We start from the raw sequence: 57,062 nt of genomic DNA on the forward strand, positions 1-57,062 counted from the left end.
ACCAACCCGCTAGGCCACGCCACCCAAATCCGCTATGACGCGAGAGGCAGGCGCACCCATGTCATCAGCCCCATGGGCAACACCCAGGTCACCCGCTATGACCAGCGGGGCCGGGTGATTGAAATCCTGGCCCCCGGTGAGACCGAAGGCGCGGGCCGCAGGACCGTCTATGACAGCAATGGCTGGCCTATCCAGTCGATCAGCCCAAGCGGCCTGGTCACAGAAACCACCTATGACGAGAGAGGCCGCATTCAGGCCACCAAGGACCCTGCTGGCAATACTACCCGCTACGAATATGGACAAGACGGCACCGAGCAGGCAGGGCTGCTGATAGCGACCCACTACCCCACGTACAAAGAGACCTACCGGTACGACCAGCGAGGCAGGCAAACGGCCACCACCCAGCACCTGGGCGTTGGAGAGAGCCGCACACAAAGCCAAACCTACGATGTGCTGGGCCAGTCCGTAGCGAGCACCGATCCCGCAGGCAAGACCACGCTGGTTGAGTACGACGCGCTGGGCAGAAAGAGCGAGAGCACGGACCCGGCAGGGCAATCCACCCGCCAAAGCTGGAATGCCTTTGACCAGCTGACCAGCCTGACGGATGCCAATGGCAACACCCACCGTTTCGAGTACGACAAATCAGGACAGCAGACCAAAGAAACCCGCCCCATGGGCGGAGCCATTGCCTACCGCTACGACGCGGCCCACCAACTAATCCTGCGCACCGATGCAGGCGGCAATACACGAGCCTATAGCTATGACGCGGCCGGCCGCATGACACAAGCGCAACACCAGCTTGGCGGCACCACCCTTGATGAAAAAACCAGCTACCGGTATGACGACGACGGGCGGCTAGCTGCCTATGAGCAGCAAGATGACAACGGCCGGCTAATTAGCAGCGCCACCTTTATCCGAGATGTGCAAGGGCGCATTTCACAAAGCCAGACTAAATATGGAACAGTAGAGGGATCAGCAAGCTTCAGCTTTACCACAGGCCAAAGCTTTGACAGCGACGGCCAGCTGGCAAGCCACACCTATCCCGACGGCAGCACGCAAACCTATAGCTATACCAAAGGGCAGCTCGCCCACATCACGCTACCCAACAGCAGCGAGATCCGCTACCAAAACTACCAGTGGAACGTTCCCACCAGCATCCAAACCCCAGGCGCTGCCAAATCCTTGGAGCTGGATGCCCTGCAACGCCCCACCCGCATCCAGGTCCAGAACGGCAGCAACCAGGTTCTGGCCAGCAAAGCCTACCAATACGACAAGGCCGGCAATATCACCCAGATCGACAGCGACCTGGGCACCACCCAATATGGCTATGACAACCTGGACCGGCTAACCCAAGCAACCCCCGACCAAAGCCTGCAGGGCCTGGGCCTGCCCAGCGAACAATATGGCTATGACGCCGTTGGCAACCGCACCAGCAGCGCGCACCAGCCGGGCGCCTGGGGCTATAACGCCGACAACCAAATGGTTCGTTACCCCAGCAAAACACCCTTTAGCCCAAGCCCTGCGGTAGACACCCAGGTGAGCTACACCCCGCAGGGCCATACCCAACAAGAAACGAGTGGGCCGGACAGCAAGACCTACCGCTACAACGCCGCCGACCGGTTGACCCAGTATGAGAGCAGCGATGGGACCCAAGCCCATTACCGCTATGACCCCATTGGGCGCAGAATCAGCAAGAGCGTCACTAAAGACGCGGCCACCGAAGTGACCTACTTTGTCTACAGCGAGCAGGCGCTGATGGGAGAGTTGGATAAGGATGGCAAGCTGCAACGGGCTTATGGGTTCAATCCGGTTGCGGGGCAGCAGGGGGCCTGGAGTACCGATCCTGTCTGGCAAGCTGACGCTATTAATGGCAGCTTAGGTAAAGCTGAAATTGGTTATAACTATCTGCATACGGATTACCTTGGTACACCCACTGTTGCGACGGATAAAAATGGAATCGTAACGTGGAAGGCCATAATGGAAGCATTTGGTGTGACGGTTGTTGTTGAGAATCAGACGTCGATGAATTTGCGATTCCCGGGTCAATATTTTGATGATGAAAGTAAATTGAATTACAATTTCTTTAGGGGTTATGATCCTTATCATGGCCGATATAATGAGGGCGATCCAATTGGTTTAAGCGGGGGTATAAATGGATATATCTATGCATTAGGTAATCCGATTTTTAACTATGATCCCGATGGTCGAAAAGCAAAACAATACTGCCCTGGCACTTGTTCAGATTTGGTTGGGCCTGTGGCTAACATGTTGCGGGCATATAAGCCAAATATCTACGCAACCAAAAAATGCAAAATTCAATGCGATTCAATGTGGCGAGGTCTAGGTAAAAATTCTGGTGCAAAAGTAACAATTAACTCTAAAGAGTACGAGGTTATTAATTATTACGGAAATTCTATAATGTTTGTCTGGACTATTGCCCATGAATTGAGACATTGCAATAATAGCGCTTGGGAGGATTTTCCTAATCAAATAACACCAATATCGGATGAGGATAGATGGTTTAATAAAAAACATAATGAACTTGATAGAGAAGCTGAGAAAGATGCTTGGGATTTATATAACTCTGGGCAAGTTGAAAAACTATTCAGGGAGAAGGATCAATGTTCCAATTGTTGAAATTTGCAATAAAACGGTCATTCTTAGGATTCTCTTTGGTTTTTTTATTGACATCCTGTGAGCAGGCGGGGAATGTTAGGAAATATGCGACCACTATAATGTTTCAAGTGGCGGAAATTCAGTTATTGATTGAAGATGAATACAAGCGAAGTAATCATTTGGGTGTAAGAATTTCTGATGAATTTTATAAATGCATTTCTGTTGATTTGAATGGTGTAATACATGTCGATTGCAAGTCGAAATACGGCTTTGAGGGGGTTTTTAAGCCTGTTATTGAGTCCAACACGCTGCAATGGGTGTGCGAAGGGGTTCCGAAAAAATACTTCCAGGGTCGAGATAGCGTTGTGGGGGGGTGTGGAGAAAAATATAGGGCCACTATGAAATGAATTCTACTATCTTGGGTTTTGCGTAATGTGAGGCTTACTTTGGACGGCACAGCAGCGTTTGAACTGGAAGGCGTACAACGCATCATTGAAGGCGCAAGCCGACCTGAGAAAGACATGTAGTGGCTGGCTCCTGCGGCGGAAAACGTGAGCGTAGCCAAACGTTCTCAGACGCGACCATCCAGTTTTGCCTGATTATGAAATGCTTGGTTGACTTGCCCTTCTTTAGCTGAATGCACGAGTATTTGGAATTGACGTTTTTTAAACGACTTCAGGTAGTTGGCGTACTTCATGCATATTTCTATTGATTGTGTTTTACTCGAGGTATTTTTAGGGTTTGAGTAGATGGCTTAGTGGATCAAATCTGACTGAGAAAGAGTAGTTTTGACTATTGTTTTTTGATTTATTGTTCCCGAAATAATAGCTGTGCTGAATATAAAGGTGTAATAGGTGTGTGCGCTCTCGCACACACCAGCGATGCTGCCTACAAACCCTGAACCATCAACAGGCCTAGGTACAAGGCATTCACCATCCAAGATGCAGTTCGGCTGCTGCTAGTTAGTTAGGCGCTTCTAGTGTGATGAATAGGTCAGATGGCGCTTGATACCCAAATGCCGCGCTCACCCAGCCACAGCTCTAGCATGAGTCCCATCGTCGCCCCACCAAAGCGGATGAAGCACGCCCTTTCCCCCTCCAGCAGAGATCCACCACTGAAGGCAGCGAGCCCGCGCTAGAACCACCGCAAGGCATTCCATAAAGCACCGCTCGAACAAGACCATCCTCGACTTCATCAGTCACCCATCGTTTTCGGAGGGACGGCATCCCAGCCTGAGCGCCTAAGCCCCCCAGCACAGACTTCTCATATCCATATTTGAAATTCTTCGTGGTGCAAAGCCAGCCCGAAAGCTCCAATGGAGGCTTCGTTGCTGCTGCCGCCATGTGATGGCGCAGTCTTTACCTCCAGAAAGACGTCCCATGTTTCAGAGTTTCAAGCGTGTGCTGATCTCCGCTGCCATTGCTGTGGCGGTGCTGCCGGCTGTGGCGGCAGACAAGCTCAAGATCGCTGTCGTGCCCGGTGCCTATGCCGATTCCATCAATGCGACTGCCAAGGATGCCAAGGCCCAGGGGATCGATGTGGAGGTGATCGAGTTCACCGACTGGACCACGCCGAATGTCGCGGTCAACAACGGCGATATCGATATCAATTACTTCCAGCACCAGCCGTTTTTGGACAACGCGGTGAAGAAGAACGGCTACGCGCTGGCCAGCGCCGGCACCGGCATTCTGGCCAATGTGGGTCTCTATTCGCTCAAGCACAAGAACGTGGCCGATGTGCCCAACAACGGCAAGGTCGGCATTGCCAGTGACCCGGTCAACCAGGGCCGGGGCCTGTTGCTGCTGCAAAAGGTGGGGTTGATCACGCTCAAGCCGGGTGTCGGTTATCTGGGCTCGATCAACGACATTGCCAGCAACCCCAAGTCGCTGCGCTTTGTCGAGGTCGAAGGGCCGCAGCTGGTGCGCATCACCGGTGATGTCGATATCGCCCAGGGCTACCCGCACTTCATCGTCGCGGCCAAGGCCTTTGATCCATCGAGCGGCCTGGCGTATTCGGGCATCGAGGACCAACAGTTCGCGATCCAGTTCGTGGTCAAGAAGGACCGGGTCAACGACCCGGTGGTGCAGAAGTTCATCCGCATCTACCAGAACTCCGAGACCGTGCGCACGGTCAGCAAAAAGTCTTTCAGCAATGACGACCGGCTCTACACGCTGGCCTGGCTGAAGAAGTAAGCCGCGTACCAAGACCTTTCATCAAGCAAGCGAGAAAAACATGACGAACAAGATCAACAGACGCGTGGTGGCTGCAATTGCAGCAGCGGCCATGCTGGGAGGGTGGCAACTGGCGCAGGCAGCGGACAAGATCCGCATCGCCTCCACGCCGGGGGCCACGGCCGATGCCATCAAGGCGGTGGTTGCCGACGCCAAGAGCCAGGGGCTGGATGTGGAGCTGGTCGAGTTCACCGACTGGACGGTGCCCAACGAGGCCGTCAACAACGGCGATGTGGACCTGAACTTCTTCCAGCACCAGGCCTTTTTGAACAACGTCATCAAGGAGCGCGGCTACCAGCTCAAGTTTGTCGGCCTGGGCCTGCTGCAGAACATCGGCATCTACTCCGAGCGCTACCAGTCGCTGGCCGATGTGCCGGCCAAGGCCAAGGTCGCGATTGCCAATGACCCGGTCAACCAGGGCCGGGGCCTGGCGCTGCTGCAAAAGGCCGGCCTGATCCGCCTGCGCACCGGTGATGCGCCTGGCGCCACGGTGGCCGATGTCACCGACAACCCCAAGCAGCTGCGCTTCTACGAAGTCGAGGGCCCGCAACTGATCCGTTCGCTGCCCGATGTGGACCTGGCCGTGCTCTGGCCGAGCTACTTTGTCAGCGCCGGCAAGAAGGAACAGGCCAGCAAGGCCCTGGCCTATTCGGGCATTGCCGACCGCTTCTATGCGATGGGCTTTGTCTCGCAGGCCAGCCGCGCCGACGACCCCAAGCTGCGCAAGTTTGTCCAGGTGTTCCAGAACTCTGCGGCAGTCAAGCAGGCCATCAGCCAGCAGTTCAACAACGACCCCAAGCTGTACACCTTGCCCTGGTAAGGGCAGCGACCGCAGGAGAAGCACATGGCCCTTTCAGCCGTATCCAATGTATTGCGCAGGCAGTTCCGCGCCGAGGCTGAGCCTGCGGCAGACGGCCGCAGTGTGCGGGTGAATGCGCCTGTGTCAGCCGCCGCAGGCAGCCAGGGCCAGGCCTCAGCTGCGCCGCTGGGCACCGTGGTGTTCCGCGATCTGGGCAAGGTCTACCGCTCATCGGCGGGCGAGGTGCCTGCGCTGCAGAACATCACCCTGGACATTGCCGCCGGCAGCATCTTCGGCATCATCGGGCGCAGCGGCGCGGGCAAATCCAGCCTGCTGCGCACCATCAACCGGCTGGAAGCGCCCAGCAGCGGCCAGGTGCTGGTCGATGGTGTGGACATCGGCACGCTGGATGAAGCCGGTCTGGTGCAGCTGCGCCGCCGCGTCGGCATGATCTTTCAGCACTTCAACCTGCTGTCGGCCAAAACAGTGTTTGAGAATGTGGCCCTGCCGCTCAAGGTAGCCGGTGTGCCTGCCGCGCAGATCCAGCAGCGGGTGACCGAGCTGCTCGACCTGGTGGGCCTGCAGGACAAGCACAAGACCTACCCCAGCCGCCTCTCCGGCGGGCAAAAGCAGCGTGTGGGCATTGCCCGCGCGCTGGCCACCCGTCCCGAGATCCTGCTCTGCGACGAGGCCACCTCGGCGCTGGACCCGGAAACCACGCAGGCCATCCTGGCCTTGCTGCGCGACATCAACCGCCGCCTGGGCATCACGGTGATCCTGATCACCCATGAGATGAGCGTGATCCGCGAGATTGCCGACCAGGTGCTGGTGCTGGAGAAGGGCGAGATTGCCGAGCTGGGCGAGGTCTGGCAGGTGTTTGGCAACCCGCGCCATGCCGCCACCCAGGCCTTGCTGGCACCGCTGCGCCACGGCGTGCCCGATGACCTGCAGCAGCGCCTGCAACCACAAGCGCCCGGCACCGGCCAATTTGAACAAGTACTGCAGCTGGGCTACAGCGGGCATGACGGGCTGGAGCCGGACTTTCCCCGCATTGCCGAGGCACTGGGCGCCAAGGTGCGCCTGCTGCACGGCGGTGTGGACCGCATCCAGGGCCATGCCCAGGGCCAGCTCATCATCGCCATCGATGGTTCCGCTGGCCGCAACGACTGGGCCGCGCTGACGCAAGGCCCCGCCACCATTGCACATGAAATCAGGGTACTGGGCTATGTTGTTTGAACTGAGTATTTCCATCGACCGCTACTGGAAGGCGCTGGCAGACACCTTCATCATGGTGTCCACCTCGGCCGGTATCGCGCTGCTGGCGGGCATTCCGCTGGCCGTGCTGCTGATCGTGACGGCCCCCGGCGGTTTCCTGGAGTCGCCGCGCACCAACCGCATCGTCGGCAGCGTCGTCAACGGTTTCCGGGCCACGCCCTTTATCGTGCTGCTGGTCGCGTTGATTCCGTTCACCCGTCTGGTCACCGGCACGACGATCGGCGTCTGGGCGGCGATTGTTCCGCTGGCCATCAGCGCCACGCCGTTCTTCGCGCGCATTGCCGAGGTCAGCCTGCGTGAGGTCGATCCCGGCCTGATCGAGGCGGCGCAGGCGATTGGCTGCAAGAAGTGGGACATCGTGCGCCATGTCTACCTGCCCGAGGCCTTGCCCGGCATCATCGGCGGCTTCACCATCACCCTGGTAGCGCTGATCAGCTCGTCGGCCATGGCCGGTGCGGTGGGGGCCGGCGGCCTGGGCGACCTGGCGATCCGCTACGGCTACCAGCGCTTTGACACCCAGGTCATGCTGATCGTGATTGCGGTGCTGATTGCGCTGGTCACCATCGTGCAGGCCACCGGCGACCGCGTGGCGCACTGGCTGCGCAGCCGCTGAACGCCCACGCGTTCTGACAACGGCCCACCACGGCGCGGTGCCGTGGTCTGCAGGCCAGGGCGCGTCTCTGGCCTTTCTCTCTTCGAACCCTTCAGAAAGCACCGAATGACTTCAGCGGTTGCCCAGGGCGCAGCGTTGCCCGCCGACTCCCCATCCCGCCTGCCTTTGCCGCCCAGCCAGCCCGCGCTGATCCGCAGCGAGGCCGAGGCCTTGCAAGTGGCCGCTGCGCTGGCCGAGAGCTTTCGCGGTGGCGCGGCCCGGCGCGACAGCGAACGCCTGCTGCCCTGGGACGAGATCGAGCGCTACACTGCCAGCGGCCTGGGCGGCATCACCGTGCTGCGCAGCCATGGCGGCCTGCAGGCCAGCTGGCACACCGTCGTGCAGGTGTTTGCCAGCATCAGCGCGGCCGATGCCTCGCTGGGCCAGATTCCGCAGAACCACTTTGCGCTGGTGCAGAACCTGCGCGATACCGCCAGCCCCGAGCAGCAAAGCCGCTGGTTTGCCGATGTGCTGAGCGGCCACCGCCTGGGCAATGCCGGGCCGGAGCGCAAGGGCCGTGCTGCCCAGCTGAGCGATGCCACCGCCAGCCTGCGCCAGACAGCCGATGGCCGGCTGCTGGTCAACGGCACGCGTTACTACTCCACCGGCTCGCTGTTCGCCCACTGGGTGCCGTTCCGCGCCGAGGACGAGGCGCAGCGCCCGGTGCAGGTCTGGGTGCGGCGCACGGCGCCGGGCCTGCAGATCATCGACAACTGGAACGCCTTTGGCCAGAAGACCACCGCCAGCGGCGGTGTGGTGCTCAAGGACGTCGAGGTCGAGCCGCGCGATGTGATTGCGCTGCATGACCTGAAGGACCGGCCGACCCTGTCCGGCCCGGTGTCACAGATTCTGCAGGCCGCCATCGACCTGGGCATTGCCCAGGGCGCGTTCGACGAGGCGCGCCAGTTCGTGCGCGACAAGACCCGTGCCTGGGTGCACTCGGGTGTCGAGCATGCCTGGCAGGACCCCTACATCATCCAGGAGTTTGGCCAGCTGCAGGTCGAGCTGGATGCCGCACGCGAGGTGCTGCTCGATGCCGCGCAGCAGCTCGATGCATGGGCTGCGCAACCCGTCACCGACGAGAGCAGCGCCCAGGCATCGGTGGCGGTGGCGCGCGCCAAGATCTTGACCACCGAGGCCGCGCTGAACGCCAGCGAACGCCTGCTGGAGCTGGGCGGCACCTCGTCGGCCCGCGCCGGCTACAACCTGGACCGCTATTGGCGCAATGCCCGCGTGCATACCTTGCACGACCCGGTGCGCTGGAAATACCACCTGCTGGGCAACTACCTGCTCAATGGCCGCGCACCGCGCCGCCACCAGTGGAACTGAGCCACCGCACCGCCCAACGACTTTGATGCGCGCGCCGGCAGCCCGCTGCCGCCCCGCCGCCGAGCAAGCACCATGACTACCTCTCCCCCTGTGATCGCCGCTGCCAACCCGGTGGCACCCGCCCCCGCACCGCGCCAGCGCCCGCCCGTGTTTGTCAGTGAGCAGGCCGCACTGCAAAAAGCCCAGCAACTGGCCGATGCCTGGGCTGGCGATGCGGTGCTGCGTGACCGTGAGCGCCGCCTGCCCTGGGCGGAAATCGAGGCCTACAGCGACAGCGGCCTCTGGGCCATCACCGTGCCGCGCGCCTATGGCGGCCTGCAGGCCGGCGCCTGGACGGTGGCGCAGCTGATCGCCACCGTGGCGGCGGCCGATGGCTCCTTGGGCCATATTCCGCAGAACCATTTCTATGCGCTGGAGGTGCTGCGCGTGGGCGGCAGCGAGGCCCAGCAGCGCTTTTTCTACGAGCGGGTGCAGGCCGGCGAGCGCTTTGGCAACGCGCTGTCCGAGATCGGCCACCGCGACTACCGCCGCCGCTCGCGGCTGGAGCGGGGCGCATCGGGCTGGGTGCTCAATGGCCGCAAGTTCTACTGCACCGGTGCCATCTTTGCGCACTGGATTCCGGTACAGACCATGCAGGTCATCGATGCTGCCCAGGACCCCGTCAGCGTGATGGTGTTTGTGCCGCGCAGCGCGCCGGGCGTGACGGTGATCGACGATTGGGACGGCATGGGCCAGCGGGTCACCGGCAGCGGCTCGGTGCTGCTGGAGAACGTCGCCATCGATGAGGCCTGGATCGTGCCTTTCCAATCGAGCTTCGACAGCCCCAGCACCATCGGGCCGTTTGCGCAGATCATCCATGCCGCCATCGACCTGGGCATTGGCGAGGGCGCACTGCGTGCCACCTTGCCCTTTGTGCGCAACCAGTCGCGCGCCTGGGTGGATGCCGGCGTGGCGCAGGCCAGTGATGACCCCTTGACCCTGCAGGCGCTGGGCAATGTGGAGCTGCGCCTGCATGCCGCACGTGCGCTGCTGCGGCGCTCGGGCAGCCTGGTCGATGCCGCGCAGCAGGAGCCCACGGCGCATACGGTGGCTGCCGCCTCGGTGGCCGTGGCGCAGGCGCGTGCGCTGGCGCATACGGCCGGCCTGCTGGCGGCCAACAAGCTGCTGGAGCTGGGTGGCACCTCGGCCACCTTTGCCGAGCATGGTTTTGACAGCTACTGGCGCAATGTGCGCACCCATACCCTGCATGACCCGGTGCGCTGGAAATACCATGCCATCGGCAACTATGCGCTGAGCGGCGTGCTGCCCCCGCGCCACGGAGCACTGTGATGGCCAGCACCCCCGCGAGCGCGCGGGCGCCCATCATCCTCAATGCCTTCAACATGGCCAGTGTCGGCCATATCAACCATGGGCTGTGGGCGCATCCGCGCGACCAATCGAGCCACTACCACCGCCTGGACTACTGGACCGGCCTGGCCAAGGAGCTGGAGCGCGGCCTGTTCGACAGCCTCTTCATTGCCGACATCATCGGCGTCTATGACACCTACCAGCAGTCGGTCGATGTGACCTTGCGCGAGTCGGTGCAACTGCCCATCAACGATCCCACCCTGGTGGTGCCCGCGATGGCGGCGGTGACCGAGCACCTGGGCTTTGGTGTCACCGTCAACCTCAGCTACGAGCAGCCCTATCTGCTGGCGCGGCGCTTTTCTACGTTGGACCACCTGACGCAAGGCCGCATTGGCTGGAACATCGTCACCGGCTACCTCGACTCGGCCGCGCGCGCGATGGGCCAGCGGCATCAGTTGGCGCACGATGCGCGCTATGACCGTGCCGATGAGTTCATGGACGTGCTCTACCAGCTCTGGGAAGGCAGCTGGAGCGACAGCGCCGTGCTGCGGGACCGCGCAGGCCGCATCTATGCCGACCCGCATCAGGTGCGGCGCGTGCAGCACAGCGGCCCGCATTTTCAGGTCGATGGCTACCACCTGAGCGAGCCCTCGCCGCAGCGCACGCCGGTGCTGCTGCAGGCGGGCAGTTCGGGCCGCGGCCTGCAGTTTGCCGCGCGCCATGCCGAATGCGTGTTCATGGCCATCCAGGACAAGGCCGCCACCGCCGCGCTGGTGCGCCAGCTGCGCGCTGAAGCCGTGCGTGCCGGCCGCCAGCCCGGCGACATCAAGGTGCTGGTGGGCATGACCCCCGTGGTGGGCGCCACCGCGCGCCAGGCCCAGGAAAAGTACCAGGAGTACTGCCGCTATGCCAGCCCCGAGGCCGCGTTGGCGCATTTGTCGGCCACGGCCGGCATTGATTTCTCGACCTACCAGCGCGACACGCCGCTGCTGCAGCAGCACCGCAGCAATGGCATCGAGAACTCGATCAAGCGCCTGGCCAATGGCCGCGAGGACTACCGCCTGGGCGACCTGGTCGATGAGCTGGCCTTGGGCGGGCGCTATGCCACCGTGGTGGGTGATGCCCAGCAGATCGCCGACGAGATGCAATCGTGGGTGGAGGAGGCCGGCGTCGATGGCTTCAACCTGGCCCGCACCGTGGTACCCGAATGCTTTGGCGACTTTATCGACCTGGTCGTCCCCGAGCTGCAGTCGAGGGGCCTGCACAAGAACGCCTATGCGCCCGGCAGCATGCGCCACAAGCTGTTTGGCCACGGCGACCGCCTGCCGGCCCACCACCATGCGCAGCAGTTTCGCCAGCAGCCTGTGGCTGTCGCCCCTGCTGATGATTCCCCCGCTGCTTTCATTCCCAGCGCCCAGGCCTTGGCCTGAGTGCTACCCAGGAGCCTCCCCATGTCTCAAAACACCTCTTCTCCGCTGCCGGGCCAACGCCGGCGTTTTCTGTCCTCGTCGCTGGCAGCGGGTGCCGCGCTCGCCACCGGCGCCTGGCGCAGCAGCGCCCAGGCAGCGGTACCGGCAACGACCAAGGTGCTGAAAGTGGGGGTCACCTCGGGCCCGCATGAGCAGGTGTTCGAGGCCGTCAAAAAAGTGGCCGAGCGCGACTACGGCCTCAAGATCGAGATCGTCTCGTTCAGCGACTATGTGATGCCCAATGCGGCGCTGGATGCGGGTGACCTGGATGCCAACAGCTTCCAGCACGGTCCCTTCCTGCAGGCGGCGATCCGTGCGCGTGGCTACAAGCTGGTGGGCTTTGGCCGCACCTGGGTGGGCCCGATTGCGCTGTTCTCCAAGCGCTACAAGCGGCTGGACGATGTGCCCGAGGGCGCGCAGATTGCACTGCCCAACGACCCGGCCAATGGCGGGCGCGTGCTGCTGCTGTTGGAGAAGGGCGGCCTCATCAAGCTCAAGCCCGGCATCGACCCGATCAAGGGCGTGTTTGCCTCGACCCAAGACATCACAGACAACCCGCGCAAGCTGCGCTTTGTCGAGCTCGAATCGCCGATGCTGGTGCGCGCGATGGACGATGTGGAGCTGGCCGCCATCAATGCCGACTATGCCTACAAGGCGGGGCTCAATCCCACGAAGGACTCGCTGCTGGTCGAGGGCGGTGACAGCCCCTATGTCTGCCTGATCGCCGTGCAGGAGAAAAACCGCGATGCGCCCTGGGTGCCGCAGCTGGTAGCGGCCTACCGCACCGACGAGGTGCGCAGCTACATCCAGCAGGCCTTCAACGGCGTGGTCATCCCCTCGTGGTGATGCTGCGCCTGACCTTCCGCGTTCCCTGAGCTTCTTCACCGACACCGGCCATGACTGACAAGAAATACATGCATGTCAACGCGTTCAACATGAACTGCGTGGGACATATCCACCACGGGCTGTGGACGCATCCGCGCGACCAGTCCACCCAGTACCACACGCTCAAGTACTGGACCGACATCGCCAAGCTGCTGGAGAAAGGCCTGTTCGACGGCATCTTCATCGCCGACGTGGTGGGCTACTACGACGTCTACCAGCGTGGGGTGGACCTGACCCTGCGCGAGGCGATCCAGCTGCCGGTGAACAACCCCTGGCTGCTGGTGTCGGCGATGGCGGCGGTGACCGAGCACCTGGGCTTTGGCCTGACCGCCACCGTCAATGCGCACCAGCCCTACACCTTTGCCCGCGATGTGAGCACCCTGGACCAGCTGAGCAACGGCCGCATCGGTTGGAACATCGTCACCGGCTATGTGGACAGCGGCGCGCGCGGCCTGGGCCAGGACGGCCTGGCCGACCATGACAGCCGCTACGACCGTGCCGATGACTTTCTGGCACTGGCCTACAAGTTCTGGGAAGGCAGCTGGGAGGACGGCGCCGTGATCGCCGACAAGGCGCGCCGCATCCACACCCTGCCGGACAAGGTGCACCCCGTTGTGCATGACGGGCCGTTCTACCGCGCCAATGCCATCCACATGAGCGCACCATCGCCGCAGCGCACGCCGGTGCTGTTCCAGGCCGGCACCTCGCAGAGGGGGCTGCAGTTTGCCGGCCAGCATGGCGAGGGCATCTTTATCGGTGCGCGCACGCCAGAGGCGGCAAGGGATGCCTCGCGCAAGCTGCGTGCGGCCGCCGTGGCTGCCGGGCGCAGGCCCGATGACATCAAGATCTATGTGGGCGCGGCCGTGGTGGTGGCGCCCACCCAGGCCGAGGCCGAGGAGAAATATGCCGACTACCTGGCCTATGCCAGTGCCGAAGGGGGCCTGGCGCATTTTGCCGCCAGCACCGGCGTGGACTTTGCGCAGTACGACCTGGACGAGCCCATCGTCTACGGCCAGGGCAATGCCATTCAGTCCGCGGTGCAGGCTGCCCAGCAGCAGGGCCTGACCACGCGGCGCAAGCTGCTCGAACAGTTCAGCCTGGGCAGCCGCTACAACACCATCGTGGGCGACCCGCAGCAGGTGGCCGATGCGCTGGAGCGCTGGATCGATGTCGGCGAGATCGACGGCTTCAACCTGACCCGCATCGTCGTGCCCGAGACCTGGGAGGACTTTGTCAGCCTGGCCGTGCCCGAGTTGCAAAACCGGGGCCGCTACCGCACGCGCTACGAAGAAGGCAGCCTGCGCCACAAGCTGTTTGGTCGTGGCGATGGTCTACCCGCCAACCACCCCGGCGCGCAGCAGCGCCGATAAGAGCCGCTAACACAACCCTTGATACGTCGTTGCCCTGCCTTGTCGTACCACTGTACTGCCTGCGGCAGGACGCCTAGTCTCAACCGCAAACCTTCGGTTTGCTGGGTCGTGTTAGCGGCTCTAAGCACCGAGATTTTTTGAAAGCAGCCATGAAGTTTTTCCCCGCTTTGACAGCCCTGCTGCTGTCGCTCGCCACCCTGGGCGTTGCCCAGGCCCAGCCACTGCGCATCGGCGTCACGCCCGGCTCGCTCGCCGATTCGGCCCAGATTGCCGCGCGCGAGGCCAAGGCCCAGGGGCTGGATGTGCAGATCGTCGAGTTTACCGACTGGACCCTGCCCAATACCGCGCTGGTCAACGGCGATCTGGACCTGAACTACTACCAGCACCAGGCTTTTCTGGACACCTTCAACCGCGAAAACCGGCAGGATCTGCGCGCCGTGGCCGTAGGCTCGCGGGGCAATATTGGCATCTTCTCCAAGCGCTACAAAAGCCTGGACAGCCTGCCCACGGGCGCCAGCGTGGCGCTGGCCAACGACACCTCCAACCAGGCGCGTGCCATTGCGACCTTGCGCGATGCGGGCCTGGTGACCCTGCGCGCCAATGCGCCGCAGCTGGCCCAGATCGACGACATCGCCAGCAACCCCAAGAAGCTCAAGTTCATCGAGGTGGCCGGGCCCCAGCTGGCGCGGGCGCTCGATGATGCCGACATCACCGTCGTCAGCCTGGGTGGCCTGCTGCAGGCCGGCCAGCTGGAGACCGCCCGCCAGGGTCTGTACTACAGCGTGGGATCCGACGCGTTCTGGGCCATCCACTTTGTGACCCGGGCCGACAACGTCAAGGACGCACGGGTGCGCAAGTTCATCGACATCTACCAGCAATCCCCGGCGGTGCGCCAGCAGATCCATGCCTCGTATGCCAATGAAAGCCGCTTCTACAGCCTGCCCTGGCTGAAGTGATACCGCTACCTACAGGAAGAAAGACGATGATGACGTTTGCGCTGAAAAAATACCTGCTGGCGCTGGGCGCCGGCGCTATGGCGGTAGCCAGTGCCGTGGCTGCCCCGCTGAAGATCGGGGTCACGCCCGGCTCGCTGGCCGACTCGGTCCAGGTCGCCGCCAAGGAGGCCCGCCAGGCCGGGCTCGATGTGCAGGTGATCGAGTTCACCGACTGGACCACGCCCAACACCGCGCTGGATGCAGGCGATATCGATATCAACTACTTCCAGCACCAGGCCTTTTTGGACAACGCGATCCGAGACCGGGGCTACAAGATCGAGAGCGTGGGTGTGGGCCTGCTGCCCAATATCGGCCTCTATTCGAAGAAGCATGCGGCGCTGGCCGATATCCCGGCCGGCTCCTCGGTCGGTGTGGCCAACGACCCGGTCAACCAGGCACGGGGCCTGTTGCTGCTGCAAACGGCCGGGCTCATCACCTTACGCCCTGGTGTGGGCGCCAAGGCCAGCGTCAATGACATCGTCAGCAACCCACGCAAGCTCAAGCTGCTGGAGGTGGAGGGCCCGCAACTGGTGCGTGCGCTCGATGATGTGGCACTCGCCCAGGGCTATCCGGCCCACCTGGTCAATGCCGGCCAGCGTGAGCTGGCCAGCCGCGCGCTGCTGTACTCCACCGTCGACGACCTGTACTATGCCATCCGCTTTGTGGCCCGCAGTAACCGCAAGCAGGACCCGCGCATTGCGCAGTTCGTGCAGCTCTACCAGGCATCGCCTGCGGTCGCCAAGCAGATCAGCGCCTCGTTTGCCGATGACGCCAAGCTCTATTCGCTGCCCTGGAAGAACACCGCCAAGGCCGCGCCATGACTGCAGCCACATTGACACGCCAGGCGCCCGAGGCGAGCGATGCCAGCCCACCGAGCCTGGCTGATCTGCAGCAGCGCTTTGCGCCGGTGTTTGCACGCATTGCCGAAGGGGCGGCCGAGCGCGAGCACAGCCGCAGCCTGGCCCATGCACCGCTGCAATGGCTGCGGGACAGTGGCTTTACCGCCTTGCGCCTGCCCAGGGCCTGGGGGGGCGGCGGCGCGTCGCTGGAGCAGCTCGTGGCCTTGCTGGTGGACCTGGCCGAGGCCGACCCCAACCTGACCCAGATCCTGCGGCCGCACTTTTTGTTTGTGGACCGCGTGCTCTACCAAGGCGCACCCGAGGCGCAGCGCCACTGGCTGCCCTTGGTGGCCCAGGGCGCCACCTTTGGCAATGCAACCACCGAGGTGGGCGAGGGGGCGGTAGGCAGCTTGCAGACCACCTTGCAACCCGACGCGGCGGCGCCCGGCCACTGGCGGCTCGATGGCCAGAAGTTCTACAGCACCGGCAGTCTCTATGCTGACTGGATCAGCGTACTGGCCCGCGCCGTGGTGCCCGGCCAGCCCGACCAGACGGTGCATGCGCTGGTGGCGGGCGACGCGCCTGGTGTGGAGCGGCTCGATGACTGGCGCGGCTTTGGCCAGCGGTTGACCGGATCGGGCACCACGGTGCTGCGCGATGTGCAGGTGCCCGCGCACGCGGTGCTGCAGTTCCGCGCCGGTGAGCCTTCGCCCATCGTGGCCTTTGCGCAGCTGTTCCACCTGGCGAGCCTGGCGGGCATTGCGCGTGCGCTTAGCCGCGACACCGTGGCCTATGTGCAGGCGCGCCGCCGCGTGTTCAGCCATGGCGCAGCGTCACTGCCCAAGGACGATCCGCTGGTGCAGCAGATTGTGGGCCAGCTGGCCAGTACCGCCTACATGAGCGAGCTGGTGGTGCGCGATGTGGCCCAGGCACTGGGCCCGATCCTGCGCAGTGCCGAGGCCGGCCAGGAGCGCGCTGACAAGGCCCGGCTCGATGCGCTGGAGCTGCGTGCCGCGCAGGCCCAGGTGGCCGTGGTGGATGCGGTGCTGCAGGCAGCCACCCGCATGTTCGATGTGGGCGGATCGAGCGCACTGGCCGAGGGCCTGCGGCTGGACCGCCACTGGCGCAATGCGCGCACCCTGGCCTCGCACAACCCGGTCATCTACAAGGCCAAGTCGGTGGGCGACATGCTGCTCAACGGGGCCGAGCCGGTTTACTTCTGGCAGGTGGGCCTCGCAGCAAAAAACGCATAAGAACATGAGATTTCATTCCTTGGCGTGGCGCAGCGCACTGGTTGTAATGGTGGCCTTGGGACCCTTTGCCACGGCATGCCTTCTGAGGCGCCATCGCCAGCGCACAGGTGTCCTCGACGCTGGAGACAGCGACCCGGATAGGCCGGGCCCTGGCCTCTTGCGCGCCTGAACGACTGGAATGTACATGAGCCGCATCTTGAAAACCGTCATCGTCAATGGCAGCCTGGGCAAGCCTTCGCGCACCCGCAGCCTGCTCTACAGCCTGCATCTGCAACTGGGCCAGACCCTGGGCCAAACGGCCGAGCCAGTGCGTCTGGATGTACGCCATATCGATCTGGTCGATCTGGTGGCCGACATCGGCCCCGTGCTGTACAAGGATGCGCTGTCCGCCCAGGCCCGTGATGCGCTGGAAGCGATCGAGACGGCGGACTTCCTGATCGTTGGCTCGCCGGTCTACCGTGGCAGCCTGCCGGGTCTGCTCAAGCACCTGTTTGACCTGGTCGACCAGCATGCGCTGCAGGGCACGCCGGTGCTGCTGGCCGCCACTGGCGGCAGCCCGCGCCATTCGCTGGTGCTGGACCACCAGCTGCGCCCGCTGTTCGGATTTTTCTCGGCACTGACCCTTCCGATCGGGGTCTACGCGACGCCCGAAGACATCCAGGGCGGCGTGGTGGTCAGCGAGGCGCTGCACAAGCACATTGCACTGGCCGTGGAGCTGGCCGTGCCGGTGCTCAGTGCCTTGGCGCACAGCCAGCGCAGCAGCCAGCCCGCCTTGCACGCGCTGGAGCGCCAGGCCGCCTGAGCGCCGATAACCCCAGCCTTGGCACGCCGTTGCCCGCCCACCTTGGGTTTGCCGGGCCATGTTGGCGGCGCTGAGAACCCGTTCCAAGCGCAGCCCCCGGCTTGCCCGCCATTGCCACCCGCATGCGTTGCTGGCGGGCTGGCGCGGCACGCCATGCGGCGTCTGCTGCACGCCCCCTGCCTTGCAGCATCCCTGATCCTTTGCCATGGCCTCTACTTCATCCCCCCCGGAGCTGTTCTGGTTCCTGCCCACATCCGGCGACACCCGCTACCTGGGTGCATCGGACTTTGGCCGCCAGCCCACGCCCGAGTACCTGCGCAGCATTGCCACCACCAGTGAGAACCTGGGCTATGACGGGCTGCTGATTCCTACCGGCAGCTCTTGCCTGGACCCCTGGGTGGTGGCATCCAGCCTGGTGCCCGTCACCCAGCGCATCAAGCTGCTGGTGGCGCTGCGCACCTCGCTGGGCATGCCGGTGCCCAGCGCGCGCCAGGCCGCCACGTTGGACCAGGCGCTGGCCGGGCGCCTGCTGCTCAATGTGGTGCCCGGGGGCGATGCCACCGAGCTGGAGGCCGATGGCGTGTTTCTGGCCCATGACGAGCGCTATGCCTATGCCGATGAGTTCCTGAGCATCTGGCGGCGCCTGCTGGCCGGCGAGACGGTGGACCACGAGGGCAAGTACTTCAAGGTCAAGCAGGGCAAGAACTTTTTCGAGCCGCTGCAAAAGCCCCATCCGCCTTTGTACTTTGGGGGCTCGTCTGACGCCGCCCATGACCTGGCGGCCAAGCATGTCGATGCCTACCTGACCTGGGGCGAGCCGCCGCAGGCGGTGGCGCGCAAGTTTGCCGATATCCGCGCCCGCGCCGCCGCTGCCGGCCGCCAGCTGCGACTGGGCGTGCGCCTGCATGTGATCGTGCGCGAGACCAACGAGGAAGCCTGGGCCGATGCCGATCGCCTGATCAGCAAGCTGACCGATGAAGACATTGCGAAAGCGCAGCAGAACTATGCGCGCATGGATTCGGTCGGCCAGGCGCGCATGGCGGCCTTGCATGGCGGCAACCGCCAGAAGCTGGAGGTGGCACCCAACCTCTGGGCCGGTGTGGGCCTGGTGCGTGGCGGTGCCGGCACGGCGCTGGTGGGTGATGCGGCCACGGTGGCCGAGCGCCTGCGCGAGTACATGGAGATTGGCGCCGATACCTTTGTGCTGTCGGGCTACCCGCACCTGGAGGAATCGATCCGCTTTGCCGAATTGGTGTTTCCGCTGCTGGGCAAGAAGAGCGTGACCACCGCGCGCTCGCAGACCGGCGGCGCGTTTGATGTTCGTGGTGTTCAACAATGGAAGGAGTCGGCTTCATGAGCCTGCCCGTGATCGATATGCGCTGCCGGCCAGCGTTCCTGCACAACTTTTTTGGCGCCACGCCCGGCTCGCCCGAGCATGACACTGCCCGCTGGCTGAACCGGCGCGTGGGAACGCGCGGCAGCGACAAGCATTTTGAGGAATCGCTGACACAGGAAGGTTTCCTCAAGGCAGTACGCGATGCGGGCCTGAGCCAGGCCGTGGTGGTGGGGCGGCACACGCCTTCGCAGCACCTGCCCAATGACACCATCCACCAGATCGTGCAGGGCCACCCTGAATTGCTGGGCATTGCCGGGGTGGACCCGGTGCTGCAGGGCGAGCAGGCAGCGCTCGACGAGATCGAGCGCGCCATCAAGGTGCTGGGCCTGCGTGGCATTGACCTGGAGCCAGGCTTTGGTGACCCAGCCCGCCACCCCGATGACCGCGTGTACTGGCCGATCTACGAACGTGCGCAGGCGCTGGGTGTGCCGCTGTTCCTGATGAGCGGCCCCACCACGCCGGACCCGAGCTTCAACGACCCGGCACGCCTGGCCAAGGTGGCGCAGGCCTTTCCCGATCTGCCGCTGGTCGTCTACCACGGCTACTGGCCGCGCGTGCAGGAAGCCATTGGGCTGGCCTTCCGCTACGCCAATGTCTACCTGGTGCCGGACATGTATGTGTTCCAGCCTGGCAGCCAGGCCTATGTGCAGGCGGCCAACCAGTTCCTGGGTGACCAGCTGCTGTTCGGCTCGTCCTATCCCTTCCGCCCCATCCGCCAGAGCATTGACGACTTTCTGGCGCTGGGCTTTGACGAGGCCGTGCTGCCCAAGCTGCTGCATGGCAATGCAGCGCGGATTCTGGGGCTCTAGCCGCCTGGCAGACGGCGGCGGTGCTGCCGTCTTTCCCTTGTCCGCACCTTCGCAAAGGCTCCTGGTTCAGGAGCCTTTTGTGCGCCTGGAAGTCCTGTTTTTCCCTGCGTGGATTGTCAACAAAATGTTAATGAATCTACAACAAATGTTTCTTAATGTTTTGTTAACTAAGGCATCGATACATTTTTTAACGTCGTGAAGATAATAACGCCTTTGGTTTTGTGCTGAAAAATCTGTTCTTTGCCGGGTGGCAAACGCGGTGTCACGTCTCCCAGCAAAGACATTTTTTTCCCAAGCCAATCGATTTTGTCTATTGCTGATAGTTTTTATATTGGTAGATGGGAAAAACAATGACGTATGAAAAATGGTGGATGCGTGCACTTGCTGGTGGCGCCAGGGCCAAGGCAGCCGTGCTGCTGGTCGCTGCTTCTCCGCTGTATGCGCTTGCGCAGTCGGCAGACGTCCAGATCACCAAATCCGGCCCTTCCTCGGCCGTGGGTGGTACGCCGGTGACCTATGTGCTGGAGATGGACAACAACGGCCCCAACGCAGCCGATGGTGCCCAGTTCCAGGATGTGCTGCCCGCCGGGCTGACGAATGTCACGGCGCTGTGCACGTTGGCATCGGGCTCTGCGACCTGCCCGACCGATCTGGCAGTGGCCAACGGCGTGGTATCCGGCAGCCTGGGCAGCTTTCCGAACCAGGGCAAGGTGCGCGTGGAGATCCAGGCCCGCTTTGGCGTGACGGGGCCCAGCACCCTGACCAACACAGCCACCATTGCCCCGCCCGCAGCGGTGACGGACCCGGTGCCAGGCTCCAACAGCAGCTCCATCAGCACGGCGATGCGCTATGAGGTGGACCTGGCGGTATCCAAAAAGCAAAGCACCGATACATACCAGAACGGCGTGCCGCTGACCTACACCATCAGCTTGCGCAACAATGGCGTGGGATCGGCCGATGGCGTAACGCTGTACGACCGGTTGAGCAACAGCTTTATCAGCCACATTGGCGCCAACCTGGTGTTCAACCAATGTACGGCGAGCGGCGGCGCACAGTGTCCACCCGATGCCAGTTTTCCCAACCGCAGCGGCAGCAACGACTACAGCCCGGTGTTCAATGCCACCGTGCCGGTGTTGCCGCCCGGCGGCGAGGTGGTGGTCACCTACACGATGACCCCCTACCTGGTGCCCAACGCCGCCTGCGGCCGCCGCGCCGGCCAGCTGTTCAACCAGGCCTCGATCCAGCTGCTGGATGGCATGGTGGACACTTCACCGCAGAACAACCAGGAGACGGCCATCTTGCAGGTGCCGGGAACGCCTGACTGCGTGCAGACGGACCTGCAGGTGAGCAAGAGCCAGGATCCGCCGGTGCCGGCCATGGGCGATATGGTCACCTACACCATGGTCCTGACCAATGCCGGTCCGAATGCGGCAGACGGTGCGACGATGGCGGACATCATCCGCACCCATGGAGGTTCGGCCAATTACTTCGACATTGCTGCCCAGTTCGACAGCTGCTTTGCCGAGGGCGGCGCGGTCTGCCCCGCCGATGCAGCCTTTCTGAACCCGACCGGCAATGCCTCGTACGCGACGCTGTTCAACACCACCGTGCCGGTCTTGCCTGTCAATGGCCGGCTGACCATCATCTACCACGTGCAGACCCGCTTCAACGGCAGCATTCCCTGTGGCCGTAACTTGGGTGGTTTGAACAATGAGTTCTCGGCAAACCCGCCCGACACCATGACCGACCCCAATTACAGTAACAACATGGCGTCGGTGGGCATCCTTGTGCCTGCCACACCTGCCTGCCCCAGTACCGACCTGGCAGTGACCAAGACCCAAAGCTCGCAGGAATACCAGCCCGGTGTGCCGGTGAACTACACGATGACGGTGACCAACAACGGCCCGTCTGCAGTCGATGGTGCGTATATGGCCGATCGCCTGATCCGGTTCGAGCTGGCCAACAGTCTGGACGTGCAGTCTTCTGCCATCAGCTGCACGGCATCCGGTGGCGCCGTGTGCCCGGCGGCTTCGGCCTTTCCTGCGCCGTATTCGGGCAGCCTCAACAGCTATGTCGGCCCCTTCCAGGCGGCGGTGCCGCTGCTGCCCGTGGGTGGGTCGTTGACCATCAGCTACAGCCTGACCTACAACTTCTCGCGGGGCAGCTGCGACTGGCCCTCGGGCTACCTGGTCAATGAGTTTTCTGCCAATCCTGGTGATGGGGTGGAGGAGCGCACGCCTTCGGACAACGTGGCCACCACCACGATGCAGCGGTTCAGCTGCTCGAATGTGTCGGTCAACAAGGCGGTCAACCCGGTGACGGCCACCAGTGGCGCGGCAGTGACCTATACGGTGGACATGCACAATGCCGGCCCCTCGGACACCAGCAATGTGCTGTTCTCGGACCCGCTGCCCGCCGGCGTGGTGTTCAGCGATGCCAGCTGCAGCGTGCTGGTGGCTCCTGCACAATGCGGCGCCTCGGTGAACTATGACCCCGCCACCCGCACAGTCAGCAGCGTGGTGGCATCGCTGGGCAATGGCGGTGCGGTGCAGTTTGTCATCCACACCTCGGCCGGTGACACGCCCGGAACCTATACCAACACCGCCTATGCCGAACTGCCCGCAGGCGTCATCGATCCCATCCTGGCGTCCAACCAGAGCTATGTGAACCTGCAGATTTTTGCACCCACCACGACCAAGACGGTGACCAAGGAGATCGCGGGCCTGCCCGCTGGTCTGCCCCAGGCGATGCGCTTCAGTGGCCGCCTGACCTGCGGCACCCAGCCTGCGCAGACCTGGACCGCGACTGTCGCCGCCGGTGCCACGAGCGGCAGCAGCCCCGCGCTGACGGTGTTCCAGGAGGATAGCTGTACCGCCACCGAGGACACGCCGCCGGCAGCGCCTGCCGGCTATGGCTGGAGCGGTGCGCCAGAGATTGCAGAACAGGCCCAGGGCTTTACCGTGACCAACCGCCTGCAGCGCCTGAGTGGCGGTGTGCAGCTGACCAAGCGCATCAGCGGCCCGGCAGCAGGCGCCGCGGCGGTCAATGGCAGCTTTGACTTCTCGCTCGACTGCGGTGCCGACGGTGTGCATACCGCCAGCGTGACCGTGGCCAATGGCCAGGAGGCCAGTGTCCATCTGGCCGATCTGCCTGCCAATGCGGTCTGCACGGTCAGCGAGACGGGCAAGGCCCCAGCACCTGCGGCCTACCAGTGGGGCAGCCCGGTATACAGCGCCAACTCGGTCGTGGTGCCCGCAGGTCGTGATGTGGCGCTCAGCGTCACCAACCCGCTGGCGAGCGATGGCAGTGTGGTTGATCCCATCGACGGCAATATCGGCAAACCCCGTGCCGTGCCGGTGGGCAGCCCCTGGACCTACCTGCTGTTGACCGGCCTGATCGCAGGCCTGGCGATGGCGCGCAGAAAGCGCATGCGCTAAGACGGGGCGAGGGCCTGCGCGCCCTGCCGCTGACGCCCAGAAGACCCGTGCCCGGCTGCGTCAGCAGCTGGGCACTCTCGCAAAGGCATCGGCCAGATGGTCGATCAGCGCCCGCACCGCCGGCAGCATGCCCCGGCGGGAGGCAAATACCGCGTGCACCGCCTCCTTGCGTGGCCCCCATTCGGGCAGCACCTTGACGAGGGTGCCTTTCTCCAGCTGCTCGTGCACCATGATCATCGGCAACTGCACGACACCCAGGCCGGCCATGGCCGCGCTGCGCAGCGCCACCATGTCGGTGGTGATCAGGCGCGGCGCATGGGTCACCTGGATGCTGGGCAGGCTGTCGTGTTCGAGCTTCCACACAAACTGCTGCTCAGGCGAGCCCAGCCACAGGCTGGGCCATTGCGACAGATCGGCGGGGCTGCGCACAATGCCCTGGCGTGCGGTCAGGATGGGACTGGCGACCAGATGCTGGGCATGCACCGACAGCATGCGCACCGACAGGTCGCTGTCTTCCAGCGGCATGGTGCGCACGCGGATCGCCAGGTCAAAGCCCTCGCCAATCACATCGACCGGGCGGTTGGTGGCATCGAGCTGTATCGTCACTTCGGGGTACATGACCATGAAGTCGGTCAGCATGCGCTCGACCAGTTCATGGAGCAAGGTGATGGGGCAGCTCAGGCGCACAACGCCCCGTGGCTGCGACTGCACGGCTTCGATGCTCAGCTGCGCGGCCTCGGCCTCGACCAGCATGGCCTTGCAGTGCTGGTAGTAGGTCTGGCCCAGCTCGGTTACCGCAAACTTGCGCGTGGAGCGCAGCAGCAGGCGCACGCCCAGGCGCTCTTCCAGCAGTGCAATACGGCGGCTGAGCTTGGATTTGGGCATGCCCAGCGCACGCCCGGCCGGCGCAAAGCCGCCGTGGTCGACGACTTGGACGAAATAAAACAGGTCGTTGAGGTCGAATGGCTGCATGGTGCGCTTTGCTGGATGGTCTTTATCGTTCAAGAAATAGAACTATCAAGGCGAATTATGCCGTCTACCGCTTCCAGTGTTTCAACCCCACAATAACAGTACAGCCTTCCGACACCTAGCTTGGAGGCCAGACAGGAATCCCCGATGAAAAACGTACTGCATGTCCAAGACGCACCCCGCCAGCACTGGGTTGGCGACGGCTTTCCTGTGCGTTCACTGTTTTCCTACCAAAGCCACGGCAAGGTGCTGAGCCCCTTTTTGCTGCTCGATTTTGCCGGCCCGGCCGACTTTGCGCCGGCCAGCGCACCGCGCGGTGTGGGCCAGCACCCGCACCGGGGCTTTGAGACCGTGACCATCGTCTATGACGGTGAGGTGGCGCACCGGGACTCAACCGGCCAGGGCGGCGAGATCGGCCCCGGCGATGTGCAGTGGATGACCGCTGGCGCCGGCATCCTGCACGAGGAGTTCCATTCGCCCGCGTTCACCGCCAAAGGTGGCAAGCTGCGCATGCTGCAGCTGTGGGTCAACCTGCCTGCCAAGGACAAGGGTGCAGCCGCTGGCTACCAGGCCATTGTGCAATCGCAGATCCCTGCGGTGGCCTTGCCCGGTGGCGGCCAGGTACGGGTGATTGCCGGCGACTACCAAGGCCAGCAAGGCCCCGCCAGGACCTTTACGCCAATGCATGTCTGGGATGTGCGCCTGGTGGCCGGTGAAAAGCTGGAGCTGGATCTGCCCGAGGGCTGGAGCACCGCGCTGGCCATTGTGCAAGGCACCGTGCTGGTCAACGGCAACGATGTGGCGCGCGAGGCGCAGCTGGTGGTGATGGCCCAGGAAGGCCGCAAGCTGACCTTGGAGGCCAATGGCGATGTAGCCTTGCTGCTGATGAGCGGCGAGCCCATCGACGAGCCCATCGTCGGCTACGGCCCGTTTGTGATGAACAGCCAGCAGGAAATCGTGCAGGCGGTCAACGACTTCAACAGCGGCAAGTTTGGCAGCATGCAGGCTTGACCGGCCGGTTGGAGCTGCCTGGACTGCGTTGAAGCCGCCATAAAAAAATGGACACCTCGGTGTCCATTTTTGCTGAGGATCTCGCTAAAAAAGCGATGGCTTACCAGTTGGCCTTCATGCGGTCATAGACCCAGTCGCCAAAGCGGCGGTGTGCCTGGGGCGTGTAGTTCACCAGGTCGGAGAACAGGTACTGGTCCACCTTGGACGCATCTGCCAACGTGTCACCGGTGCACAGCGACGAATTGATCTGGTTGACGCCAATGTTCAGGCCATTGGTGGCATCTGCGGTGGTACAGGCCGGCTCGGTGTAGTTGGTGAAGCTGTAGCTGCCGGGGTTGCCGGTCATCGAGTTGAAGTAGTACTGCACGTCGGCGTACAGCACTTGCGTGCCCGACAGGCCATACAAGGCGTTCAGCAGGCCGTTGTTGAAGGCGGTGGTAGCGGCTTCCAGCGTGTTGGATGGTTTGGGGTCGGCGCTGGGCTGCGCGTTGTCCAACGTGGTGGCCCACAGGGTGCGGCCCAGGTTGGGCGTGCCCACGGTCAGCACGCGGGGGGCGCCAGCGCTGTTGAGGCGGCGCACCTGCGCGGCCATCTGCTGGCCCGCAGTGGTCATGTCGGCCAGGTACTGGTCGCGGGTCTTGGTGCCGGCGGCGTACTCGTTGTAGCCGGCAATCACGTCGCTCATGCCGCCGCTCATCAGCACAAACTGCTTGCTGGAGAAGGTCGGGTTGGCAGCGAGGTAGCTGTCGATCTGGGCGGTGATGGAGGGGGCATTGGTCACGCCGGTGGCATCGGCCTGGGACACGCGGGCATTGCCATAGGCGTAGGCGGTGCCGCCGTCCTTGGCTGCAGTCAGCGTCAGGTCATAGCGGTAGGCGATTTCACGCGTCCAGTTGTTGTAGCTGCCGTTGCTGACCGAGTAGGGACGGCCATTGGGGTTTTGACCCAGGTCGGACATTGCATCGCCAAAGGTGACGATGCTGTCGGGACGAATCGAGTCCGCGGTTGAGCTAGATCCGCAGGCCGCCAGCATGGCCACCGAGGCACCAGCCACGGCGGTCAACACGGTACGGCGCATCCAATTTGCTGCCATGTGAGTTCTCCAGTAAGTAGAGCGTAGTGTAGCGAGGCTGATCCAGGCCACCAAGGTGATGAGGTAAAGAGAGGTAAAACGCCGTTCAGCCAGCCGCCGCAGCGCGCTGCAGACGGTCGCTGACGCCTTCCCAATCTGCCGAGTCCGGCGGGGTCTCGATCCAGATGAGCTTGGCGCCCCAGTCGTCAAAGTCGCGCAGCAGGCCAAACAGCTCGCGGGCGGCCGCCAGCGGTGCACCGGGCATGGGCTGCAGGCGCAGATGCCGGCTGTCGCTGCGCAGCGGGCTGCGGTGGTAGACGGCGATATGCCGCGCATCCGCGCCCAGCACGTCGAGCGCCGACTGCAGCTGCTTGGCATCCATCAGCCTGACCTTGGCGCTGGGCGCGTAGTGCGCGAGCAAGGTGCCCGAGGCGCGTGGCGTGTCGGCCGTCAGCTCCTGCATCGACAGGGGGCGGGTGCCGCAGGCCCGTTCTATATCGTCGCGCGTGATGGCGCCGGGCCGCAGCAGCACGGGCACGCCACGCGTGCAGTCGACAATGGTCGACTCGATGCCGATGTCGCAGGCGCCGCCATCGAGTACCAGCAGACCATCGCCCAGCTCCGCCGCCACATGGGCGGCCGTGGTGGGGCTGACGCGCCCAAAGCGGTTGGCGCTGGGCGCCGAGACGCCCCAGACCGGTGGCTGGAGCTGCTGGCAGGCCTGCAGCACCGCCTGCGCGACTGGGTGCGAGGGGCAGCGCAGACCCACGCTGTCCTGCCCCGCCGTCGATGCGATGGCTGCACCGGGCAGGCGCGGCAGGATCAAGGTGAGCGGCCCGGGCCAGAACGCATCGATCAGTTGCTGGGCAAACACCGGCACGGCCTTGGCGTAGCGCTGCACACCGGCGGCATCGGCCACATGCACGATCAGCGGGTGATCGGCAGGCCGGCCCTTGGCGCTGAAGATCTGCGCCACGGCTGCATCGTTGTCGCTGTCGGCGGCCAGGCCGTAGACCGTCTCGGTCGGCAGGCCGATCAACTGCCCTGCCTGCAGCGCCAGGGCTGCGGCGCGCACCGAGGCATCGAGCTTTCCATCCAGAATCACGTGTGGTCCTCTTAGAACGCGGCAATGCCGAGGATGGCGGCGGCTTTCAGGGCCGTCTCGCGCACCTGTTCGGGCGTGGCGGCCGTGATGTTCAGGTGGCCCATCTTGCGGCCGCGCTTGGCATCGACCTTGCCGTACAGGTGCAGGTGGCAGCCGGGCAGGGCCAGTACCTGGTCCCAGGCGGGGGTCTGCGCGCTCTCGCTGTCCTTGAACCACAGGTCGCCCAGCAGGTTCAGCATGATGGCGGCGCTGTGCTGGCGCGGTTGCACCAGCGGCAGGTTGGTCATGCAGCGCACCTGCAGCTCGAACTGGGATACATCCAGCGCGTTCTGGCTGTAATGGCCGCTGTTGTGCGGGCGCGGAGCGATCTCGTTGACGACCAGTTGGCCGCTTTCGAGCACAAAGAACTCCACGCAGAGCACGCCGACATAGTCCAGGCCCTGAGCCACCGACTGGGCGGCGGCAATGGCCTGCTCGGCCTGCGCGGCGGGCAGGTTGCCGGCATAGACCTCGGTCACCGCCAGAATGCCTTCGCGGTGCAGGTTGCGCTGTACTGGCAGGTGCACGATATCGCCGTGGCGGCTGCGCGCGACGATGACCGAGCACTCATGCGCCAGCGGCAGCATCTTCTCGAGCACGCAGGCCACCTGCTTGAGCTCGTTCCAGGCAGCGACCAGCTCTTCGCGGGTCTTGACGCGGATCTGGCCCTTGCCGTCATAGCCCATGCGCGCGGTTTTCAGGATGCCGGGCAGCAGCGCGTCGTTGACGGCGGCCAGTTGCTCGGCTGTCTCGATGACGGCGTAGGGCGCGCAGGGCACGCCGCATTGGACGAAATGGGCTTTTTCAGCGGCGCGGTCCTGCGCGATGCCTACGGACGCGCCTGCCGGCGAGACGGGCAGGCTCTGGGCCAGCTGGTTCAGCGCGGCGGCGGGCACGTTCTCGAATTCGGTGGTGACCGCAGCGCACAGGCGCGCCAGCTCGGCCAGGCCTTGCGGGTCTTCATAGCCGCTGCGCACATGGTGGTGGCTGACCAGGCCGGCCGGGCTGGTGGCATCGGCATCGAGCACAGCGGTGAAATAGCCCATCGACTGGGCGGCATGGGCAAACATGCGGCCCAGTTGGCCGCCGCCCAGCACGCCCAGGGTGGCGCCGGGCAAGATCGCTTGGGCCGGGTTGTGCGCCTCGGCGCTGTGGCTACCGGTGCTCATTCGTTCACCGGCAAGGTCATGTTGCGGGCCGCCTCGGTCTGCTCGGCACGGAAGGCATCGAGCTTGGCGCGCAGCGAAGGGTCTTCATTGGCCAGCATGGCCACCGCAAACAGCGCGGCGTTGGCAGCGCCGGCCTGGCCGATGGCAAAGGTGGCGACGGGCACGCCCTTGGGCATTTGCACGATGGAGTGCAGCGAATCAACGCCTTGCAGGTGGCGGCTGGCCACCGGCACGCCCAGCACGGGCACCGGGGTTTTAGCGGCTATCATCCCAGGCAGGTGGGCTGCGCCCCCAGCGCCGGCGATGATGGCTTTGAGGCCCCGTTCTACGGCGCTCTCAGCAAAGCGGAACATGTCGTCGGGCATCCGGTGGGCCGAGACCACCTGGGCCTCAAAGGCAATACCGAATTGCTGGAGAATGGCAACTGCGTGCTGCATGGTCTCCCAGTCGCTGCTGGAGCCCATGACCACGCCAACTTGGATGGGTGTCATAGTGTGGGTTGGCGGGTGTCAAAGGGCAAGAATGCCGGCCCCGCGCCAGGATGGAACCCGCCATTTTACTTTTTGCAGTGAAGCTGCCTGATCAACACGGATTTTTAGCGACATGATCGACGTCACCATTGAGAATTTTGAAGCCGAAATCATCCAGGCCTCCATGCAGGTGCCGGTCCTGGTGGACTTCTGGGCACCTTGGTGCGGTCCCTGCAAAACCCTGGGCCCCTTGCTGGACAAGCTCGAAGCCGATTACGGCGGCCGCTTCAAGCTGGCCAAGATCGATTCCGACCAGGAGCAGCAGCTGGCGGGCATGTTCGGCATCCGCTCGATCCCCACCTGCGTGCTGATGATTGGCGGCAAGCCGGTGGACGGCTTCATGGGCGCCCAGCCTGAGGGCAAGCTGCGCGAGTTTCTGGACAAGCACCTGCCCTCCGAGGCCGCGATGGCGGCCGAAGCGGGCGCCGACGAAGCCCAGCAATTGCTTGACAGCGGCGATGTGCAGGCCGCGCTGCAGATGCTGCAAGAATCGCTGACGGCCGACCCCGGCAATGACGATGCCCGGTTTGACTACGCGCGGCTGCTGATCCAGACCGGCGCCGTGTCCGAGGCCGAGGCCCAGATCGAGGAGCCGCTCAAGCGCATCCAGCAGCCGCTGCGCTTTGTGGCGCTCAAGGCCTGGGCCCAGGCGATCCGCTTTGTGCACGAGGACGACCGGGGCGATTGGCCGCTGGAGCAGTTCGACGCCGCTATTGCCGCCAACAAGCGCGATTTCGACACCCGCTTTGCGAAGGCGCAGGCACTGATGGCCGAAGGCCTGTGGACCGCCAGCATGGACGAGCTGCTGGAGATCATCATGCGCGACAAAACCTGGAACGACCAGGCCGCGCGCAAGCTGTTTGTCGCCATCCTGGAGCTGCTGACCCCGCCCAAGCCCAAGGCCAACGATGCCGTGCCCGGCACCACCGCTGGCGGCATTGCGCTGACCGGCAAGGCCAGCAAGCAGGAAGACGAAGTGGGCGCGCTGCTGAGCAGCTACCGCCGCCGCCTGAGCATGGCGCTGAACTGAGTAAGGGCTACCTGGACGCCGCGCTTCCTGTACAGTGGGGGCCTACACCCCGTTGCAACTGCAAAACAGGGGTATCGTGGTTTGCACCTATACTGATAGCAGCAAAGCGGCGATGGGTGCGCGCAGGTGCCCATTTTGAGCGTCAATAGGCCCAATATCCTGGCCTTTGACGCTTGGGGCGCATCGGGCGTGCCGCTACCGCAGGAGAATCAACACCATGGGATTGTGGCAAAAACTGTTTGGCTGGCTGAACCCCTCCGCGCCAACGGCTGCCCCCGCTGAAACCCCGAGCCCGCACCCCGCTGCGGCCACAGGCGCCGCGCCGCAGGAGCCGGTGCGTGGCACGCGCGAACCGGCGTTTGACCCGACTGCGGAACTGGCCGCACCCGTGACCAGTGTCCCCAGCGCTGGCGAGGCCCCCGCCGCCGCTGTACCCCACGCTGCTGCCGAGGCCGCGCCCAGTCCCCAGGCCGATCTGTTCGAGGCCGCAGCCGCCCGTGAAGCGGAAGTTCCCCCCGCCATTGCCGATCCCGCACTGCGCGACGCACTGTCGGCCTATGCCGGCATGGCCTGGGACCGGCAGCTTGATTTTGCCGAGAAGGTCGGCGACCGCCCCTGGTCGGCCGACACCGCTCAAGGCCTGATTGCCTTTGGCGATGACCTGCGTTTTCGCATGCAGGTGCTGGGCTCTTACTCCTTCCAATCGGGGACCTGGCTGTGGATCTGGGCCCATACCCAGGCCGAGGTGGCACCCGCCTTTACCGAAGTCGCTCGCCAGCTGCAAGGCTTTGGCGCTGCCAAGAACCTGGAGCTGTTCACCCAGCCGCGCACTGCGCTGCGCCAGGAAGACCTGCATGTGATCGGCCTGATCGCTGCCGGTGCGGATGACAGCGCCGGCTATTACCTGGGCAACTATGGCGAAGGCATTTTGCTGGCGCTGATCGACCCTGACCATGGCCTGCCGACCACTGCACCCAAGCCGGAGCGGGTGCCGACGGTGGTGTCGCAATTGATCAGCGATTTTGAATTGAACCACCGCGTGCTGCTGCAGCACTACCTGCCGGCCAAAGGCTTCAGCGTGCAGGAAACCGGCTCACGCATCACCGGCCAGCACGGCGCAAACCGCATCGTCGCCGATCTGGACAGCCTGGGCCGCATCAGCGCCATCTCCGGCAGCCTCGGGCCGGTTTGATCAGAAGCGGTAGTCCAGCGTCTTGCCGGGAGTGCCAGCTGGCGCCACCTCGACACTCTGGCTGACTGCCTTGCCGCCATCGGCGCTGGCCTTGACGGTGTAGCGTCCGCTGTCCAGACGCAGCAGGCACACGGGGCCCTGGGCCTGGAACTGCGCGACTTCCGTGCCCTTCTCCGACTCGATCACGACCTGGATCTTCGCCAGGTAGTCGCCTGTCTTGGTCGCAAACAGCAGAGACAGCGGATAGTCCTTCATCGCCGCGCGCATGGCCGTCGACTCGTCAATGCCAATGCCGCCGCAGACATACTGGACATCGCCAGCCTTCTGCAGCGCCGGTTGCTGGGCCTGCACCGCAGTGGCAGACACCAGGGCGGCGCAAAGCAGGGCAGCGTTCAGTGTGGTGATGGGGTTTTTCAAGGCAATCCTTTGCAGTAGTGGCTCTGCCTTGACTGTGCGCCTGCGCCGCTGGGTTGCCTGTCAGCCAACGGCGGACATCGCAGTACGCAGCGGACGCGGCCTGCACCACACCCAGCCGTGCAGCCTAGAACCTGGGAAGATCCGGATGCGCCAGCTTGCCGGCGCGCACCAGCATCTTGCCGTACTCGGCACAGCGGTTCAGGGTCGGAATCACCTTGCCCGGGTTGAGCGTTCCCTGCGGATCAAACGCCGCTTTCAGCGCCAGCATCTGCGCATTCTCCTCGGCGGAGAACTGCACGCACATGCTGTTGAGCTTTTCCACACCCACACCATGCTCGCCGGTCACCGTGCCGCCCATGGCGACGCTGGTCTCCAGAATGTCGGCGCCAAACAGCTCGCAGCGGTGCAGCTGGTCGGGGTCGTTGGCATCGAACAGGATCAGCGGGTGCAGATTGCCGTCGCCCGCATGGAACACATTGGCGCAGCGCAGCTGGTACTTTTTCTCCATCTGCTGGATGGCGAGCAGGATATCGGCCAGGCGCTTGCGCGGAATGGTCGAGTCCATGCACATGTAGTCCGGGCTCATCCGGCCGCTGGCGGGGAAGGCGTTCTTGCGGCCGCTCCAGAAGCGCAGGCGCTCTTCTTCGTCCTGGCTGATGCTGATTGCAGTGGCGCCGGCTGCGCGCAGCACCTGGCTCATGTGGGCGATCTCCTCGGCCACTTCTTCGGGCGTTCCATCGCTCTCGCACAGCAAGATGGCCTCGGCGCTCAGGTCATAGCCGGCATGCACAAAGTCCTCGACGGCGGCGGTCATCGGCTTGTCCATCATCTCCAGCCCGGCCGGGATGATGCCGGCGGCAATCACCGCTGCCACCGCATCACCGGCTTTGCGCACATCGTCAAAGCTGGCCATGATGCAGCGCGCCAGCTGCGGTTTGGGCACCAGCTTGACGGTGATCTCGGTGGCCACGGCCAGCATGCCTTCGCTGCCGATCACGGCGGCCAGCAGGTCGTAACCCGGCACATCGAGCGCCTGGCTGCCAAACTCGATGGGCTCGCCTTCCACGGTGAAGCCCTTGATCTGCAGCACGTTGTGCACCGTCAAGCCGTATTTGAGGCAGTGCACCCCGCCCGAATTCTCGGCAATATTGCCGCCAATGGTGCAGGCGATCTGGCTCGATGGGTCTGGCGCGTAATAGAGGCCGTAGGGCGCCGCTGCATCGCTGATGGCCAGGTTGCGCACGCCGCATTGCACCACGGCCGTGCAGGCGGCCGGGTCAATGTGCAGGATCTGGTTGAAGCGGGCCATCGACAAGGTCACGCCCAGCGCAATCGGCAGCGCGCTGCCGGACAGGCCAGTACCGGCACCGCGCGCCACCACGGGTACCTGCAGCGCATGGCAGGCCTGCAGCACCGCCTGCACCTGGGCATAGGTCTCGGGCAGCGCCACCACCAGCGGGCGCTGGCGGTAGGCGGTCAGGCCATCGCATTCATAGGGGGTGGTGTCCTCGTCATGCCATAGCAGGCAGTCGTCGGGCAGCAGCTTGCGCAGGGCGGCCACGACGTCGCGCTGGCGTTCTGCGCGCTCGGTCGAGGCCGGTGGGGGCGTGGGGAGGTCAACCTGGCTCATGCCCACACTGTAGCAAGTTGGCAAGCCTTCCGAGGTCACCGGGGCAACCGTCTGCAGGCAGCAACCCGGGCTGGATCAGCGGAAGATGACGGTCTTGTGGCCGTTCATCAGCACGCGGTGCTCGCTGTGCCACTTCACTGCGCGGGCCAGCACCTGGCTCTCGGTGTCCTGGCCACGGGCGGTCAGGTCTTCCACGGTGTCGGTGTGGTAGGCGCGGGCCACGTCCTGCTCGATGATCGGGCCTTCGTCGAGATCGGCCGTCACATAGTGGGCGGTAGCGCCGATCAGCTTCACGCCGCGGTCATGGGCCTGGTAGTAGGGCTTGGCACCCTTGAAGCTCGGCAGAAAACTGTGGTGGATGTTGATCGCACGGCCCGACAGCTTGCTGCACAGGTCGTTCGACAGCACCTGCATATAGCGCGCCAGCACGACCAGCTCGGCGCCTTCGGCCTCGATGATCTCGAACTGCTTGGCCTCGGCCTGGGCCTTGGTCGCCGCCGTCACCGGGATGTGGTGGAAGGGGATGTTGTAGCTGGCCGCCAGCTGGTAGAAGTCGCGGTGGTTGCTGACGATGGCGCGGATGTCGATCGGCAGCAGGCCCTCCTTCCAGCGGAACAGCAGGTCGTTGAGGCAATGGCCCTGGCGGCTGACCATGATGACGGTCTTGATCTTTTCTTCAGCCGCATGCAGGCGCCAGTGCATCTCGAAAGGCTTGGCAAAAGCATCCAGATCCTCCCGCAGCTGGCTGGGGTCTCCTTCGCTGGCAAAGCGCACGCGCATGAAAAACAGGCCAGTGGCCGGATCGTTGAACTGGGCGGCTTCTTCAATATTGCTGCCGTGCTCCAGCAGGAATCCGGATACCGCGTGGACCAGCCCCCGGCGATCAGGGCACGAGAGAGTGAGGATGTAAGCGTTGGTCATAACCTGCCATTGTCGCAGTGTTGGCTAAGGGAGTTCCCCAGTCGGGGTTTGGTATTTTGACTGGGTAGAATTAAGCTGCGACTTTGTAAATAAACGTCAAGATTATAAATTTATTGTTCTGTCATTCAGCCGTCATCCAGGGGTGCAGCGGCCCCGGAAAACCGCTGCAAATCAAAGACATCGACCAGAACCCGTGCTGTTTGCGATGCGCCGATGAATAAGCGCCTCCTCGCTCTCCAAGCATTGGCAGCGCGGCATTTCAGCGCTTGGGCCCAGCGGGTATGCAGCCACACCACAAGGGTGGTTTCGTGGTTTTCAGGATCGGCGATTGGGGGTAGATTGGCACATGGTCTCCAAACTGAAGTGCGTTTGGATTGGCCTATCGATTTCACCAAACTGCCGCCCTGACCCTGGGCATGCCCGAGCCACCATGCCCCGCTGCATGGCGCCGGGGTGCGGGTCGTCTGGCGCCAGTGCTGCCCCGGCGGCAGCCCATCGCCGCGATCTGCTTGCATACGACCGTTTTTTTGAGGATTTAACAGATGAAACGCGACCACATCACCCCGTCTCCCCAGGCCCTGGCTGCCCAGGCACCGCAGGCCATCAGCCTGGATGTGCTCAAGGAGAAATACTTCAAGGGTGATGAGTCCAGTATCGAGGACCTGTACCGCCGCGTCGCACGCGCGCTGGCTGCGGTGGAAAAGCCCGAGCTGCAGGCCGAATGGGAAGCCAGGTTCTACGCCAACCTGCATGCCGGCGCGATTGGTGCGGGCCGCATCATGTCAGCGGCTGGCACCGACATCCAGGCTACCTTGATCAACTGCTTTGTGCAGCCGGTGGGCGACTGCATCCAGGGCTTTGACGACGAGGGCTACCCCGGCATTTACGAGGCACTGCGCGAGGCAGCGGAGACCATGCGGCGCGGCGGCGGCGTAGGCTATGACTTCTCGCGCATCCGCCCCCGGGGCGCCGAGGTCAAGGGCACGGCCTCGATGGCCTCGGGCCCTTGCAGCTATATCAATGTGTTTGACCAGAGCTGCTCGACCGTGGAATCGGCCGGCGCACGCCGTGGCGCACAAATGGGCGTGCTGCGCATCGACCACCCCGATGTGATGGAATTCATCACCGCCAAGCGCACGCCAGGCCGCTGGAACAACTTCAATGTGTCGGTGGGCGTGCCCGATGCCTTCATGCAGGCGGTGGTGGACGATGCCGACTGGCAGCTGGTGCACAGCGGCAAGCCCAATGCCAAGCTGCGCGCCGAAGGCGCTGTGCAGCGCGAGGACGGCAAGTGGATCTACAAGACCGTGCGTGCCCGGGCGATGTGGGACACGATCATGACCTCGACCTATGATTTCGCCGAGCCGGGCATCCTGTTCCTCGACCATATCAACGACGACAACAACCTGCGCTACTGCGAGCGCATTGCCGCCACCAACCCCTGCGGTGAGCAACCGCTGCCGTCGTATGGCTGCTGCGATCTGGGCCCCATCATCCTGACCCGCTTCGTGCGCAATCCCTTTGGCTTTGGCGGCCTGCCGAGCTTTGATTTCGACAGCTTCGAGCAGGTGGTGGCCACCCAGGTGCGTGCGCTGGACAACGTGCTCGACGCCACCTTCTGGCCGCTGGAGCAGCAGCGCGAGGAGTCGGCTGCCAAGCGCCGCATCGGCGTGGGCTTTACCGGCATGGGCAATGCCTTGACAATGCTGACCCTGCGCTACTCCGACCAGGAAGGCCGCGACATGGCCAGGCGCATCGCCGAATGCATTCGCGATGCCTCCTACCGCGCCTCGGTCGCGCTGGCCCAGGAGAAGGGCGCCTTCCCCAAGTTTGATGCCAAGGGCTATCTGGCCAAGGGCACCTTTGCCAGCCGCCTGCCCCAGGACATCCAGGACGACATCAAAAAGCACGGTATCCGCAACAGCCACCTGCTGTCGATTGCGCCTACCGGCACCGTCTCGCTGGCCTTTGCCGACAATGCCTCCAACGGCATCGAGCCGGCGTTCTCCTGGACCTACACCCGCAACAAGCGCGAGGCCGATGGCAGCAAGAGCCAGTACCAGGTCGAAGACCACAGCTGGCGCCTGTACCGCGAGCTGGGCGGCGATGTGGAGCAGCTGCCGCCCTATTTTGTCTCGGCGCTGGAGATGTCGGCCACCGAACACCTGGCGATGATGGAAACCGTGCAGCCCTATGTGGACACCGCCATCTCCAAGACGGTGAACATCCCCGCCGACTACCCCTATGAGGACTTCAAGAACCTCTACCTGCAGGCCTGGCGCGGCAACCTGAAGGGCCTGGCCACCTACCGCCCCAACAGCATTCTGGGTGCGGTGCTGGAGACCACACCGGCTGCCAAGCCCGAGGCAGCCGCTGCGGACAAGGCTCCCGCAGCCGCCGTGGTGGACCCGATGAAACTGGTGATCGAGCGCCGCCCCGAGGGCGAGCTCAGCGCCGTGGCCGACAAGGTCGAGTACTGGACCCAGGAAGGCCAGCAGCGCCTCTACATCATCGTCTCCTTCCTGCCCGTGCCCAGCGCCGATGGCAAGAGCATGGTGGACCGCGCGGTGGAGTTCTTCATGCCCGTGGGTCAGAGCGGCGAGTCGCAGCAGTGGATCACCTCCAGCATGCGCCTGCTGTCGCTGGCCGCGCGCGGTGGCTTCCTGGAGCGTGCGCTGGCCGACATGCGCAAGGTCGCCTGGGACCGGGGCCCCGTGCGCCTGGGCACCTACCAGCGCGCCGATGGCACCCATGTGCCGATGTGGCATGACTCGGAAGTGGCCGCCATCGCCTATGCGGTGCAGCAGATCCTCGAGCGCCGCCGCCAGCAGAACCTGCCGGGCATCAGCAGCCCCACCCTGACCCCTGCGGTGGCCGCACCGGTGGTGAGCCAGGGCCTGCAGACCATGGCCGGCAAAAAGTGCCATGAATGCGGCGCCCATGCGGTGATCCGCAAGGATGGCTGCGAGTACTGCACCGCCTGCGGCGCCGTGGGAGCCTGCGGCTAATGCCGCGCTGGCGCTGAGCCCGGCCTTCAGCCGTTAAGCAAAACAAACGCCCGTGTCGCAAGACCGGGCGTTGGCGTTTTTCAGGGCCTCTCAGACCGGCATCAGCGTTTGGGCACCTTGGGCAGCAGGATGGCCACCATGCCCAGCAGTGGCAGGTAGGCGGCCATGGCGTAGACATACTCGATGCCGCTGCGGTCAGCGATCATGCCCAGCACCGCCGCGCCCAGGCCGCCCATGCCGAAGGCCAGGCCAAAGAACAGGCCCGAGACCATGCCGATCTTGCCGGGAATCAGCTCCTGCGCGTAGACCAGGATGGCCGAGAACGCGGAAGACAGCACCAGGCCGATGATGATGGTGAGCACCACCGTCCAGGCCAGGTTGGCATGGGGGAGGACCAGTGCGAACGGCGCCACACCCAGGATCGAGGCCCAGATGACGGGCTTGCGGCCAATGCGGTCGCCAATCGGGCCGCCCACCACGGTGCCCACCGCCGAGGCCAGCAGGAAGACAAACAGCAGCAGCTGCGCGTTTTGCACGCCCACGCCAAAGTGCTCCATCAGGTAGAAGGTGTAGTAGCTCGACAGGCTGGCAATGTAGAAGTATTTGGAGAAGATCAGCACCAGCAGCACGGCGATCGCACCCAGCACCTGCGAGCGCGGCAGGCCATTGGCAACCGGGGTGCGCATGCCCTTGGCCGCATGGTGCTGCACGGCATACCAGCGGCTCACCCAGGTCAGCAGCGCAATGCCGCCAAGCGCCGCCAGGCCAAACCAGGCAATGCTTTGCTGGCCAAAGGGCACGATCACCGCAGCGGCCAGCAGCGGGCCCAGCGCCGTGCCGGTGTTGCCACCCACCTGGAACAGCGACTGCGCCATGCCATGCTTGCCGCCCGAGGCCATGCGGGCCACGCGCGAGGATTCGGGGTGGAAGATCGACGAGCCGGTGCCCACCAGGGCAGCGGCGACCAGCACCGTGCTGTAGTTGGGCGCAAAGGCAAGCAGCAGCAGGCCGCCCAAGGTAAAGCACATGCCCAGCGGCAGCGAATAGGGCGTGCTGCGCTTGTCGGTGTAGAGGCCCACCAGCGGCTGCAGCAGCGAGGCGGTGACCTGGTAGACCAAGGTGATGAAGCCGATCTGGCTGAAGCTGAGCTGGAAATTGCCCTGCAGGATGGGGTAGAGCGCCAGGATCAGCGACTGCATCATGTCGTTGACCATGTGGGCGGTGCTGATGGCGCCCAGCACGCCAAAGGAGGTGCGGGGCGTTGCAGCAGGGCGCTGCGCGGGACGGGCGGCGAGGGTGGAGTTCATGGCGGCATGGGCCTGTGCGGTTCAACGGAAAGCAGCCATGCTAGGGCCGGCTCATTTGCCTGTCTTGCGCATTTTGGGATAAAGTCTCCGCGAAACGGACATTTGATGCCTTACTACTTCCAGACCCTGGACGAGATGGAGCGCAGCCCTGTGCCCATTGCCTGCCATGCCACCGACTATGCGCCGGGCAGCAGCACTGGCACGCACCGCCACCCTTTCCACCACCAACTGATCTATGCCGTGCACGGCGTCATGCTGGTCGCCTCCGACGGGGGCCAGTGGATCGTGCCGCCCACACGGGGCATCTGGATGCCGGCGGGCACCGAGCACCAGGTGCGCCATATCGGCGAGGTGCGCATGCGCAGTCTGTTCGTGCGCCCCCATGCCGCGCCAGGGCTGGCTGAACAGGCCCAGGTGGTGGGCATCTCGCCGCTGCTGCGCGAGCTGATCCGCGCGGCGATGCAGATCGACATTCCCTACGAGGCTGATTCACGCGATGGCCGGCTGATGCGTCTGCTGCTCGATGAGCTGCGGGCGCTGCCGGTGCTGCCGATGCACCTGCCCAGCCCTGCCGACCCGCGCCTGCAGCGCATTTGCGGGCATATCCAGCGCAAGCCCGAAGACCAGGCCACCTTGGCCGACTGGGCACGGTATTTCGAGGTGGATCCGAAGACCTTGCAGCGCCTTTTTCTGCGCGATACCGGCATGGGCTTTGCGCGCTGGCGCCAGCAGGCCCGGCTGTTGCTCGCGCTGGAGCGGCTGGCCCAGGGCCAGAAGGTGATCGATGTGGCGCTGGCCTTGGGCTATGACAGCCCGGGCGCCTTTGCCACGATGTTCAAGCGCCAGTTCGGCCAGACGCCGTCGGGGTTCTTCCGCTGATCAGGCGCCAGATGCCGGGCAATGCGCAAACACCTCCTTGGCCACAAACAGCCCATTGAGCGCAGCCGGAAACCCGGCATAGACGGCCATCTGCATGATGGTCTCGACCACTTCCTGCTGGCTGCAGCCCACATTCAGTGCCGCCTGGATATGTACCTTCAGCTGCGGCGCCGCATGGCCCATCGCGGTGAGGGCGGCCACCGTCGCAATCTCGCGGCTTTTGAGGTCCAGCCCGGGGCGGCTGTAGATGTCGCCAAAGGGGAATTCGATCAGGTAATCCGCAAATTCAGGCGCGATGGCGGCCAGGCTGGCCACCACCTGTTCGCCGGCGTGGCCATCGATCTCGCGCAGCTTGTCCAGGCCACGTTGGTAGCGGGTGGTGTCAGCCATGGTTCGGCTCCTTCTTGGGCGTGGCGTTTTTGCGGGGCGGCGCAGAGGCCGCGCTTTCCAGCGCCTGGTAGTGGGCAATCTTGTCTTGCAGTGCCTGGGCGGCTTGCTGCATGGCGGCGATTTCGGCCTGCACCTCGGCCAGGTGCGTTTGCAGCATCTGGCGGCGGGCTGGCACGGTGGCATCACCGCTGCTGCGCAACTGGGCAAACAGGCGCATCTTCTGGATGGGCATGCGGGTGGTGCGCAGGCGCGTCAGAAAGGCGAGCCAGGCCAGGTCGGCTGCGGCATAGCGGCGCTGGCCGCCCGCTGCGCGCGTCACCGCGCCTATCAGGCCAATGCGTTCGTAATAGCGCAAGGTATGGGCGCTCAGCCCGGTGCGTTGCGCTGCTTCTTCAATGCTGAGGGGTGGTTCCATGCAGGCATTGTCAAAGTTAGAGCGCACTCCAAGTCAAGCGTTAATGCCGCTTTTGGGCAAAAAAAAGCTGTTTGCGCCTGGAGGGCACGCAAACAGCTGGGATGGGTTGGGGGAGAGGTGCAGCGTTTAATGCACGATCACCGGTTGTTGGGCCAGGCCGGTATAGCGGTCCAGCGTGGCCTCGACTTCTTCTTCCGTCGGTGCATTGGCTTGCCAGGCCTGGATTTGCTGGTGGAACATTTCTGCCCAGGCGCCATCCAGGTACAGCTCCTTGCCGCTGCGCTTGTCCACAATCTCAAAACCCTGGCGCTGCAGATGGCGCAGCGGCTCGGTCACGGTGGGGTTGGTGACGGATGCACCGTCATCGGACAGGGGCAGTTCTGGCGTCAGGTGCAACACCACAAATGAGTCCGAGTCGTAAATCATTTGCATGATGTTCCTCCTTGTGAAGTGCAGGTGGTGGCAGTTTGCCGATTTGCAAGCCTGCGTCCACAACCCCGTTGTAGCAGGTTTTGGTGGCATTCCCGGCCATTGGCGGTGTTTTTACAGACAAACGTCGCAAATCAGGGACGTATGGCAAAGGCTTTGTCGTACAGGGCCGGGGAGGGCCTGCTCAGGGCGGGGTGGCCGGCTGGCCATCCACTGTGGCTGCCTGCAGCTGCAGATCGGCGAAATCGCCATTGGACTGGGACAGCCGGATCCGCACCGGCAGGTACTGCAGCGAAGGGGCCAGCCACAGGTGGGCACTTTGGTCCTGGCCTTTGCGCGGCTGGCGGGTCAGGCGCAAGGCCGGGGTGGCACCCGCGGGCAAATCCAGGGTTTCGGGGCCATCGACGACAAAGGTCCAGACCTCCGTGCTGCGCGCGCTGGTGACATTGATCGCGACCGTGCTGCCCGGCGCATAGCGCTCGGGGTTGGCCGCCACCATGCTCGACAGCTGCAGAAAGATCGACAGCCGGTCCTGCACACCCGCGCTGACTGCCTGGGGGTCATCGCCATCGCTGTAGCGGACACGGCCAGTGGCGGCGTCGAGATCGGCGCTGCGCTCCTTGCGCGCCTTGTCGACAAAACGCTGGGGCGCAAGGCCATGGGGGGTGATCTGGCCGCTGCTGGTCTGGCTGCGGCTGCCCATCAGGAAGGCCGACACCTCCTGCTCGGCCTGGTAACGCTGGCCATCGGTCTTGAAGAGCAGTTGCGCCTTGGCCGAGTACTGGAAGCCCTTGGCCGAGCCCTTGGCCTGGAACTGCAGCCGCGCAGAAGGCGGCAGCTTGATCGCCGGCATGGGGCCGGCATAGCCAGGGCTGCCAATGCCTGGGGCGGGTGCGGGTTCGGCCACGGCAGGTGCAGCGGCGTTGGGGGCATCCGCGCCGGGCGGGGAGGGGACCGGGTCGGGGGCAGGGCTGGAGGAATCCTGGCTTGTCACGGCATCGGACGATGGACGCTCGGCAGCGGAGCCGGAGAGGCTGTCGGAGGTGGGCGCCGCGCTGGGCTCTGAAGATGCGAGCAACTGGTCCAGCGCCGAGGGGGCGGCCGGTGGCGCCTCTGCGTCCACGGGAGGGGCCGTTTCGGCGCTGGCGGCTGGCAGCGTGTCGGCAGCGCTTTCCGGGGTTTTGGGCCCGACGCTGGCGCGGCTGGTGGGCGCCTGCTGCGGCGGCGCTTTCTGGAGCTGGGGGCGGGGGGCCACAGGGGCCGTTGGGGCAACGCGGGGCCGGGAGGCGGGCGCTGGAGCGGGCGGCGTGGCAACGGGAGGCGGTGGGCTTATCTGCCGCACCTCAAAGCGCAGCTCGTTGGGCGTGCTGCCGGTGATGCGCGCCTTTCTCAGTGCCTCCTCCATCCCGGGCCAGGCCAGCAGCAGCCCGTGGGCGGCCAGCACGGCAAAGGTCAGCAGGATCAGGGGGCGTTGGCGCATGAGACGCTCAGTGTAGTACCAGCTGCGCAGGCCCACAGCGCAGCTGGATTAGGTCTGGCTGCCCCGTTCTGCGGCGTTGTAGCCTAATTCGTGCGAGAGCTGGGCAGCGATGGCCTGCAGGCCCTGGGCCATCGCACCTTGGGGGGCAGGGTCAAAGGTGGCTTGCGTGCCCAGGCTGGTGATGCCCAGCACCAATTGGCCGCGCGCATCGAAGACGGGGGCGCACAGCGCAGCAACGCTGGGCAGCAGCGTATCGACCACGGAGGCGATGCCCTGGCTGCGCACCTGGGCAAACAGCTGGTGCGCATCGGCAGCGGTCTGCGGCAGGTCGCCGCGCCCGGCCAGGCGGGCCTGCGCCAGTTCACGCTCCAGCGCAGATTCGGTGCGGGCGGCAGTCAGCCAGGCGCCAAAGCAGCGCCCGGTCGCTGACGAGAGCAGGGGCATCACATCGCCCAGCCGCAGATGGCCGGTGGTGCCATGGGGCGGCTCCTCCCAATGCACGATCGTGGCGCCATGGTTGCCCCAGACCGCCAGCGCCACGGTATGGCTCAGGCCGTCAAGCCAATCGGGCATGCGCTCGCGCGCCAGCCGCACCGCGTCGCTGCGGCGCAGCGCCGCCAGCCCCAACTGCAAAGCCATCGGGCCCAGGTCATAGCGGGAGGTGGCCGCATCCTGCTTGACCAAGCCGCTGCGCTGGTAGCTGACCAGGTAGCGGTGGGCCTTGGCTGCCGGCATTGCAGCGGCATGCGCCAGGTCTTTGAGCGCCAGCGGGCCACGGGCATCCACCAGCGCCTGCAACAGCGCAAACCCCACCTCGACCGACTGAATGCCTGCACGATCCTTGTCCATGGCGCTAGTTTAAGGTATTCTAAATAAAGGAATGCGTTTTACTAATCGTAATTCGGTGCGGCATCGCAGCCGCGGCGGCGCGTGCAGGCACCATGGCAAGCACCCAGCGCGGAACCAATCTGGCACGATAGAGGCATGTTTGACTGTGAGAAACCGGTATGAAGCTTGCAAGCTATAAAGACGGATCGCGGGACGGCCAGTTGGTTGTCGTCTCGCGCGATCTGCGCACGGCCCATTACGCCTCCGGCATTGCCCATCGCCTGCAACAAGCGCTCGATGACTGGGATTTCTATGCGCCCCAGCTGCAGGATCTGTATGACGCGCTCAATGCCGACCGTGCGCGCCACAGTTTTGACTTCAACCCCGCCCAGTGCATGGCACCGCTGCCACGCGCCTACCAGTGGTTGAGCGGGGCCGCCTATCTGAGCCATGTGGCCTTGCTGCGCCTGGCACCGGGCGAGGAGTTGCCCGCTGCGCTGAAGACCGATCCCTTGGTGTTCCAAGGCGCCAGCGACGCCTTCATCGGCCCCAACGATGACATCGTGGTGGCGAGCGAGGCCATGGGCATCGATTTCTCGGCCGAGCTGGCCGTCATCACCGGCGATGTGAAACAGGACACCAACCCGGAAGATGCACTGGACAGCGTGCGCCTGCTGATGCTGGCCAACCCGGTCAGCCTGCGCCAGCTGGAAGCGGCCGAGCGGGACAAGGGCGCCGGACTGGTGCAGAGCAAGCCGGTGACCGCTTTCAGCCCGGTGGCGATTACGCCCGATGAACTGGGCGATGCTTGGCGGGGCGGCAAGGTCCATCTGGCCTTGCAGACCAGCTGGAACGGCCGCAAGGTCGGCATGTGTGATGCGGGCCCGGAAATGGGCTTTCACTTTGGCCAGCTGATCGCCCATGCCGCCAAGACGCGCCACCTGCGCACCGGCACCGTGCTGGGCAGCGGCACCGTCAGCAACAGCGGCGCCGAAAAGCATGGCCGCATGGACTGGCCCAAGGGCTATGGCTGCATTGCCGAGAAGCGCAGCATGGAAGCGCTGCAAAAAAGCAAGAGCCAGACCGGCTTCATGCAGTTTGGCGACACGGTGCGTATCGAGATGAAGGGCAAGGACGGCAACAGCCTGTTTGGTGCGATCGACCAGAATGTGGCGTCGCTCTACCAGGTGCAGGCCGATGCCGAGGCGGCGCCGGAGGCCGCTGCATGATCGCCAGGCTGCATGCCTGCCAGCGGCGGCGCAAGCCGCTGCCGCGCCTTGCATGCAGCCATGCAGGCAGCGCGACGGCCTTATTCGGGCAGGCTGGTCTGGCGCGCGTGCTGCAGCAGGCGGTCCAGCAGCACGCTGAGCTGCTCACGCTCGTCAACGGTCAGGGCCGACAGGATCTCTTCGTTACGGCGGGCAATGACCACCATCACCTTGTCCCAGTATTCACAGCCCTTGGGCGTGAGGCTGAGCACCACACCGCGCCCATCGACTTCGCTGGCCTGCTTGAGCACCAGGCCCTGCTCGACCAGCGCCTGGGTGGAGCGGCTGGCCTGGGCCTTGTTCAGGTTGGCGCGCATCGCCAGGTCATTGACCGACAAGGGGTGGAACGCGCCAATCGCTGCCAGGCAGCGGGCCTCGCTGATAGGAATGCCCACCTCCTCCTCGTACACCATCTGGGTGGTGCGGTCGGTGATCTTGGCCAGCGCATGCAGGCGGTGGGTATAGGTACGGTCCAGCGGCGTGTTCAACGCGTCTCCTTGGTTGGCTATGGGTGCTGGCTGGGAAAACAGCTACCGCGACTATGTCACGGAGCCCCGCTTTGCGGAAGCGCCCAGCTTGCGCCCGTGTCTGGTGTTTTCCCTAGGAATTCGCCCCCGAGGATTCGCGCGGTCCCAGCGCGCCGCCGGCAAGGTCTGCACCGGGATCGCCCTCAACCCAACAATGACTGACAGGAGATACGCATGCGCAGTGTGAATGCCGAGCCCCGGCACTATATGACAGGTTTTGCCAATGAATGGGCGACCGAGGCCGAGCCGGGCGCGTTGCCGGTAGGACGCAACTCGCCGCAGGTGGCGCCGCTGGGCCTGTATGCCGAGCAGCTGTCGGGCACGGCGTTCACCGCGCCGCGCCACAGCAACCGCCGCAGCTGGCTCTACCGCATCCGGCCCGGCGCCATGCACGAGCCCTTTGCGCCGCTGGACCTGCCGCGCTGGAAAAGCCATGCCACCGGCGGCTTTGACGAGGTGCCCACGCCCCCCAACCAGCTGCGCTGGGACCCGCTGCCGCCGCCCGATGCGCCCTGCGATTTTCTGCAGGGCATCGTCAGCATGGCCGGCAATGCCGCCTGCGGCATCCACCTGTATGCGGCCAACCGCAGCATGGAAGGCCGCTACTTCTACAACGCCGATGGCGAGCTGCTGATCGTGCCCCAGCAAGGGCGCCTGCAGATTGCCACCGAGCTGGGCACCTTGGAGGTGGAGCCGCAGGAGATCTGCGTGGTCCCCCGGGGCGTGCGCTTTGCGGTGCAGCTGCTTGACGGCACGGCGCGCGGCTATGTCTGCGAAAACTATGGCGAGCTGCTCAAGCTGCCCGACCTGGGCGTGATCGGCTCCAACGGCCTGGCCAACCCGCGTGATTTCCAGACGCCGGTGGCCGCCTATGAGGACAAGGAAGGTGATTTCGAGCTGGTGGCCAAGCTGCGCGGCCACTTCTGGTCGGCGCGCATCGGCCATTCGCCGCTCGATGTGGTGGCCTGGCATGGCAACTATGCGCCCTACAAATACGATCTGCGCCGCTTCAACACGATCGGCTCGATCAGCTACGACCACCCCGATCCGTCGATCTTTCTGGTGCTGCAGTCGCCTACCGCGCTGCCGGGCGTGGATGCGCTGGACTTTGTCATCTTCCCGCCGCGCGTGCTGGTGGCGCAGGACACCTTCCGTCCGCCCTGGTTCCACCGCAATTTCGCCAGCGAGTTCATGGGCCTGATCGAGGGCGCCTACGACGCCAAGGCCGAGGGCTTTGTGCCCGGCGGCGCGTCGCTGCACAACTGCATGAGCGGCCACGGCCCCGATGCCGAGACCTTCGACAAGGCCAGCAAGGCCGACACGCACCAGCCGCACTACATCGACAACACGATGGCGTTCATGTTCGAGACCCCGGCCGTCATCCAGCCCACCGCCTATGCGCTGGAGACGGTCCAGCTCCAGCATGAGTACTACCGCTGCTGGCAAGGGCTGCAAAAGCATTTCAAACCGTAAGGCAAGGCCTGAGACACTCGGCACGTTCCACCGCCGCCAAGGCCACCGAAACCGATCCGCAGCGGGCGCAAACCGCATGTTCGCCCGCTGCCATCCCACAGGAGACACCCACGCATGACCCGACTCAACGAAACCCACGACCCCGCACTGCAAAGCTGGGTCAGCACTGCCCAGGCCGCTGGCAGTGATTTTCCGCTGCAGAACCTGCCGTTTGCCAGCTTCCGCCGCCAAGGCAGCCAGGACGCCTGGCGCGGCGGCGTCGCCATTGGCGACCAGATTGTCGACCTGCAGGCGCTGGCCGCCAGCGGCAGCCTGAGCGGCGATGCGCAGCGCGCCGCCGAGGCGGGCGCGCAGGAATCGCTGAACGCCTTGATGGCGCTGGGCCCTCAGGCCTGGGGCGCGCTGCGCCTGGCGCTGTCGCGCGGCCTGCGCGTGGGCGCGGCCGAGCAGGCGCAGTGGCAGGGCTTCCTGGTGCCGCAGGCGCAGGCGGCCTACCAGCTGCCCGCGCGGATCGGCGATTACACCGATTTCTACACCTCCATCCACCACGCCACCAATATCGGCAAGCAGTTCCGCCCGGACAACCCCCTGCTGCCCAACTACCAATGGGTGCCCATCGGCTACCACGGCCGCTCGTCGAGCATCGTGGTCTCGGGCACGCCGTTCAAGCGCCCGGTGGGCCAGACCAAGGCGCCCGATGCAGCGGTGCCGACGGTCAAGGCCAGCGCCCGCATGGATATCGAGCTGGAAATGGGCATCTTCGTAGGCCAGGCCAATGCGCTGGGCGAGCCCGTCAGCATCAGCGAAGCCGAGGACCATGTGTTTGGCCTGTGCCTGCTCAATGACTGGTCGGCGCGCGACATCCAGCCCTGGGAATACCAGCCGCTGGGCCCGTTTCTGTCGAAGAACTTTGCCTCGACCCTCTCCCCCTGGGTGGTAACCCTGGAGGCGCTGGCGCCCTACCGCGTGGCCTTTGCCCGCCCCGAAGGCGATCCGCAGCCGCTGCCTTACATGGACAGTGCGCACAACCGCGAGGCCGGCGCCTTCGACATCGCGCTGGCCGTGGACCTGCAGACCTCCAAGATGCGCGCCGCCGGTGAAAAGGCCGTGCAGATCACCCAGTCCAACTACCGCCACGCGTACTGGACGGTGGCGCAGCTGGTGGCCCACCACACCGTCAACGGCTGCAACTTGCAGCCCGGCGACCTGCTGGGCACCGGCACCTTGTCGGGCCCGAGCCTGGACCAGGCGGCCGCGCTGATCGAGCTGACCGTTGGCGGCAAGCAGCCGCTGACCCTGCCCAACGGCGAGACCCGCACCTGGCTGGAAGATGGCGACGCCGTGGTGCTGCGCGGCTGGTGCGAGCGGCCCGGCGCTGCCCGCATCGGCTTTGGCATCTGCGAAGGCCAGATGCTGCCGGCGCGCACGCTCTAAGCGACAGCTGCCTGGCTGGGGGCCGGTGGACAATGCACCAGGCCCCGGCACCACAGAGACAACAACGATTACCAACAGGAGACAACACCATGCCCACCCCTTTTTCCCTGCGCCAGCTGCTGGCTGCCGCTGCGCTGGCCTTGCCGGCGCTGAGCCAGGCTGCCTACCCCGAGCGTCCCATTGAATGGGTCGTGCCCTATGCGGCCGGCGGCGGCTCCGATGTGGTCGCCCGCGTCGTGGCCGAGCCGATGGCCAAGGCCCTGGGCCAGTCCATCATCATCCTCAACAAGCCCGGCGCGGCCACCAATATCGGTGCCGACTACGCGGCGCGCGCCAAACCCGATGGCTACACCCTGCTCACGGGCGACACCGGTACCCTGGCGGCCAACGCCTTTCTGTACCAAAAGCTCAGCTACAGCGCCGAGAAGGACTTTGCGCCGGTCGGCATGCTGGTGCGCTTTCCGCTGATCCTGGTCGTCAACCCCAAGCTGCCGGTCAAGAACCTGGCCGAGTTCAGCGCCTGGGCCAAGGCCCAGCAGGGCGGCGTCAGCTATGCCACGCCGGGCGCGGGCTCCCCCCACCACCTGGCGACCGAGATTTTCAAGGAACAGGCCCAACTGAGCCTGGTGCATGTGCCCTACAAGGGCGCAGCGCCTGCGGTGCAGGATGTGCTGGGCGGCCAGGTGCCCTTCATGTTTGTCGACTCGGTGGCGGGTTTTCAGAACATCCAGGCTGGCAAGCTGCGCCCCATCGGCATTGCGACACCGCAGCGCTCCAAGGTGTTTCCGGACGTGCCCACCCTCGATGAGCAGGGCCTGAAAGGCTTTGAAGCCTATGCCTGGCAGGGCCTGGTGGTCCCCAAGGCCACGCCGCAAGACCGTGTCAACCGCTTGAGCGAGCAATTGCAGGCCACGTTGAAGGACCCGGCCGTGGTCAAGCGCCTCGAAGACATGGGGCTGGAGGTGACGCCGACGAGCCGCAGCGAGATGGATAAATTCCTCGTCACAGAGCGTAATAAGCTGGGCCCAGTGATAAAAACCAACAATATTCAATTAGATTAGTTAAAAATTGTGGAATTGCGTTAAAATCGAAGCGCCAGTTGGTTAACCATTCGGGTTAAAAAAGTTAAGTCACCAAGCGCGATGTCCTAGACATCGCGCTTTTTTTGTGCCCGCGCCCTTTCGGCCCTGGGGCTGACGCCTGCGCGATAGGGCGGAGGCCCGCACTGGCGCATGCTGGGCCGTGTTTTACTTCGATGGAACCCCTCCCATGGCCGTAGCGCTCCCCCAGATTCTGGCGTTTGACGTCTTTGGCACGGTCGTCGACTGGCACGGCAGCATCCAGCGCGAGATGGCCGAGCGCCATCCGCAGGTGGATGGCGACGCCTTTGCACTGGCCTGGCGCAAGGGCTACCAGCCGGCGATGGACCTGGTGCGCCAGGGCCAGCTGGGCTGGACCCGTATGGATGCGTTGCACCGCCGCATTCTCGACGGCATCCTGCCGCAGTTTGGGCTGGACGGCATGCCCGAGGCCGAGCGCGCCGCGCTCAACCGGGTCTGGCACCGATTGGCGCCCTGGCCCGATGCCGTCGCCGGCCTGCAGCGGCTCAAAAGCCGGTTTGTCATCACGCCGCTGTCCAACGGCAATATTGCCTTGCTGACCCATATGGCCAAGAACGCGGGCCTGCCGTGGGATTGTGTTTTGTCGGCGGAGGTGTTCCAGGCGTACAAGCCGGATCCCCGGGCGTACCTCGGCGTGGCGGATGTTTTTGGGGTGGAGGCTGCTTCGGTCATGCTGGTCGCCGCGCACCACAGTGATTTGGCGGCGGCGCGCCGGTGTGGGTTGCAGACGGCTTATGTCCAAAGGCCCCATGAATATGGGGCCAACCAACCCAAAGATGTAACCCCCCAACCCGACAACACCTATCACTCTCGTGATTTGTTGGATCTGGCGGATCAGTTGGGGTGTTGAGGTCTTGTGCTTTTTTGGGGTCGGGTCCGTTAGTCGTGCTGGGGCGCCGATATAGGGCCTGATCCTTCGTTGCGCAGGCTTGCCGTACAGGCGTACTGTCTGCGCCTGCGACGCCTCGTCTCAGGCCCTATTTCGGCGTTGGGGTGGTGGGGTTGGGCGTTGCGTTTGCTTCTTGGGCCCGCTCCGGCAGACCGTTTGATCTCATGTGCTGGCGCTGTTTTGAGGTTTGGGCTGTTGGTCTTGCGGGGGCGCCGATATAGGGCCTGATCCTTCGTTGCGCAGGCTTGCCGTACAGGCGTACTGTCTGCGCCTGCGCGCCTCGTCTCAGGCCCTATCTCGGCGTTGGGGTGGTGGGGTTAGGCGTTGCGCTTGCTTCTGGAGCCCGCTCCGGCAGACCGTTGATTTCAAATGGTGCCCTGGCCGATCAGAGGTGGGGTGCTTGATGCTGCTTGGCCCCATGAAAAACAGCGCCCGGGGGCGCTGTCTCTGGTTTGCTGTTCGCTTATTTCTTCGCTTGGGCCAGCCACTTGGTGGCCAGTTGTACCCAGTACGTTGCGCCCAGGGGGATCAGGTCGTCGTTGAAGTCGTAGCTGGGGTTGTGCAAGGTGCAGGGGCCGCCGCCGTGGCCGATGGCGCGGTGGTCGCCTTCGCCGTTGGCGATGAAGCAGTAGGCGCCGGGCTTGGCTTCGAGCATGAAGGAGAAGTCTTCGGCACCCATCGTGGGTTCTTGCGCTTTTACTTTATCGGCGCCGATGATGTCGATCATCACCTGGCGGGCGAACTCGGCTTCGGGGACGCTGTTGACGGTGGCGGGGTAGTTGCGGTTGAAGTAGAACTCGCACTGCGCGTTGTTCATCGCGCAGCAGCCTTCGGCCACCTGGCGCATGCGGGCTTCGATCAGGTCCAGCACTTCGGTGCGGAAGGTGCGCACCGTGCCTTGCAGCTCCACGCGGTCGGGGATCACGTTGTTGGCTTCGCCGCCGTGGATCATGGTCACGGAGATCACGCCGGTATCGAGCGGCTTCTTGTTGCGGGTGATGATGGTCTGGAAGGCCGTCACGATCTGGCAGGCGATGGGCACCGGATCATTGCCCATGTGCGGCATCGCGCCGTGGCCGCCCTTGCCGGTGATGGTGATCTTGAAGTCGTTGCTGGAGGCCATCACCGGGCCGGGGCTGACGGCCATGTTGCCGGCGGCCATGCCGGGCCAGTTGTGCATGCCGAACACGGCCTGCATCGGGAATTTCTCGAACAGGCCGTCTTTGATCATCTCGCGCGCGCCGCCACCGCCTTCTTCGGCGGGCTGGAAGATCAGGTAGACGGTGCCGTCAAAATCGCGGAACTTGGAGAAGTGCTTGGCTGCGGCCAGCAGCATCGCGGTGTGGCCGTCATGGCCGCAGGCGTGCATCTTGCCGGCATGGCGGCTGGCGTGTTCAAAGGTGTTGGACTCCTGCATCGGCAGCGCATCGATATCGGCGCGCAGGCCCACGGCCTGGCCGCTGGCGCCGCCATCCTTGCCGTGCACGATGCCGACCACGCCGGTGGTGCCCAGGCCGCGGTGGATAGGAATGCCCCATTCCGTCAGCTTGGCTGCCACCAGATCGGCCGTGCGCACTTCCTCGAAGCACAGCTCCGGGTGGGCATGGATGTCTTTGCGGATCTGGGCAATGCTGGCCGCTTCGGCCACGATGGAATCAATCAGCTTCATGGGAAATCCTGTTGGCTACATGGGGATGTATCTGTCTGGCCGGTGCCGCGAGAGGCCAAGGCGTTGGCGCGCGGCGTGCCAAGCCCTCTATGGTGCAGCAAAGCAGGACACCCCTGCGCTGAAATGTCCTGGGAATAACCCTGGGCCTGGGCCCCGCTCGGCCACGTGCTGCAGGAGACCCCGGCCCCTGCCAACTGGCGCTACCATGTGCAGCACTCCATTCCCCCGACTCTGCGCCGGCCTCGGCGCCGCCCTTGCCATGACTACCACTGCTGCCGCCACCACCGTTCTGGGCGCCTGCCCCCATGACTGCCCCGATACCTGCTCACTGGTCACCACCGTGGTCGATGGCGTGGCGACCAAGGTGAGCGGCAATCCGCTGCATGCGCACACCGGCGGCGTGCTCTGCGCCAAGGTCAGCAAATACACCCAGCGCAGCTACCATGCCGACCGGGTGCTGCAGCCGATGAAGCGGGTCGGCCCCAAGGGCAGCGGCCAGTTCCAGCCGGTGAGCTGGGACGAGGCGCTGGCCGATATCAGCCAGCGGCTGCACCGCATTGCGCAGACCGATCCGCAGGCCATCCTGCCCTACAGCTATGCCGGCACGATGGGCCTGGTGCAGGGCGAGAGCATGGACCGGCGCTTTTTCCACCAGCTGGGCGCGTCACTGCTGGACCGCACCATCTGCGCCAGCGCGGGCTCGGAAGCCTTGCTGCACACCTATGGCGGCAAGCTGGGCATGCGGGTCCAGTTTTTTGCCGAGAGCCAGCTGATCCTCATCTGGGGCAGCAACAGCATTGGCAGCAACCTGCATTTCTGGCGCTATGCGATGGAGGCCAAGCGCAACGGCGCCAAGCTGGTCTGCATCGATCCGCGCAAGAGCGAGACCGCCGACAAATGCCATGAACACCTGCAGCTGCTGCCCGGCACCGATGCGGCGCTGGCGCTGGCCTTGATGCATGAGCTGATCCGCAACGACTGGCTCGACCACGACTACATTGCCCAGCACACCTTGGGCTGGGACGCGTTGAAGGCCCGCGCACTGCAGTGGTCGCCCGAGCGCGCCGCCCAGGTCTGCGGCATCGATGCCGCGCAGATCCGCAGCCTGGCGCGCGATTACGGCACCACCGAGCGGGCGGCGATCCGCCTGAACTACGGCATGCAGCGTGTGCGCGGCGGCGGCAATGCCGTGCGCGCGGTCGCCTGCCTACCCGCACTCACCGGCGCCTGGCGCCACCGCGCTGGCGGCCTGCTGCTGTCCAGTTCGTCATCGGCACCGGCGCGCCGGGGGGCCCTGCAAATGCCGGCGCTGCTGGGCGCGCGCCAGCCCCGCACCGTCAACATGAGCACGATTGGCGATGCGCTGCTCCAGCCCGCCAGCGCCGGGTTCGGCCCGCAGATTGCCGCCCTGGTCTGCTACAACAGCAACCCGGTCGCGGTAGCCCCCGATTCGGCCAAGGTGGTCAAGGGCTTTGCCCGCGAGGACCTGTTCACCGTGGTGCTGGAGCACTTCATGACCGACACGGCCGACTATGCCGACTATGTGCTGCCCGCCACCAGCCAGCTGGAGCACTGGGACATCCACACCAGCTACGGCCACACCGATGTGCTGCTCAACCGCCCGGCCATTGCGCCGCTGGGCCAGGCGCGCAGCAATGCGCAGATCTTCCGCGACCTGGCCGCGCAGATGGCGCGCTACGACAGCGCCTTTGCGGCGCCGCATTTTGCCGACAGCGACGAGGAGCTGTGCCGCCAGGCGGTGGACCCGACGCGCATCCCGTTCGAGCAGCTGCTGGCGCAGGGCTTTGTCGCACAGGACCTGCCCGACGCCCCCTTTGCCAATGGCGGCTTTGCCACGCCCTCGGGCAAGTGCGAGTTCCACAGCGCGGCGCTGGAGGCCATGGGCATCAACCCCTTGCCCGACCACCTGCCCAACCATGAGCTGCCGACGGCCAGCCATCCGCTGGCGATGATCTCGCCACCGGCGCGCAACTTTCTCAACTCCACCTTTGTCAATGTGCGCCAGCTGCGCAGCGCCGAAGAGCGCCCGATGCTGGAGATGCACCCCAGCGATGCGCAAAGCCGCCAGATTGAAGATGGCGATCTGGTGCGCGTCTTCAACGGCCGGGGCGAGCATGTCTGCCATGCCAGCATCAATGGCCGTGCCCGGCCGGGTGTGGTCGTGGGACTGGGCATCTGGTGGCGCAAGGATGGGCCCAATGGCACCAACGTCAACGAGCTGACCCACCAGCAACTGACCGATATCGGACGCGCACCGTCCTTTTACGACTGTGCGGTGCAGGTCGAGCGCATGGCCACCGCCGGCATGGGCCACGGAGGTATCGCCGCATGAGCGCTGTAGAACAAGCCTTTTCGCGCAGCTATGCGCAAGCCCGCCAGCAGTTTCTGGAGTCCGCCGCCGCCGCTGGCCTGGCGCTGCAGTCGCAGCCCCATCCGTTGACCGGGGTCGCAGGCGAAGCGCTGGCCATGGATGTGGCCCGGGATGGCGCGGCCGATGCCGACCAGCTGCTGATCCTCAGCAGCGCCTGCCATGGCATTGAGGGCTACTGCGGCAGCGGCGTGCAGGTCTATGCGCTGCGCGATGCCGAGTGGCTGGACAAGGTGCGCAGCGCCGGTGTTGCCGTGCTTTATGTGCATGCGCTCAACCCCCATGGCTTTTCCTACGGCCGGCGCGTGACCCAGGAGAACGTGGACCTGAACCGCAACTTTGTCGATTTCTCCCAACCGCTGCCGGGCAACCCGGCCTATGACCAGTTGCACGAGGTGATCGTGCCGGCCCAGTGGCCGCCGACGGCCCCGGTGCAGCAGGCGATGCAGGACTTCATCGATGCGCACGGCCTCAAGGCCTGGCAGGCGGCGGTGGCCCAGGGCCAGTACCGTTATCCGCAAGGCGTGTTCTTTGGCGGCCAGGCGCCGACCTGGAGCAACCAGACCCTGCGCCAGGTGCTGCGCCAGCACGGCCAGGCCGCGCGCCAGATCGCCTGGATCGATGTGCACACAGGGCTGGGCCCCAATGGCTATGGCGAGCGCATCTTCACCGGCCCGCCCGGTGATGCGGCCATGCTGGCGCGGGCGCGCCGCTGGTGGGATGGGGCAGGCGCGACGCCGGTCACGTCGCTGGACGATGGCAGCTCCTCATCGCCGCCTTTGACCGGCCTGCTCTGGAACAGCGTGGCGCAAGAATGCCCGCAGGCCACATTTACCGGCATGGCATTGGAGTACGGCGTGCTGCCGGTGCATGCTACCTTGGATGCGCTGCGCGCCGACCACTGGCTGCACCAGCACCCCGAGGCACCGGCCGCCCAGCAGAACGCCATCCACCAGCAGATGCGCGAAGCCTTCTATGACGAGAGCGTGGCCTGGAAAGCGCAGATCATCAGCCAGGCGCGCCAGGCGCTGTTCCAGACGGTGGATGGGCTCCGCAGCGAAGCGCGCTGACGTCTAAGCCCGCGCCCCCTGCAGCGCGACCTGCTGGCAGCCCCAGTGGTGCAGGCATTCGCGCAGCAGAATCAACAGCGCCGCCTGCGCCGGCGTCAGCTGCAGGCCACCGTGGCTGCCGCCCATCATGTGGTGGGCATAGCGGTTGAAGAGCTGCTCGACAGCGTCGGTGGTCTGCAGCGGGGCTTGCGGATCCTGCAGCTGCGCGGCCAGGGCCGCCATGTCCGGCGCGCTGCACAGCAAAGCCAGCTGGGGGCCGGGCGCTGGCCAGCTGCGGGTCAGCGGCATGATCTGGTCTTCCACCAACTCGATCACCTGTTCCACCTGGCCAGCGCCGGCGGACGCGCGGCTCAGGTACTGTGTTGCCAATTGGCCATAGCCCAACGGCAGATCGTGTCGGATAGGCGACGCCTGTTGCGCGGTCAAACGCCACACCTGGCAAGCACCGGGATCGGCCTGCAACACCACCCAGTCCTGGTTCGGGTAGCGGGCCTGCAAAGCAGGCAGATCCAGCAAGGCTGCGGGCTGCAAGCGATCGGAAGAGGGGACAGGCGGGGATGTGGGCATGGGCAGGGAGCAATGCTAACGCGTCTGCTGCGCAGGTGCTGGCGGCATCCCTATAGATATGTTGTTAGTAGGTGTGTCAGACAACGGCTATTGACCTTGCGGACCGGCGCCACACAATAACCGCTATGAATATCCTGCATTCCAAGCTCGAAGAAAAGCTGGCGGGTTTGCCAGTGTCGGTTGCCATCTCCCTGCCGCAGGGCGGATGGATCGGTCCGCCGGACCAGGCGCAGGTACGCATTCGCTGCCACAACGCGGCGGCACTGGCCTCGCTGGCGGCTGGCGATGTCGGGGTAGTGGGTGCGGCCATCGTCGAGGGCCACGTTGATATCGAAGGCACGATGCGCGATGCGATGGCCGCTGCGGTGGCGCTGATGCCCTCGGACCCGGTGGCGGCGCGTTCCACCTGGTGGAGCCGGCTGTTGGCGCGCTCGCGTTCGGCGGCGCTCCATACCTTGACCAAGGATTCCGAGCAGATCCAGTTCCACTACGACGTCTCGGACGATTTCTACGGTCTGTGGCTGGATCCGCGCCGCGTCTACTCTTGCGCCTACTACGCCGAGCCCGACTACAGCCTGGCCCAGGCGCAGGAGGCTAAGCTGGACCTGATCTGCCGCAAGCTGCGGCTGCAGCCAGGCGAGCGCTTTCTGGATGTGGGAGCGGGCTGGGGCGGCCTGCTGCTGTGGGCTGCCGAGCACTATGGCATCGAGGGCACCGGCATCACCTTGTCCAAAAACCAGCATGCCTATGTCAACCAGCTGATTGAACAAAAAGGCCTGCAGGGCCGGGTCAAGATGCTGCTGACCGACTACCGCCAGCTGCGCGTGGACCAGCCTTTTGACAAGCTCGCCTCGGTGGGCATGTTCGAGCATGTGGGCCGCGCCCATATGCACGAGTACTTCACGGTGCTCAAGCGCCTGGTCAAACCCGGTGGCCTGCTGATGAACCACGGCATCACCGCTGGCGGCACCGACAACGAGCAGCTGGGCGCCGGCATGGGCGATTTCATCGAGAAATACATCTTCCCCGGCGGCGAGCTGATCCATGTCAGCGCCGTGCTCGAAGAGATGGCCCACGCGGGCTGGGAGATGGTGGACACCGACAACCTGCGCCCGCATTACGCCAAGACCTTGTGGGCCTGGTCCGATGCCCTGGAGGCGCAGCTGGACGAGGCGCTGGCGATCCTCGCGCAAAAGGGCGACTCCGCGCAGGCCGCCAAGACCCTGCGCGCCTACCGCCTCTACCTGGCCGGCTGCGCCACGGGGTTTGAGCATGGCTGGGTGGCGCTGCACCAGATGCTGGCTGTCATGCCCGATGGGTCGATGACGAC

The 57,062-nt window shown here is 64.6% G+C and carries 49 protein-coding genes (1 of these 49 running past the window's edge); 31 read left to right on the plus strand and 18 right to left on the minus strand.

All coding sequences use genetic code 11. The features are described from left to right. The first annotated feature begins 72 nt into the window (after nt 1-72). Nucleotides 73-2,637 carry an RHS repeat-associated core domain-containing protein gene (locus AB7A72_RS07665; protein WP_407064958.1) on the plus strand — a complete coding sequence of 855 codons (2,565 nt, stop codon included), beginning with the start codon at nt 73-75 and terminating at the stop codon, nt 2,635-2,637. Next, complete coding sequence (locus tag AB7A72_RS07670; protein ID WP_369459532.1) at nt 2,622-3,023, plus strand: hypothetical protein; 402 nt, start codon at nt 2,622-2,624, stop codon at nt 3,021-3,023. Before AB7A72_RS07665 ends, AB7A72_RS07670 begins: the two co-directional genes overlap by 16 nt. 164 nt (nt 3,024-3,187) lie before the next feature. On the opposite strand, the gene AB7A72_RS07680 is transcribed toward AB7A72_RS07670, so the two are convergent. After that, nucleotides 3,188-3,313 carry a hypothetical protein gene (locus tag AB7A72_RS07680; protein WP_369459832.1) on the minus strand — a complete coding sequence of 42 codons (126 nt, stop codon included), beginning with the start codon at nt 3,311-3,313 and terminating at the stop codon, nt 3,188-3,190. Between the two features lie 682 nt (nt 3,314-3,995). Between AB7A72_RS07680 and AB7A72_RS07685 the strand changes: the two genes are divergently transcribed. The 16 genes from AB7A72_RS07685 (at nt 3,996) to AB7A72_RS07760 (ending at nt 23,504) form a co-directional block, all read left to right on the plus strand. Further along, on the plus strand, nt 3,996-4,808 hold the full coding sequence (locus tag AB7A72_RS07685) for a MetQ/NlpA family ABC transporter substrate-binding protein (protein WP_369459533.1): 813 nt from the start codon (nt 3,996-3,998) through the stop codon (nt 4,806-4,808). Between the two features lie 40 nt (nt 4,809-4,848). Further along, on the plus strand, nt 4,849-5,667 hold the full coding sequence (locus tag AB7A72_RS07690) for a MetQ/NlpA family ABC transporter substrate-binding protein (RefSeq protein WP_312835216.1): 819 nt from the start codon (nt 4,849-4,851) through the stop codon (nt 5,665-5,667). Nucleotides 5,668-5,691: 24 nt separating this feature from the next. After that, entirely contained in the window at nt 5,692-6,882 is a 1,191-nt protein-coding gene (locus AB7A72_RS07695; RefSeq protein WP_369459534.1) for a methionine ABC transporter ATP-binding protein, read from the plus strand. Next, nucleotides 6,872-7,534, plus strand: coding sequence for a methionine ABC transporter permease (locus tag AB7A72_RS07700; protein WP_239809753.1), 663 nt, complete (start codon nt 6,872-6,874; stop codon nt 7,532-7,534). Before AB7A72_RS07695 ends, AB7A72_RS07700 begins: the two co-directional genes overlap by 11 nt. 105 nt (nt 7,535-7,639) lie before the next feature. Further along, on the plus strand, nt 7,640-8,902 hold the full coding sequence (locus AB7A72_RS07705) for an SfnB family sulfur acquisition oxidoreductase (RefSeq protein WP_369459535.1): 1,263 nt from the start codon (nt 7,640-7,642) through the stop codon (nt 8,900-8,902). Nucleotides 8,903-8,974: 72 nt separating this feature from the next. Continuing rightward, entirely contained in the window at nt 8,975-10,231 is a 1,257-nt protein-coding gene (locus tag AB7A72_RS07710) for an SfnB family sulfur acquisition oxidoreductase (protein ID WP_369459537.1), read from the plus strand. Beyond that, nucleotides 10,231-11,679 carry an LLM class flavin-dependent oxidoreductase gene (locus tag AB7A72_RS07715; protein WP_369459538.1) on the plus strand — a complete coding sequence of 483 codons (1,449 nt, stop codon included), beginning with the start codon at nt 10,231-10,233 and terminating at the stop codon, nt 11,677-11,679. The genes AB7A72_RS07710 and AB7A72_RS07715 overlap by 1 nt, the downstream gene beginning before the upstream one ends. A gap of 21 nt (nt 11,680-11,700) precedes the next feature. Beyond that, the gene (locus tag AB7A72_RS07720; RefSeq protein WP_369459539.1) at nt 11,701-12,564 is read left to right on the plus strand and encodes a MetQ/NlpA family ABC transporter substrate-binding protein; all 864 of its coding nucleotides are present in this window, start codon (nt 11,701-11,703) and stop codon (nt 12,562-12,564) included. 50 nt (nt 12,565-12,614) lie between these two features. After that, the gene (locus tag AB7A72_RS07725) at nt 12,615-13,973 is read left to right on the plus strand and encodes an LLM class flavin-dependent oxidoreductase (protein WP_369459540.1); all 1,359 of its coding nucleotides are present in this window, start codon (nt 12,615-12,617) and stop codon (nt 13,971-13,973) included. A 149-nt stretch (nt 13,974-14,122) separates the two neighbouring features. Further along, on the plus strand, nt 14,123-14,929 hold the full coding sequence (locus AB7A72_RS07730) for a MetQ/NlpA family ABC transporter substrate-binding protein (RefSeq protein ID WP_369459541.1): 807 nt from the start codon (nt 14,123-14,125) through the stop codon (nt 14,927-14,929). Nucleotides 14,930-14,955: 26 nt separating this feature from the next. After that, a complete protein-coding gene (locus AB7A72_RS07735) occupies nt 14,956-15,789 on the plus strand; it encodes a MetQ/NlpA family ABC transporter substrate-binding protein (protein ID WP_407064959.1) in 834 nt (277 codons plus the stop codon). Beyond that, on the plus strand, nt 15,786-17,060 hold the full coding sequence (locus AB7A72_RS07740; protein ID WP_369459542.1) for an acyl-CoA dehydrogenase family protein: 1,275 nt from the start codon (nt 15,786-15,788) through the stop codon (nt 17,058-17,060). The genes AB7A72_RS07735 and AB7A72_RS07740 overlap by 4 nt, the downstream gene beginning before the upstream one ends. A 184-nt stretch (nt 17,061-17,244) precedes the next feature. Continuing rightward, entirely contained in the window at nt 17,245-17,862 is a 618-nt protein-coding gene (locus tag AB7A72_RS07745; RefSeq protein WP_369459543.1) for an NAD(P)H-dependent oxidoreductase, read from the plus strand. A gap of 205 nt (nt 17,863-18,067) precedes the next feature. Further along, the gene (ssuD, locus tag AB7A72_RS07750; protein ID WP_312411676.1) at nt 18,068-19,219 is read left to right on the plus strand and encodes an FMNH2-dependent alkanesulfonate monooxygenase; all 1,152 of its coding nucleotides are present in this window, start codon (nt 18,068-18,070) and stop codon (nt 19,217-19,219) included. Beyond that, the gene (locus AB7A72_RS07755; RefSeq protein WP_312528098.1) at nt 19,216-20,067 is read left to right on the plus strand and encodes an amidohydrolase family protein; all 852 of its coding nucleotides are present in this window, start codon (nt 19,216-19,218) and stop codon (nt 20,065-20,067) included. The genes ssuD and AB7A72_RS07755 overlap by 4 nt, the downstream gene beginning before the upstream one ends. A gap of 371 nt (nt 20,068-20,438) precedes the next feature. Then, nucleotides 20,439-23,504, plus strand: coding sequence for a DUF5979 domain-containing protein (locus tag AB7A72_RS07760; protein WP_313332985.1), 3,066 nt, complete (start codon nt 20,439-20,441; stop codon nt 23,502-23,504). Nucleotides 23,505-23,564: 60 nt separating this feature from the next. Here the strand turns inward: AB7A72_RS07760 and AB7A72_RS07765 are convergent, their stop codons facing one another. Next, nucleotides 23,565-24,476, minus strand: a complete 912-nt coding sequence (locus tag AB7A72_RS07765) for a LysR family transcriptional regulator (RefSeq protein ID WP_312411668.1) — start codon at nt 24,474-24,476, stop codon at nt 23,565-23,567. A gap of 144 nt (nt 24,477-24,620) precedes the next feature. Here AB7A72_RS07765 and AB7A72_RS07770 point away from each other — a divergent pair, with 144 nt between their 5' ends. Continuing rightward, on the plus strand, nt 24,621-25,484 hold the full coding sequence (locus AB7A72_RS07770) for a pirin family protein (RefSeq protein WP_369459544.1): 864 nt from the start codon (nt 24,621-24,623) through the stop codon (nt 25,482-25,484). A gap of 100 nt (nt 25,485-25,584) precedes the next feature. On the opposite strand, the gene AB7A72_RS07775 is transcribed toward AB7A72_RS07770, so the two are convergent. The 4 genes from AB7A72_RS07775 to purE all read right to left on the minus strand — a co-directional run bounded on the left by AB7A72_RS07775 (nt 25,585) and on the right by purE (nt 29,360). Beyond that, complete coding sequence (locus AB7A72_RS07775) at nt 25,585-26,577, minus strand: SGNH/GDSL hydrolase family protein (protein WP_312835229.1); 993 nt, start codon at nt 26,575-26,577, stop codon at nt 25,585-25,587. An 85-nt stretch (nt 26,578-26,662) separates the two neighbouring features. Then, nucleotides 26,663-27,661, minus strand: coding sequence for an L-threonylcarbamoyladenylate synthase (locus tag AB7A72_RS07780; protein ID WP_369459545.1), 999 nt, complete (start codon nt 27,659-27,661; stop codon nt 26,663-26,665). 11 nt (nt 27,662-27,672) lie between these two features. Continuing rightward, nucleotides 27,673-28,869 (minus strand): 5-(carboxyamino)imidazole ribonucleotide synthase, encoded by a 1,197-nt coding sequence (locus tag AB7A72_RS07785; RefSeq protein WP_369459546.1) that lies wholly within the window; start codon nt 28,867-28,869, stop codon nt 27,673-27,675. Next, nucleotides 28,866-29,360: a 5-(carboxyamino)imidazole ribonucleotide mutase gene (gene purE / locus AB7A72_RS07790; RefSeq protein WP_369459547.1), complete on the minus strand. Its 495-nt coding sequence runs from the start codon at nt 29,358-29,360 to the stop codon at nt 28,866-28,868. Before purE ends, AB7A72_RS07785 begins: the two co-directional genes overlap by 4 nt. A gap of 112 nt (nt 29,361-29,472) precedes the next feature. Here purE and trxA point away from each other — a divergent pair, with 112 nt between their 5' ends. Then, nucleotides 29,473-30,429 carry a thioredoxin gene (trxA, locus tag AB7A72_RS07795; protein WP_369459548.1) on the plus strand — a complete coding sequence of 319 codons (957 nt, stop codon included), beginning with the start codon at nt 29,473-29,475 and terminating at the stop codon, nt 30,427-30,429. 217 nt (nt 30,430-30,646) lie between these two features. Beyond that, the gene (locus AB7A72_RS07800) at nt 30,647-31,621 is read left to right on the plus strand and encodes a DUF6882 domain-containing protein (protein WP_369459549.1); all 975 of its coding nucleotides are present in this window, start codon (nt 30,647-30,649) and stop codon (nt 31,619-31,621) included. Here the strand turns inward: AB7A72_RS07800 and AB7A72_RS07805 are convergent, their stop codons facing one another. The 3 genes from AB7A72_RS07805 to purU form a co-directional block, all read right to left on the minus strand. Continuing rightward, nucleotides 31,622-32,038 (minus strand): carboxypeptidase regulatory-like domain-containing protein, encoded by a 417-nt coding sequence (locus tag AB7A72_RS07805; protein WP_369459550.1) that lies wholly within the window; start codon nt 32,036-32,038, stop codon nt 31,622-31,624. A 124-nt stretch (nt 32,039-32,162) separates the two neighbouring features. Further along, the gene (locus tag AB7A72_RS07810; protein ID WP_312411640.1) at nt 32,163-33,668 is read right to left on the minus strand and encodes an FAD-linked oxidase C-terminal domain-containing protein; all 1,506 of its coding nucleotides are present in this window, start codon (nt 33,666-33,668) and stop codon (nt 32,163-32,165) included. A 75-nt stretch (nt 33,669-33,743) separates the two neighbouring features. Then, complete coding sequence (gene purU, locus AB7A72_RS07815) at nt 33,744-34,589, minus strand: formyltetrahydrofolate deformylase (RefSeq protein ID WP_230770836.1); 846 nt, start codon at nt 34,587-34,589, stop codon at nt 33,744-33,746. A gap of 542 nt (nt 34,590-35,131) precedes the next feature. On the opposite strand from purU, the gene AB7A72_RS07820 reads away from it, so the two are divergent. Then, complete coding sequence (locus AB7A72_RS07820) at nt 35,132-37,597, plus strand: adenosylcobalamin-dependent ribonucleoside-diphosphate reductase (protein ID WP_369459552.1); 2,466 nt, start codon at nt 35,132-35,134, stop codon at nt 37,595-37,597. 101 nt (nt 37,598-37,698) lie between these two features. Here the strand turns inward: AB7A72_RS07820 and AB7A72_RS07825 are convergent, their stop codons facing one another. Further along, nucleotides 37,699-38,904: an MFS transporter gene (locus AB7A72_RS07825; protein WP_369459553.1), complete on the minus strand. Its 1,206-nt coding sequence runs from the start codon at nt 38,902-38,904 to the stop codon at nt 37,699-37,701. Nucleotides 38,905-39,009: 105 nt separating this feature from the next. Between AB7A72_RS07825 and AB7A72_RS07830 the strand changes: the two genes are divergently transcribed. Beyond that, the gene (locus tag AB7A72_RS07830) at nt 39,010-39,783 is read left to right on the plus strand and encodes an AraC family transcriptional regulator (RefSeq protein ID WP_369459554.1); all 774 of its coding nucleotides are present in this window, start codon (nt 39,010-39,012) and stop codon (nt 39,781-39,783) included. Here the strand turns inward: AB7A72_RS07830 and AB7A72_RS07835 are convergent, their stop codons facing one another. From AB7A72_RS07835 to AB7A72_RS07855, 5 genes are all read right to left on the minus strand, one after another. Beyond that, the gene (locus AB7A72_RS07835) at nt 39,784-40,173 is read right to left on the minus strand and encodes a carboxymuconolactone decarboxylase family protein (RefSeq protein WP_369459555.1); all 390 of its coding nucleotides are present in this window, start codon (nt 40,171-40,173) and stop codon (nt 39,784-39,786) included. After that, on the minus strand, nt 40,166-40,588 hold the full coding sequence (locus tag AB7A72_RS07840) for a MerR family transcriptional regulator (RefSeq protein ID WP_369459556.1): 423 nt from the start codon (nt 40,586-40,588) through the stop codon (nt 40,166-40,168). Before AB7A72_RS07840 ends, AB7A72_RS07835 begins: the two co-directional genes overlap by 8 nt. A gap of 126 nt (nt 40,589-40,714) precedes the next feature. Further along, on the minus strand, nt 40,715-41,020 hold the full coding sequence (locus tag AB7A72_RS07845) for a BTH_I0359 family protein (protein ID WP_239809727.1): 306 nt from the start codon (nt 41,018-41,020) through the stop codon (nt 40,715-40,717). Nucleotides 41,021-41,201: 181 nt separating this feature from the next. Further along, nucleotides 41,202-42,497 (minus strand): DUF3108 domain-containing protein, encoded by a 1,296-nt coding sequence (locus AB7A72_RS07850; protein WP_369459557.1) that lies wholly within the window; start codon nt 42,495-42,497, stop codon nt 41,202-41,204. A gap of 48 nt (nt 42,498-42,545) precedes the next feature. Further along, nucleotides 42,546-43,346 (minus strand): IclR family transcriptional regulator, encoded by an 801-nt coding sequence (locus AB7A72_RS07855; protein WP_369459558.1) that lies wholly within the window; start codon nt 43,344-43,346, stop codon nt 42,546-42,548. 158 nt (nt 43,347-43,504) lie between these two features. On the opposite strand from AB7A72_RS07855, the gene AB7A72_RS07860 reads away from it, so the two are divergent. After that, nucleotides 43,505-44,554: a fumarylacetoacetate hydrolase family protein gene (locus AB7A72_RS07860; protein WP_369459559.1), complete on the plus strand. Its 1,050-nt coding sequence runs from the start codon at nt 43,505-43,507 to the stop codon at nt 44,552-44,554. Nucleotides 44,555-44,634: 80 nt separating this feature from the next. Here AB7A72_RS07860 and AB7A72_RS07865 read toward each other — a convergent pair whose 3' ends face one another. Then, nucleotides 44,635-45,081, minus strand: a complete 447-nt coding sequence (locus AB7A72_RS07865) for a MarR family winged helix-turn-helix transcriptional regulator (RefSeq protein ID WP_239809723.1) — start codon at nt 45,079-45,081, stop codon at nt 44,635-44,637. Between the two features lie 213 nt (nt 45,082-45,294). Between AB7A72_RS07865 and hmgA the strand changes: the two genes are divergently transcribed. The 4 genes from hmgA (at nt 45,295) to AB7A72_RS07885 (ending at nt 49,998) form a co-directional block, all read left to right on the plus strand. Next, the gene (gene hmgA, locus AB7A72_RS07870; RefSeq protein ID WP_369459560.1) at nt 45,295-46,593 is read left to right on the plus strand and encodes a homogentisate 1,2-dioxygenase; all 1,299 of its coding nucleotides are present in this window, start codon (nt 45,295-45,297) and stop codon (nt 46,591-46,593) included. 114 nt (nt 46,594-46,707) lie between these two features. Continuing rightward, a complete protein-coding gene (gene fahA / locus AB7A72_RS07875) occupies nt 46,708-48,027 on the plus strand; it encodes a fumarylacetoacetase (protein WP_369459561.1) in 1,320 nt (439 codons plus the stop codon). An 89-nt stretch (nt 48,028-48,116) separates the two neighbouring features. Next, a complete protein-coding gene (locus tag AB7A72_RS07880) occupies nt 48,117-49,088 on the plus strand; it encodes a Bug family tripartite tricarboxylate transporter substrate binding protein (RefSeq protein WP_312835241.1) in 972 nt (323 codons plus the stop codon). Nucleotides 49,089-49,296: 208 nt separating this feature from the next. Next, nucleotides 49,297-49,998, plus strand: coding sequence for a haloacid dehalogenase type II (locus AB7A72_RS07885; RefSeq protein ID WP_369459821.1), 702 nt, complete (start codon nt 49,297-49,299; stop codon nt 49,996-49,998). Nucleotides 49,999-50,500: 502 nt separating this feature from the next. Here the strand turns inward: AB7A72_RS07885 and AB7A72_RS07890 are convergent. Beyond that, nucleotides 50,501-51,706, minus strand: coding sequence for a M20 aminoacylase family protein (locus AB7A72_RS07890; RefSeq protein ID WP_239809718.1), 1,206 nt, complete (start codon nt 51,704-51,706; stop codon nt 50,501-50,503). A gap of 259 nt (nt 51,707-51,965) precedes the next feature. On the opposite strand from AB7A72_RS07890, the gene AB7A72_RS07895 reads away from it, so the two are divergent. Next, nucleotides 51,966-54,059, plus strand: coding sequence for a molybdopterin-containing oxidoreductase family protein (locus AB7A72_RS07895; protein WP_369459562.1), 2,094 nt, complete (start codon nt 51,966-51,968; stop codon nt 54,057-54,059). Continuing rightward, nucleotides 54,056-55,165, plus strand: coding sequence for a M14 family metallopeptidase (locus AB7A72_RS07900; RefSeq protein ID WP_369459563.1), 1,110 nt, complete (start codon nt 54,056-54,058; stop codon nt 55,163-55,165). Before AB7A72_RS07895 ends, AB7A72_RS07900 begins: the two co-directional genes overlap by 4 nt. A 3-nt stretch (nt 55,166-55,168) precedes the next feature. Here AB7A72_RS07900 and AB7A72_RS07905 read toward each other — a convergent pair whose 3' ends face one another. Then, nucleotides 55,169-55,732 (minus strand): hypothetical protein, encoded by a 564-nt coding sequence (locus tag AB7A72_RS07905; protein WP_369459564.1) that lies wholly within the window; start codon nt 55,730-55,732, stop codon nt 55,169-55,171. Between the two features lie 125 nt (nt 55,733-55,857). On the opposite strand from AB7A72_RS07905, the gene AB7A72_RS07910 reads away from it, so the two are divergent. Then, nucleotides 55,858-57,062: the 5' portion of a class I SAM-dependent methyltransferase gene (locus tag AB7A72_RS07910; RefSeq protein WP_369459565.1), read on the plus strand. 61 nt of this gene lie beyond the right edge of the window; 1,205 of the gene's 1,266 nt are visible here — the first part of the coding sequence; it begins with the start codon at nt 55,858-55,860; its stop codon lies beyond the right edge, outside the window.

This window comes from Comamonas sediminis, assembly GCF_041107495.1.
In the GTDB taxonomy this organism is placed as follows: domain Bacteria; phylum Pseudomonadota; class Gammaproteobacteria; order Burkholderiales; family Burkholderiaceae_C; genus Comamonas; species Comamonas sediminis.

Bases quoted from the DNA above. Each gene is read 5' to 3' on its own strand.
- AB7A72_RS07695 (WP_369459534.1), top strand. From the start codon at position 5,692: ATGGCCCTTTCAGCCGTATCCAATGTATTGCGCAGGCAGTTCCGCGCC.
- AB7A72_RS07775 (WP_312835229.1), bottom strand. From the start codon at position 26,577: ATGGCAGCAAATTGGATGCGCCGTACCGTGTTGACCGCCGTGGCTGGT.
- AB7A72_RS07740 (WP_369459542.1), top strand. From the start codon at position 15,786: ATGACTGCAGCCACATTGACACGCCAGGCGCCCGAGGCGAGCGATGCC.
- AB7A72_RS07770 (WP_369459544.1), top strand. From the start codon at position 24,621: ATGAAAAACGTACTGCATGTCCAAGACGCACCCCGCCAGCACTGGGTT.
- AB7A72_RS07835 (WP_369459555.1), bottom strand. From the start codon at position 40,173: ATGGCTGACACCACCCGCTACCAACGTGGCCTGGACAAGCTGCGCGAG.
- AB7A72_RS07725 (WP_369459540.1), top strand. From the start codon at position 12,615: ATGACTGACAAGAAATACATGCATGTCAACGCGTTCAACATGAACTGC.
- AB7A72_RS07765 (WP_312411668.1), bottom strand. From the start codon at position 24,476: ATGCAGCCATTCGACCTCAACGACCTGTTTTATTTCGTCCAAGTCGTC.
- AB7A72_RS07840 (WP_369459556.1), bottom strand. From the start codon at position 40,588: ATGGAACCACCCCTCAGCATTGAAGAAGCAGCGCAACGCACCGGGCTG.
- AB7A72_RS07730 (WP_369459541.1), top strand. From the start codon at position 14,123: ATGAAGTTTTTCCCCGCTTTGACAGCCCTGCTGCTGTCGCTCGCCACC.
- AB7A72_RS07860 (WP_369459559.1), top strand. From the start codon at position 43,505: ATGAAGCTTGCAAGCTATAAAGACGGATCGCGGGACGGCCAGTTGGTT.
- hmgA (WP_369459560.1), top strand. From the start codon at position 45,295: ATGCGCAGTGTGAATGCCGAGCCCCGGCACTATATGACAGGTTTTGCC.
- AB7A72_RS07785 (WP_369459546.1), bottom strand. From the start codon at position 28,869: ATGAGCACCGGTAGCCACAGCGCCGAGGCGCACAACCCGGCCCAAGCG.
- AB7A72_RS07880 (WP_312835241.1), top strand. From the start codon at position 48,117: ATGCCCACCCCTTTTTCCCTGCGCCAGCTGCTGGCTGCCGCTGCGCTG.
- AB7A72_RS07720 (WP_369459539.1), top strand. From the start codon at position 11,701: ATGTCTCAAAACACCTCTTCTCCGCTGCCGGGCCAACGCCGGCGTTTT.
- AB7A72_RS07680 (WP_369459832.1), bottom strand. From the start codon at position 3,313: ATGAAGTACGCCAACTACCTGAAGTCGTTTAAAAAACGTCAATTCCAA.
- fahA (WP_369459561.1), top strand. From the start codon at position 46,708: ATGACCCGACTCAACGAAACCCACGACCCCGCACTGCAAAGCTGGGTC.
- ssuD (WP_312411676.1), top strand. From the start codon at position 18,068: ATGGCCTCTACTTCATCCCCCCCGGAGCTGTTCTGGTTCCTGCCCACA.
- trxA (WP_369459548.1), top strand. From the start codon at position 29,473: ATGATCGACGTCACCATTGAGAATTTTGAAGCCGAAATCATCCAGGCC.
- AB7A72_RS07895 (WP_369459562.1), top strand. From the start codon at position 51,966: ATGACTACCACTGCTGCCGCCACCACCGTTCTGGGCGCCTGCCCCCAT.
- AB7A72_RS07820 (WP_369459552.1), top strand. From the start codon at position 35,132: ATGAAACGCGACCACATCACCCCGTCTCCCCAGGCCCTGGCTGCCCAG.
- purE (WP_369459547.1), bottom strand. From the start codon at position 29,360: ATGACACCCATCCAAGTTGGCGTGGTCATGGGCTCCAGCAGCGACTGG.
- AB7A72_RS07830 (WP_369459554.1), top strand. From the start codon at position 39,010: ATGCCTTACTACTTCCAGACCCTGGACGAGATGGAGCGCAGCCCTGTG.
- AB7A72_RS07665 (WP_407064958.1), top strand. From the start codon at position 73: ATGGGCAACACCCAGGTCACCCGCTATGACCAGCGGGGCCGGGTGATT.
- AB7A72_RS07745 (WP_369459543.1), top strand. From the start codon at position 17,245: ATGAGCCGCATCTTGAAAACCGTCATCGTCAATGGCAGCCTGGGCAAG.
- AB7A72_RS07845 (WP_239809727.1), bottom strand. From the start codon at position 41,020: ATGCAAATGATTTACGACTCGGACTCATTTGTGGTGTTGCACCTGACG.
- AB7A72_RS07715 (WP_369459538.1), top strand. From the start codon at position 10,231: ATGGCCAGCACCCCCGCGAGCGCGCGGGCGCCCATCATCCTCAATGCC.
- AB7A72_RS07690 (WP_312835216.1), top strand. From the start codon at position 4,849: ATGACGAACAAGATCAACAGACGCGTGGTGGCTGCAATTGCAGCAGCG.
- AB7A72_RS07905 (WP_369459564.1), bottom strand. From the start codon at position 55,732: ATGCCCACATCCCCGCCTGTCCCCTCTTCCGATCGCTTGCAGCCCGCA.
- AB7A72_RS07685 (WP_369459533.1), top strand. From the start codon at position 3,996: ATGTTTCAGAGTTTCAAGCGTGTGCTGATCTCCGCTGCCATTGCTGTG.
- AB7A72_RS07800 (WP_369459549.1), top strand. From the start codon at position 30,647: ATGGGATTGTGGCAAAAACTGTTTGGCTGGCTGAACCCCTCCGCGCCA.
- AB7A72_RS07760 (WP_313332985.1), top strand. From the start codon at position 20,439: ATGCGTGCACTTGCTGGTGGCGCCAGGGCCAAGGCAGCCGTGCTGCTG.
- AB7A72_RS07855 (WP_369459558.1), bottom strand. From the start codon at position 43,346: ATGGACAAGGATCGTGCAGGCATTCAGTCGGTCGAGGTGGGGTTTGCG.
- AB7A72_RS07705 (WP_369459535.1), top strand. From the start codon at position 7,640: ATGACTTCAGCGGTTGCCCAGGGCGCAGCGTTGCCCGCCGACTCCCCA.
- AB7A72_RS07735 (WP_407064959.1), top strand. From the start codon at position 14,956: ATGATGACGTTTGCGCTGAAAAAATACCTGCTGGCGCTGGGCGCCGGC.
- purU (WP_230770836.1), bottom strand. From the start codon at position 34,589: ATGACCAACGCTTACATCCTCACTCTCTCGTGCCCTGATCGCCGGGGG.
- AB7A72_RS07755 (WP_312528098.1), top strand. From the start codon at position 19,216: ATGAGCCTGCCCGTGATCGATATGCGCTGCCGGCCAGCGTTCCTGCAC.
- AB7A72_RS07890 (WP_239809718.1), bottom strand. From the start codon at position 51,706: ATGAAGCTGATTGATTCCATCGTGGCCGAAGCGGCCAGCATTGCCCAG.
- AB7A72_RS07825 (WP_369459553.1), bottom strand. From the start codon at position 38,904: ATGAACTCCACCCTCGCCGCCCGTCCCGCGCAGCGCCCTGCTGCAACG.
- AB7A72_RS07670 (WP_369459532.1), top strand. From the start codon at position 2,622: ATGTTCCAATTGTTGAAATTTGCAATAAAACGGTCATTCTTAGGATTC.
- AB7A72_RS07885 (WP_369459821.1), top strand. From the start codon at position 49,297: ATGGCCGTAGCGCTCCCCCAGATTCTGGCGTTTGACGTCTTTGGCACG.
- AB7A72_RS07900 (WP_369459563.1), top strand. From the start codon at position 54,056: ATGAGCGCTGTAGAACAAGCCTTTTCGCGCAGCTATGCGCAAGCCCGC.
- AB7A72_RS07710 (WP_369459537.1), top strand. From the start codon at position 8,975: ATGACTACCTCTCCCCCTGTGATCGCCGCTGCCAACCCGGTGGCACCC.
- AB7A72_RS07810 (WP_312411640.1), bottom strand. From the start codon at position 33,668: ATGAGCCAGGTTGACCTCCCCACGCCCCCACCGGCCTCGACCGAGCGC.
- AB7A72_RS07700 (WP_239809753.1), top strand. From the start codon at position 6,872: ATGTTGTTTGAACTGAGTATTTCCATCGACCGCTACTGGAAGGCGCTG.
- AB7A72_RS07850 (WP_369459557.1), bottom strand. From the start codon at position 42,497: ATGCGCCAACGCCCCCTGATCCTGCTGACCTTTGCCGTGCTGGCCGCC.